The organism is Janthinobacterium sp. BJB401, assembly GCF_013372745.1.
Taxonomy (GTDB): Bacteria; Pseudomonadota; Gammaproteobacteria; order Burkholderiales; family Burkholderiaceae_D; genus Janthinobacterium; species Janthinobacterium rivuli.
Map to the genome: position 1 here is coordinate 56,401 of NZ_JABXFH010000016.1, position 57,671 is coordinate 114,071.

At 62.4% G+C, this 57,671-nt stretch carries 46 protein-coding genes (2 of these 46 only partly in view); 24 read left to right on the forward strand and 22 right to left on the reverse strand.

The features are described from left to right. From cphA (HWE17_RS12885) to HWE17_RS12915, 7 genes are all read left to right on the forward strand, one after another. Positions 1-926, forward strand: the end of a protein-coding gene (gene cphA, locus HWE17_RS12885) for a cyanophycin synthetase (protein ID WP_176389003.1). Its footprint begins 1,252 nt before the window's first position; only the last 926 of its 2,178 coding nucleotides appear in the window; its start codon lies beyond the left edge, outside the window; it ends in the stop codon at positions 924-926. A gap of 79 nt (positions 927-1,005) precedes the next feature. After that, positions 1,006-3,576, forward strand: a complete 2,571-nt coding sequence (cphA, locus tag HWE17_RS12890; protein WP_176389004.1) for a cyanophycin synthetase — start codon at positions 1,006-1,008, stop codon at positions 3,574-3,576. 172 nt (positions 3,577-3,748) lie between these two features. Continuing rightward, the gene (locus HWE17_RS12895) at positions 3,749-6,916 is read left to right on the forward strand and encodes an EAL domain-containing protein (protein WP_176389005.1); all 3,168 of its coding nucleotides are present in this window, start codon (positions 3,749-3,751) and stop codon (positions 6,914-6,916) included. Positions 6,917-7,143: 227 nt separating this feature from the next. Further along, the gene (locus HWE17_RS12900; protein ID WP_255206229.1) at positions 7,144-9,813 is read left to right on the forward strand and encodes a TonB-dependent receptor; all 2,670 of its coding nucleotides are present in this window, start codon (positions 7,144-7,146) and stop codon (positions 9,811-9,813) included. 168 nt (positions 9,814-9,981) lie between these two features. Next, on the forward strand, positions 9,982-10,266 hold the full coding sequence (locus tag HWE17_RS12905) for a hypothetical protein (RefSeq protein WP_176389006.1): 285 nt from the start codon (positions 9,982-9,984) through the stop codon (positions 10,264-10,266). A 44-nt stretch (positions 10,267-10,310) separates the two neighbouring features. After that, positions 10,311-11,198, forward strand: a complete 888-nt coding sequence (locus tag HWE17_RS12910) for a MurR/RpiR family transcriptional regulator (RefSeq protein ID WP_176389007.1) — start codon at positions 10,311-10,313, stop codon at positions 11,196-11,198. An 81-nt stretch (positions 11,199-11,279) separates the two neighbouring features. Further along, a complete protein-coding gene (locus HWE17_RS12915; protein ID WP_176389008.1) occupies positions 11,280-12,602 on the forward strand; it encodes an aspartate aminotransferase family protein in 1,323 nt (440 codons plus the stop codon). On the opposite strand, the gene HWE17_RS12920 is transcribed toward HWE17_RS12915, so the two are convergent. Continuing rightward, on the reverse strand, positions 12,599-12,862 hold the full coding sequence (locus HWE17_RS12920) for a PAAR domain-containing protein (RefSeq protein WP_099403619.1): 264 nt from the start codon (positions 12,860-12,862) through the stop codon (positions 12,599-12,601). The genes HWE17_RS12915 and HWE17_RS12920 overlap by 4 nt on opposite strands. A 310-nt stretch (positions 12,863-13,172) precedes the next feature. On the opposite strand from HWE17_RS12920, the gene HWE17_RS12925 reads away from it, so the two are divergent. The 4 genes from HWE17_RS12925 to HWE17_RS12940 all read left to right on the forward strand — a co-directional run bounded on the left by HWE17_RS12925 (position 13,173) and on the right by HWE17_RS12940 (position 20,121). After that, complete coding sequence (locus HWE17_RS12925) at positions 13,173-15,392, forward strand: serine/threonine-protein kinase (protein ID WP_176389009.1); 2,220 nt, start codon at positions 13,173-13,175, stop codon at positions 15,390-15,392. After that, complete coding sequence (locus HWE17_RS12930) at positions 15,389-15,946, forward strand: hypothetical protein (protein WP_152598755.1); 558 nt, start codon at positions 15,389-15,391, stop codon at positions 15,944-15,946. The genes HWE17_RS12925 and HWE17_RS12930 overlap by 4 nt, the downstream gene beginning before the upstream one ends. 447 nt (positions 15,947-16,393) lie before the next feature. Further along, on the forward strand, positions 16,394-19,087 hold the full coding sequence (gene mutS, locus HWE17_RS12935) for a DNA mismatch repair protein MutS (protein ID WP_176389010.1): 2,694 nt from the start codon (positions 16,394-16,396) through the stop codon (positions 19,085-19,087). Continuing rightward, on the forward strand, positions 19,084-20,121 hold the full coding sequence (locus HWE17_RS12940) for a hypothetical protein (RefSeq protein WP_176389011.1): 1,038 nt from the start codon (positions 19,084-19,086) through the stop codon (positions 20,119-20,121). Before mutS ends, HWE17_RS12940 begins: the two co-directional genes overlap by 4 nt. Before the next feature lie 54 nt (positions 20,122-20,175). Here the strand turns inward: HWE17_RS12940 and HWE17_RS12945 are convergent, their stop codons facing one another. Continuing rightward, positions 20,176-20,721, reverse strand: a complete 546-nt coding sequence (locus tag HWE17_RS12945; protein ID WP_176389012.1) for a peptidylprolyl isomerase — start codon at positions 20,719-20,721, stop codon at positions 20,176-20,178. Between the two features lie 93 nt (positions 20,722-20,814). Here HWE17_RS12945 and HWE17_RS12950 point away from each other — a divergent pair, with 93 nt between their 5' ends. Both HWE17_RS12950 and HWE17_RS12955 read left to right on the forward strand, forming a co-directional pair. Beyond that, entirely contained in the window at positions 20,815-21,936 is a 1,122-nt protein-coding gene (locus tag HWE17_RS12950; protein ID WP_035821152.1) for a cupin domain-containing protein, read from the forward strand. Between the two features lie 354 nt (positions 21,937-22,290). Next, positions 22,291-22,545 carry a hypothetical protein gene (locus HWE17_RS12955; RefSeq protein WP_034783358.1) on the forward strand — a complete coding sequence of 85 codons (255 nt, stop codon included), beginning with the start codon at positions 22,291-22,293 and terminating at the stop codon, positions 22,543-22,545. 172 nt (positions 22,546-22,717) lie between these two features. Here HWE17_RS12955 and bamC read toward each other — a convergent pair whose 3' ends face one another. The 8 genes from bamC to HWE17_RS12995 form a co-directional block, all read right to left on the reverse strand. After that, positions 22,718-23,911, reverse strand: coding sequence for an outer membrane protein assembly factor BamC (gene bamC, locus HWE17_RS12960; protein ID WP_176389013.1), 1,194 nt, complete (start codon positions 23,909-23,911; stop codon positions 22,718-22,720). 80 nt (positions 23,912-23,991) lie between these two features. Beyond that, positions 23,992-24,870: a 4-hydroxy-tetrahydrodipicolinate synthase gene (dapA, locus tag HWE17_RS12965; protein WP_035821156.1), complete on the reverse strand. Its 879-nt coding sequence runs from the start codon at positions 24,868-24,870 to the stop codon at positions 23,992-23,994. A gap of 84 nt (positions 24,871-24,954) precedes the next feature. After that, positions 24,955-25,527 (reverse strand): bifunctional 2-polyprenyl-6-hydroxyphenol methylase/3-demethylubiquinol 3-O-methyltransferase UbiG, encoded by a 573-nt coding sequence (locus HWE17_RS12970; protein ID WP_035821159.1) that lies wholly within the window; start codon positions 25,525-25,527, stop codon positions 24,955-24,957. A gap of 42 nt (positions 25,528-25,569) precedes the next feature. After that, positions 25,570-26,247, reverse strand: coding sequence for a site-2 protease family protein (locus tag HWE17_RS12975; protein WP_035821162.1), 678 nt, complete (start codon positions 26,245-26,247; stop codon positions 25,570-25,572). 83 nt (positions 26,248-26,330) lie between these two features. Then, positions 26,331-26,954, reverse strand: coding sequence for an L-threonylcarbamoyladenylate synthase (locus HWE17_RS12980; RefSeq protein ID WP_035821164.1), 624 nt, complete (start codon positions 26,952-26,954; stop codon positions 26,331-26,333). A gap of 38 nt (positions 26,955-26,992) precedes the next feature. Next, positions 26,993-27,877: a protease HtpX gene (gene htpX, locus HWE17_RS12985; RefSeq protein ID WP_176389014.1), complete on the reverse strand. Its 885-nt coding sequence runs from the start codon at positions 27,875-27,877 to the stop codon at positions 26,993-26,995. A 93-nt stretch (positions 27,878-27,970) separates the two neighbouring features. After that, a complete protein-coding gene (locus tag HWE17_RS12990; RefSeq protein ID WP_176389015.1) occupies positions 27,971-28,804 on the reverse strand; it encodes a 3',5'-nucleoside bisphosphate phosphatase in 834 nt (277 codons plus the stop codon). 90 nt (positions 28,805-28,894) lie between these two features. Then, a complete protein-coding gene (locus HWE17_RS12995) occupies positions 28,895-29,770 on the reverse strand; it encodes an alpha/beta fold hydrolase (RefSeq protein ID WP_176389016.1) in 876 nt (291 codons plus the stop codon). Between the two features lie 207 nt (positions 29,771-29,977). Here HWE17_RS12995 and HWE17_RS13000 point away from each other — a divergent pair, with 207 nt between their 5' ends. The 5 genes from HWE17_RS13000 to HWE17_RS13020 all read left to right on the forward strand — a co-directional run bounded on the left by HWE17_RS13000 (position 29,978) and on the right by HWE17_RS13020 (position 35,624). Continuing rightward, entirely contained in the window at positions 29,978-30,502 is a 525-nt protein-coding gene (locus HWE17_RS13000) for a gamma carbonic anhydrase family protein (protein WP_035821175.1), read from the forward strand. Positions 30,503-30,506: 4 nt separating this feature from the next. Beyond that, on the forward strand, positions 30,507-31,487 hold the full coding sequence (gene hslO / locus HWE17_RS13005; protein WP_099403610.1) for an Hsp33 family molecular chaperone HslO: 981 nt from the start codon (positions 30,507-30,509) through the stop codon (positions 31,485-31,487). A gap of 143 nt (positions 31,488-31,630) precedes the next feature. Beyond that, complete coding sequence (locus HWE17_RS13010) at positions 31,631-34,042, forward strand: TonB-dependent receptor (RefSeq protein ID WP_176389017.1); 2,412 nt, start codon at positions 31,631-31,633, stop codon at positions 34,040-34,042. Continuing rightward, positions 34,042-35,172 carry a glycerophosphodiester phosphodiesterase gene (locus HWE17_RS13015; protein ID WP_099403608.1) on the forward strand — a complete coding sequence of 377 codons (1,131 nt, stop codon included), beginning with the start codon at positions 34,042-34,044 and terminating at the stop codon, positions 35,170-35,172. The genes HWE17_RS13010 and HWE17_RS13015 overlap by 1 nt, the downstream gene beginning before the upstream one ends. 164 nt (positions 35,173-35,336) lie before the next feature. Continuing rightward, complete coding sequence (locus HWE17_RS13020) at positions 35,337-35,624, forward strand: hypothetical protein (RefSeq protein WP_035821181.1); 288 nt, start codon at positions 35,337-35,339, stop codon at positions 35,622-35,624. A 255-nt stretch (positions 35,625-35,879) separates the two neighbouring features. On the opposite strand, the gene ftsB is transcribed toward HWE17_RS13020, so the two are convergent. From ftsB to HWE17_RS13035, 3 genes are all read right to left on the reverse strand, one after another. Next, the gene (gene ftsB / locus HWE17_RS13025) at positions 35,880-36,203 is read right to left on the reverse strand and encodes a cell division protein FtsB (RefSeq protein ID WP_035821182.1); all 324 of its coding nucleotides are present in this window, start codon (positions 36,201-36,203) and stop codon (positions 35,880-35,882) included. A 61-nt stretch (positions 36,204-36,264) separates the two neighbouring features. Beyond that, on the reverse strand, positions 36,265-37,548 hold the full coding sequence (eno, locus tag HWE17_RS13030; RefSeq protein WP_034750709.1) for a phosphopyruvate hydratase: 1,284 nt from the start codon (positions 37,546-37,548) through the stop codon (positions 36,265-36,267). A gap of 141 nt (positions 37,549-37,689) precedes the next feature. Beyond that, positions 37,690-39,342 carry a CTP synthase gene (locus HWE17_RS13035; RefSeq protein WP_176389018.1) on the reverse strand — a complete coding sequence of 551 codons (1,653 nt, stop codon included), beginning with the start codon at positions 39,340-39,342 and terminating at the stop codon, positions 37,690-37,692. 246 nt (positions 39,343-39,588) lie between these two features. On the opposite strand from HWE17_RS13035, the gene HWE17_RS13040 reads away from it, so the two are divergent. After that, entirely contained in the window at positions 39,589-39,996 is a 408-nt protein-coding gene (locus HWE17_RS13040; RefSeq protein ID WP_035821190.1) for a PRC-barrel domain-containing protein, read from the forward strand. Between the two features lie 68 nt (positions 39,997-40,064). Here the strand turns inward: HWE17_RS13040 and HWE17_RS13045 are convergent, their stop codons facing one another. From HWE17_RS13045 to HWE17_RS13070, 6 genes are all read right to left on the reverse strand, one after another. Beyond that, positions 40,065-42,323, reverse strand: a complete 2,259-nt coding sequence (locus HWE17_RS13045) for a TonB-dependent receptor (RefSeq protein ID WP_176389019.1) — start codon at positions 42,321-42,323, stop codon at positions 40,065-40,067. A gap of 38 nt (positions 42,324-42,361) precedes the next feature. Beyond that, positions 42,362-43,135: a TonB family protein gene (locus tag HWE17_RS13050; RefSeq protein WP_176389020.1), complete on the reverse strand. Its 774-nt coding sequence runs from the start codon at positions 43,133-43,135 to the stop codon at positions 42,362-42,364. Further along, positions 43,132-43,557 carry a TonB system transport protein ExbD gene (gene exbD, locus HWE17_RS13055; RefSeq protein WP_217916770.1) on the reverse strand — a complete coding sequence of 142 codons (426 nt, stop codon included), beginning with the start codon at positions 43,555-43,557 and terminating at the stop codon, positions 43,132-43,134. The genes HWE17_RS13050 and exbD overlap by 4 nt, the downstream gene beginning before the upstream one ends. Before the next feature lie 3 nt (positions 43,558-43,560). Then, on the reverse strand, positions 43,561-44,229 hold the full coding sequence (gene exbB / locus HWE17_RS13060) for a tonB-system energizer ExbB (protein ID WP_278316724.1): 669 nt from the start codon (positions 44,227-44,229) through the stop codon (positions 43,561-43,563). A 219-nt stretch (positions 44,230-44,448) separates the two neighbouring features. Further along, positions 44,449-45,366 carry a ChaN family lipoprotein gene (locus tag HWE17_RS13065; RefSeq protein WP_099403601.1) on the reverse strand — a complete coding sequence of 306 codons (918 nt, stop codon included), beginning with the start codon at positions 45,364-45,366 and terminating at the stop codon, positions 44,449-44,451. Positions 45,367-45,492: 126 nt separating this feature from the next. Then, on the reverse strand, positions 45,493-46,482 hold the full coding sequence (locus HWE17_RS13070; protein WP_051958973.1) for a LysR family transcriptional regulator: 990 nt from the start codon (positions 46,480-46,482) through the stop codon (positions 45,493-45,495). A 113-nt stretch (positions 46,483-46,595) separates the two neighbouring features. Between HWE17_RS13070 and HWE17_RS13075 the strand changes: the two genes are divergently transcribed. The 3 genes from HWE17_RS13075 to HWE17_RS13085 all read left to right on the forward strand — a co-directional run bounded on the left by HWE17_RS13075 (position 46,596) and on the right by HWE17_RS13085 (position 50,336). Further along, the gene (locus HWE17_RS13075) at positions 46,596-47,453 is read left to right on the forward strand and encodes an oxidoreductase (RefSeq protein WP_176389032.1); all 858 of its coding nucleotides are present in this window, start codon (positions 46,596-46,598) and stop codon (positions 47,451-47,453) included. A 119-nt stretch (positions 47,454-47,572) separates the two neighbouring features. Then, on the forward strand, positions 47,573-48,823 hold the full coding sequence (locus tag HWE17_RS13080) for a low temperature requirement protein A (RefSeq protein ID WP_217916771.1): 1,251 nt from the start codon (positions 47,573-47,575) through the stop codon (positions 48,821-48,823). A gap of 196 nt (positions 48,824-49,019) precedes the next feature. Beyond that, positions 49,020-50,336 carry an FAD-binding oxidoreductase gene (locus HWE17_RS13085; protein WP_255206233.1) on the forward strand — a complete coding sequence of 439 codons (1,317 nt, stop codon included), beginning with the start codon at positions 49,020-49,022 and terminating at the stop codon, positions 50,334-50,336. Here HWE17_RS13085 and HWE17_RS13090 read toward each other — a convergent pair whose 3' ends face one another. Beyond that, a complete protein-coding gene (locus tag HWE17_RS13090) occupies positions 50,337-50,816 on the reverse strand; it encodes a GNAT family N-acetyltransferase (RefSeq protein WP_255206230.1) in 480 nt (159 codons plus the stop codon). Positions 50,817-50,855: 39 nt separating this feature from the next. Next, a complete protein-coding gene (locus HWE17_RS13095) occupies positions 50,856-53,996 on the reverse strand; it encodes an error-prone DNA polymerase (RefSeq protein ID WP_176389023.1) in 3,141 nt (1,046 codons plus the stop codon). Between the two features lie 97 nt (positions 53,997-54,093). On the opposite strand from HWE17_RS13095, the gene HWE17_RS13100 reads away from it, so the two are divergent. Then, positions 54,094-54,888 carry a PhzF family phenazine biosynthesis protein gene (locus HWE17_RS13100; RefSeq protein ID WP_176389024.1) on the forward strand — a complete coding sequence of 265 codons (795 nt, stop codon included), beginning with the start codon at positions 54,094-54,096 and terminating at the stop codon, positions 54,886-54,888. 177 nt (positions 54,889-55,065) lie between these two features. Next, positions 55,066-57,468, forward strand: a complete 2,403-nt coding sequence (locus HWE17_RS13105) for a TonB-dependent receptor (RefSeq protein ID WP_176389025.1) — start codon at positions 55,066-55,068, stop codon at positions 57,466-57,468. Positions 57,469-57,544: 76 nt separating this feature from the next. On the opposite strand, the gene HWE17_RS13110 is transcribed toward HWE17_RS13105, so the two are convergent. After that, a protein-coding gene (locus tag HWE17_RS13110) for a hypothetical protein (protein ID WP_176389026.1) crosses the window boundary here: on the reverse strand, positions 57,545-57,671 show its final stretch. Its footprint extends 401 nt past the window's final position; the window shows 127 of its 528 coding nt (coding positions 402-528); its start codon lies beyond the right edge, outside the window — the gene reads right to left on this strand; its stop codon occupies positions 57,545-57,547.

Below are 57,671 nucleotides of genomic sequence, written 5' to 3' on the forward strand. Positions count from 1 at the left end.
CGCGCGTGGTGGGCCTGGACATCGCCGGCATCGACCTGGTCACCACCGACATCACGCGTCCGCTGGAAGAGCAGCGCGGCGCCATCATCGAAGTCAATGCCAGCCCCGGCCTGCTGGCGCACATCAAGCCGGGCGTGGGCCAACCCCGCCCTGTCGGTGCGGCCATCGTCGACCACCTGTTCGCGCCCGAGGAAACGGGCCGCATTCCGCTGATCGGCGTGACGGGCACGCGCGGCGCCAGCCTGATCGTGCGCATGCTGTGCAAACTGCTCAACCTGTCGGGCCTGCACACGGGCGCCGTCTGCAGCGAAGGCATGTATCTGGACCAGCGCCGTGTCGTCAGCAGCGATTGCGTGAACTGGGACGCGGGCCAGCGCCTGCTGCTCAACCGCACCGTGCAGACGGCCCTGTTCGAGAGCAATCCGCGCATGATCCTGGCCGAAGGCCTGGCCTACGACAAGTGCCAGATCGGCGTCGTCACGGACATGGGCAGCCTCGACAGCGTCAAGGATTTCGACGTACTGGACGAAGCAGGCCTGTACAAGGCCGTGCGCAGCCAGGTCGACGTGGTGGTGCCGACGGGCGTGGCCGTGCTCAACGCGGCCAACGCGCACGTGCTGGAACTGGCCGAACTGTGCGACGGCACGGTGACCCTGTATGCGCAGGACGGCGGCTTGCCAGCCATCGCGGCGCAACTGGCCGCCGGCCAGCGCGCCGTCTTCGTGCGCGGCAACCATATCGTGCTGGCCGAAGGCGGCATCGAAACGGTCTTGCTGTGCCTGGACCTGCTGAAACCGGCCACGGCCGGCAATGTCGACAGCGTGCTGGCCGTCGCGGCCGCCGCCTGGGCCCTGAACCTGCCCGTCGATTTGATCTGCGCAGGCTTGCGCACGTTTGACGCGGCCCCTGGCTGCATCGGCAACTAATCGGCAACAGGCAAAGCAGCACTCAAGCCCGGCCAGCACGGCCGGGCCCACAAGAACACAACAGGATTACGGTTTAATTATGGAAGTATCTCGCGTACGGGCCTTGCGGGGCCCTAACCTCTGGAGCCACGACACCGCCGTGGAAGCCATTGTTTCCTGCACCACGCAGGAACTCGACATCGCCCAGCTGCCCGGCTTCGAAGCCCGCCTGCGCGCACTCTTTCCGCAACTGAGCCCGCTGCAACCGCTGGGCAATTACAACGCCGCGCCGATGGCGCAGGTGCTGGAACTGGCGGCGCTGGGCCTGCAGGCGCAAGCCGGCTGTCCCGTCACCTTCAGCCGCACCACGCCGACCCTGGAAACGGGCATCTTCCAGGTCGTCGTCGAATACTCGGAAGAAGCCGTCGGCCGCCTCGCCCTGGAACTGGCGCAGAAGCTGTGCCAGGCCGCGCTCGACGATGCGCCGTTCGACCTGGCCGGCGCCCTGCACCAGTTGCAGGAACTCGATGAAGACGTGCGCCTCGGCCCATCGACGGGCGCCATCGTCAACGCCGCCGTGGCGCGCAACATCCCGTTCCGCCGCCTGACCGAAGGCAGCCTGGTGACATTCGGCTGGGGTAGCAAGCAGCGCAAGATCCAGGCCGCCGAAATGGACGGCACCAGCGCCATTGCCGAAGCCATCGCGCAAGACAAGGAACTGACCAAGAAGTTGCTGGACTCGGCCGGCGTGCCGGTGCCGCATGGCCGCGTCGCCATCGATGCGGACGACGCCTGGGCCGCCGCCTGCGAAATCGGCCTGCCCGTCGTCGTGAAACCAAAAGATGGCAACCAGGGCAAGGGCGTCACCGTCAACGTCACCACGCGCGAACAGCTGACTGCCGGCTTCCTCGCGGCGCAGGAATTCCGCGACGATATCCTCGTCGAACGCTATCTGCCTGGCCACGATTTCCGCTTGCTCGTCATCGGCAACAAGATGGTGGCAGCGGCCCGCCGCGACCCGCCGCAAGTGGTGGGCGACGGCCAGCACACGGTGCGCGAACTGGTCGACCAGGTCAACCTCGATCCACGCCGCGGCAGCGGCCACGCCACCTCGCTGACGAAGATCCGCTTCGACGACATCGCCCTGGCCAGCCTGGCCAAGCAGGGCTATGTGGCCGAATCCGTGCCGCCCGTGGGCCAGCGCGTGATCTTGCGCAATAACGCCAACCTGTCGACGGGCGGCTCGGCCACCGACGTCACCGTCGACGTGCACCCGGAAGTGGCGGCGCGCGCCGGCGCGGCCGCGCACATGGTGGGCCTGGACATCTGCGGCGTGGACGTGGTCTCCGAAAGCATTCTGAAACCGCTGGAAGAGCAGAACGCCGGCATCGTCGAAGTGAACGCCGCGCCTGGCCTGCGCATGCATTTGGCGCCGTCGTTCGGCAAGCCGCGCCCCGTCGGTGAAGCCATCATCGCCGCCATGTTCGCCGAGGGCGACGATGGCCGTATTCCCGTCGTCGCCGTCACGGGCACCAACGGCAAGACCACCACCGTGCGCCTGATCGCCCACCTGCTTACCACCTCCGGCCTGCGCACCGGCATGACCAACACGGATGGCGTGTACATCGAAGGACGCCAGATCGACAGCGGCGACTGCAGCGGCCCGCGCAGCGCGCGCAACGTGCTGCTGCACCCGGACGTGGACGCGGCCGTGTTCGAAACGGCGCGCGGCGGCATGCTGCGCGAAGGCCTGGCCTTCGATCGCTGCCAGGTTGCCGTGGTGACGAATATCGGCGCCGGCGACCACCTGGGCCTGAACTACATCACCACCGTGGAAGACCTGGCGGTATTGAAACGCGTGATCGTGCAGAACGTGGCCGACAGCGGCGTGGCCGTCCTGAACGCCACCGACCCGGCCGTAGCCCGCATGGCCAAAAATTGCAGCGGCACGGTGACCTTCTTCGCCGCCGACAAGACGCATCCCGTGATGGCCACGCACCGCGCGCAAGGCAACCGCGTCGTATACGTGGAAGACGGCAAGCTGGTCGCGGCGCAGGGCAAGGAACGCCACGAAATCGCCCTGTCGCAGGTGCCGATCACGCGCAACGGCGCCATCGGCTTCCAGGTCGACAACGTCATGGCATCGCTGGCCGCCGCCTGGGCCGTGGGCCTGGACTGGAAAACCATCGCGCTGGGCCTGAAAACCTTCGCCAATGAAGCCGACAATGCGCCGGGCCGCTTCAACGTCTTTGACTACAAGGGCGCCACCCTGATCGCCGACTACGGCCACAATCCGGACGCCATCCTGGCGCTGGTGCAGGCCGTGGAAAGCATGCCGGCCAAGCGCCGCTCGGTGGTCATCAGCGGCGCCGGCGACCGCCGCGACGAAGACATCCGCCAGCAGACGGAAATCCTCGGCGCCGCCTTCGACGACGTGCTGCTGTACCAGGATCAATGCCAGCGCGGCCGCGCCGACGGCGAAGTGGTGGCCTTGCTGCGCCAGGGCTTGAACGGCGCCAAGCGCACCACGCATATCGATGAAATCAACGGCGAATTCGTCGCCATCGACAAGGCCCTGGCGCGCCTCGGCGGAGGCGATCTGTGCCTGATCCTGATCGACCAGGTGGAAGAAGCGCTGGCGCACATCGCCAAGCGCGTCGCCGAAGCCTGAGCGTAGTCGCATCGCACACAAGGGCGGCCTGCGGGCCGCCCTTTTTATTGGCGCCCGCCACCTCCCTGCGCGCACCCGCATGGTGCAAAAGCCCCCTTGCAAGCTTGTAAATTCAGGCATGAAAATTGCACATAAGAAAACATATAGGGGCTGACAAGAAGGTGGGGCACGCATGCTGGGCAGAATCTCGCGCATGATCGGAAAATTGACGGTGGGGCGCAAACTGGCGCTGATCTATTTGCTCGACCTGTCCGCCGTCATCTTCATTTCCGGCATTCTCATCAACGAAAAATATATCGCCATCGATTTCTCGCGCAAGGAGATGGCCGGCAATGACTACATCGCCACGATCCGCGATGCGCTGCTGCCCCTGGCGCGCGGCACGGCGCAAGCGGGCGCGCAGGCCGCAGCCGTGGAGCAGGCAGAAAGCCGCTTCGGCGCCGGCATGCGCAGCGCCGAACTGAATGCGCAATTTGCCGCCCTGCTGCGCCAGGCCGGCAGCACTACCGCCCCAGCCGACGACGGCATCGCGCCCTCGCCCGCCTTTGTCGCCGGACGCGCACTGCTCACGCGCGTGGGCAACCAGTCGAACCTGATCCTCGACCCGGACCTGGATAGTTATTACACGATGTCGCTGGTGATCCTGCGCTTTCCCGAGCTGCTGGAAGTGATCAACAGCACGCGCGCCCTGGCCCTGCAACTGGCGACGGCCGAAGGCGCGCAGCGCCAGCGCCTGCAGACCCAGTTCCTGATCCTGGAAGGGCGCATGGACGCCACCATGGGCGGCATCGGCAGCGACTATACGGAAGCGTTCGCGGCCAGCACGCCGCTGCTGCGCCAGCACCTGGAAGCCTCGCGCGCGGCCCTGCAGCAAGCCGTGGCGCGCTTCCGCGCCAGCACCCAGGCGCTGGCCGGCGCGCAAGTCCCCCCCGCCGGCACGCAGGCACTGCGGCGGCACGACGACGTGGCGCTCGCCGCCCTGCGCCTGGCATGGCGCGACACGGCGAATGAATTGCAGCGCCTGATCCAGCGGCGCGTGGACGGCTTTTTTACGCGCATGTGGCTGCACCTGGGCACGGCCGTGCTGCTGCTGGTGATGATACTGGGCCTGGTGTTTTTCGTCGCGCGCCAGATCGCCCTGCCCATCCGCCGCCTGGCCCGCGTGGCGCAGGAAGTGCGCGAAACGGGCGACCATAGCCTGCGCGCCGTCTGGGACAGCGAAGATGAAACGGGACGCCTGGTGCGCGCCTTCAATACCATGCTGCAGCAGCTCGACTTCCAGCGCATGGCGCAGCAGGAACTGGTGGCGCGCGCCAGCGCGGCCGATGCGCAGCGCCAGCTGGTCGATTCCATTCCCATTCCGCTGATGGTCACCTCGATCCCGCATCACCAGGTGCTGCACGCGAACCAGGCCGCGCACGCGTGGCAGGGCGGCCTGGAACTCGATCCATGGGTGGGCGGCATGAGTCCGCAAGCCCGTTCGCGCTTCTTCCAGCGCTTGAGCGACCTGGGCGCCGTCGATGAATTCGAGGTGTGCTGGAGCGGCGGCGGCACGCCCACGTGGGCCCTGATTTCCGCGCGCCTGATCGACTACCAGGGCCAGCGCGCCGTGCTGTCGACCTTCACGCCGATCAACAAGATGAAGCTGATGGAGTCGCGCCTGGAACTGTGGGCCAAGGTCTTCGAGGCGTCGGCCGAAAGCCTGATCGTGATGGACGCCGGCATGCGCATCATCACCGTCAACCAGGCCTTCCGCCGCCATTCGCTGTACGACATGGTGGAGCTGATCGGCAAGCGCCCCGCCTTCCTGCTCGCGCCCGACAACAGTCCCGAACAGCTCGACAGCCTGCGCCGGACCCTGGCGCGGCGCGGCTACTGGCAGGGCGAGATCCGGGTGCAGCGCAAGTCGCTGGAAAGCTATCCCGCCTGGCTGGTGATGAACGCCGTGCGCGGCCTCGATGGCGTCACCACGCATTTTATCGCCAGCTCGCTCGACATCAGCGAACGCAAGGCCAGCGAGCGGCAGATCGAGCACATGGCCCACCACGACGCGCTGACGGGACTGGCGAACCGCCACGTGTCGAAACTGCGCCTGGCCGCCGCCATCGCGCAGGCGCGCCGCAGCGGCGAAAAGGTGGGCGTGCTGTTCGTCGACCTGGACCGCTTCAAGCACGTCAATGACGCGCTGGGCCACCATGTGGGCGACGCGCTGCTGCAATCGGTCTCAAAGCGCCTGTTGCAACTGGTGCGCGAAGGCGACACCGTCAGCCGCCTGGGCGGCGATGAATTCGTCGTCATCCTCAACGGCGTCGGCGACGCCGCAGCCATCGCCGTCCTGCTCGACACGCGGCTGATACCGGCCATGCGCGAGCCGCACCAGGTGGAAGGCAACGCGCTGTATGTCTCGTGCAGCGTGGGCGTCGCCGTCTACCCGGACCACGGCGACGACATGGATACCCTGATGCGCCACGCCGATGCGGCCATGTACCAGGCCAAGAGCGGCGGGCGCGATCACGCGCGCATGTTCACGCCGCAGATGCAGGAGCAGCAGTTGCAGCAGCTGCACCTGGAAAGCGATCTGCGCCACGCCATCGAGCGGCAGGAACTGGTGCTGTACTACCAGCCGCGCATCGATGCGAAAAGCAGCCGCCTGAATGGCGTGGAAAGCCTGATCCGCTGGCAGCATCCGCAGCACGGCCTGATCGCGCCCGACAGCTTCATTCCCGCCGCCGAGGAATCGGGCCTGATCGTCTCCATCGGCGCGTGGGTCATCCGCGAAGCATGCCGCCAGCAACTGGCCTGGCGCGAGGCGGGCGCGGGCGACATCGCCGTGTCGATCAACCTGTCGGCCATCCAGCTGAAAAACGGCGGCCTGGTGGCCACCTTGCGCGAGGTGCTGCGCGAGTTTCCCGTCACGCCGGGACAGATCGAATTCGAACTGACCGAATCGATCCTGATGGACAACGTGGACGACACCATCGCCACTCTGCACGCCATCAAGGCGCTGGGTTTTGCGCTGTCGATCGACGATTTCGGCACCGGCTATTCGAGCCTGAACTACCTGTGCCGCTTCCCGCTCGACAAGCTGAAAATCGACATGAGCTTCGTGCAGGACATCCACGGTTCACCGCAGAATCTGGCGGTGACGAAAACCATCATCGGCCTGGGCCACACGCTGGGCTTGACGGTCACCGCCGAGGGCGTGGAAAGCGCGGCCGATGCCGACGTGCTGCGCCACGCCGGCTGCGATGAATTACAAGGGTATTACTTCGCCCGTCCCATGCCGCAGGCGCACTTCATGGCCTGGCTGGCGCACAGCGCCGCGCCCTGCGCCGCCTGACACTGCCTGTGGAGCGTCCGCAACGCGCACGCGCCAGTTGCGGCAACGCGCGGCGCGCCGCCAGGGCGCATGAATGCAGCAGGGATACCGGAAATGGTATTGACATCGCAAAAGAAGTCATTTGTGGGGCAAAGTCATTCCCACCTACCATGTTTCTGAGCAAGTTCCAGCTCTGGCGGCGACTGCCGCAGCGTTCTCAACATAACTAAAATACAGGTGGAGACAAGATGAAGCAATTGATGGCAACGGGCACCCGCACGTCCGCACAAAACACACGCTTGGCCTTGAAGGCGACGGTGGCCGCGCTGGCCGGCGCAGGCCTGCTGAGCAGCGCTTCCGTCTGGGCGCAACAGGCGCCCGCCGTGGACACGCCAGCGGAAGAAACGGCACCGGCAGCAGCACCAGCCGCGGCGGCAGACAATGGCGGCATCGCCGTCGTCGCCGTCACGGGCGTGCGCAGAGCCGCACAGAGCGCGCAGACGATCAAGAAAAACAACGACCAGGTGGTCGACTCCATCGTCGCCGATGAAATCGGCAAATTCCCCGACAAGAACGTGGCCGAAATCCTCGGCCGCGTGACGGGCGTGCAGATCCGCCGCGAGGGCGGCGAGGCTGGCACCGTCATCATCCGCGGCTTGCCCGGCGTGGTGACCCTGCTCAATGGCCGCGAAATGTTTACCTCCGTGGGCCGCAGCCTGTACCTGGCCGACATTCCGACGGCCATGCTGCAGCGCGTGGACGTGTACAAATCGCAGGGCGCCGACATGGTCGAAGGCGGCACGGCCGGCGTGATCGACGTGCGCACCAACCGACCGTTCGACTTCAAGGGCTTTACGGCATCGGGCAACGTGCGCGCCGAGCACCGCGACAAGTCCGGCTCGACGGACCCGAACGTCGGCGGCATGGTCTCGAACCGCTGGAAGACCCAATACGGCGAATTCGGCGCCCTGCTCGGCCTGTCCTACCAGCGCGGCAGATACTATGACGAGACGATCTGGAACGCCGAACCCGTCAAGCGCCCCGAAGCGGGCAACATCACGGGTCCCGATTCCGTCGGCATGATCCCCACCGTGGGCGACCGCAAGCGCTACGCGGCCAACGCCGCCTTCCAGTGGCGCCCGAACTCGCAGGTGGAAGTGTATGCGGAAGGCATGTCGACCCTGATCAAGCACGCGTTCGACAGCCAGTTCTTCGTCGGTTCGCTGCCCTGGGGCCAGAACCCGGACATCACCCTGATCCCCGGCACCAACCAGGCGGCCACGGTGGGCAAGATCGACGGCCCATGGTCGCCGTTCACGCTGGGCTCGACCCAGGCGCGGCGCGACCGCTCGATCGGTTCGCAAGGCGCCATCGGCGCGCGCTGGGACATTACGCCGCAGCTGCGCGCCACGACGGAACTGGCGCGCACGGTCAGCAACTTCGAGCGCGAATTCCCCATCCTCGACTTCCTCGCCCATCCGACCAGCGTGATCGGCAGCACGAACGTCAACGGCGGCGCGCAGATCAGCTACCCCGGCTACAACATGACGGACCCGAAGAACTACACCCTGCTCGGTTTCTACGACAATCACAACCACGACGAAGGCAGCTCGACCGACTGGCGCGGCGACGTTACCTACGACATGGACAGCACGGGCTTCTTCCGCGAATTCTCGGGCGGCGTGCGCCTGGCCAAGCGCAAGGCCGAATCGATCCGCGAAAAAAATGGCCAGGGCGGGCTGACGTCGATCATGACTGCGGACGCGATTCCCGGCCTGGCATGCACCTCGCACGACAACACGGGCAACTTCGGCCTGCAAAGCTGGCTCACACCGTGCCGCGACTTCATGCTCAACAACACGGCCGCGCTGCGCCAGCTGTTTACGGGCAGCAGCGAACGCAGTCCCGACGATCCGATGACCCACTTCAAGGACGTGGAAAAAACCAATGCCGTCTACGGCAAGGCGCGCATCGGCTTTGACCTGGCGCAGGTACCGGTCGATGGCACCCTGGGCGTGCGCGTGGTGCAGACCAAGCAGGACTTGCAGGGCAATTCCTCGCAAAACGGCATCATCACGCCCGTGCGCGTAAAAACCTCGGATACGGACGTGCTGCCCAGCATGACCCTGAAAGCCATGCTGCGCCAGGACCTGGTCGCCCGCCTGACGGCCGGCAAGGCCGTGCAGCGCCCGAACTTCGCCGATTTCAACCCCGGCGTGAGCCTGGGCCAGAGCCTGGAAATGGTGCGCCCGACGGGCGGCGGCGGCAACCCCGACCTGAAACCCGTGGAAGGCAAGAATCTCGACGTGGCGCTGGAATGGTATTTCGCGCAGACGGGCTCCGTCACGGCCACCGTGTTCCGCCACAACTTCAAGAATTACATCCTGTCCGGATCGGCCAAGGAAACGTATGGCGGCATCGAGTACGACATCACGCGTCCGCGCAACACCTCGAAGGGCCATCTGCAAGGCCTGGAAATGGCCTACCAGCAGTTCTACGACAAGCTGCCTGGCTGGATGAGCGGCCTGGGCCTGCAGGCGAACGCCACCTACATGACGGGCGAGCTGGAAGAATTGAATGGCAGCGCGCATCCGTTCACGGGCATGTCGAAATGGTCGGCCAACATCGTCGGCCTGTACGAACAGGGACCGTGGTCGGCGCGCCTGGCCTACAGCTGGCGCGACAAGTACGTCGACGACTACAACTACCGCGGCAAGGGCATCCACCTGACCGTGGCGCCCACGAAAACCCTGGACGCGTCGGTGTCGTACAAGCTCAATCCGAACACCACGGTGACCCTGGACGCGAACAATCTGCTCGACTCGACCTACCGCGACTATCACGACACGCCGGACTATGTGCGCGACGTGCGGCGCTATGACAAAGTTGTGGGACTCTCCGTCCGCTGGAGCTACTAGCCAGTCCCCCACCCTTTCTTCCTTGAGGGTTTTCAGCGCCAGCCGGCAACGGTTGGCGTTTTTTTGCCTTGTGGAATCTATCCGACACAGGAATTGATTTAACGCAAAGTGGCGGCGCCGGGGCGCTTTTATGCTGGCAGTCTGACCATCGAACCCGGCGGGGACAGCATGCGCGATGCACGGCACGTCGACACACAGCTATTTCAACCCGACATCCCCGTGCGGCTCGACATGCGCACGGCGGCGCTGGTCGAGCATGCGCTGGCCTTGCAGGAAATGGCCGGCACGGGTGCCGCCGCCCTGTTCCTGCATTGCCACGACGTGCCGCTGTCCACCGCCCTGCGCGTGCTGACGACGGGACCGCGCCGCCAGCCGGCCGGGCCGCACCTGTTTGCCCGCCTGCGTCCGCGCACGGCCGCCCTGGCGCAAGGCGCGCCGCTACCGGCGCGCTGACGAATCCTGTACCATCGCCGCAACCTATTCAATGAGGCACGGCGATGCAGGCAGCGACACCCCACGATTCCTATGCGGCACTGATGGACCTGATCAAGGCGCGCCATGCGGCACTGAGCCCGCAATTCCAGGCCGGCGCCCGCTACCTGGCCGACCATCCGGACGAAGTGGCCGTCTCGTCGATGCGCAGCATCGCCGCGCGCGCGCAGGTGCAATCAGCCGCCCTCGTGCGCCTGGCGCAGCAGCTGGGCTTTGCCGGCTGGCCGGAACTCAAAGCCATCTTCGTCGAACGCCTGCGCGCCGGGCCGGCCGGGTATGCTGAAAAAGCCAACGCGCTGGCTGGCAAGGAAGGCAATCTGGTCACCGAAGTGTTCACGGTGCAGCAGCGCAACCTGGCCGCCACGGAAAGCGCCAACCACGCCGCTCTGGACGCGGCCGCCAGCCTGCTGCAGGCGGCCCCCCGCGTGCAAGTGGCAGGCTTTCGCGCCGCCCACCCGATCGCCTACACCCTGCACTATCTGTACCGCTTGCTGCGCCCCAGCGTGCAACTGCTGAGCGGCCAGGGCGGCACGCTGGAGATGGACTTGCGCGCCCTGCAGGCGAACGAAGCCGTCGTCGTCATCAGCTTCGCGCCGTATTCCAGCGAAGCGCTGCTGGTGGCGCAGGCGGCGCGCCAGGCCGGCTGCCAGGTGGTCGCCATCAGCGACAGCGCCATGTCGCCGCTGGCCCTTCAAGCTGACGCCAGCATCGTCATCGCCGTCGACAGCCCGTCGTTCTTCCCTTCCATCGTGGCCGGCGTCGCGGCCGTGGAAAGCCTGGTCGAATTGCTGGTAGCGCGCGCGGGGCCGGACGCCGTACACGCCATCGGTGCGGCGGAAAGCCAGCTGCGGACGCTGGGCGCCTATGTAAAAACATCAAATGATGCAAATTAAAAACAAATACATCAAACGTTGCATTGCGGCGCAGCGCCTCCTATAATCGGCCATCTACCTTGCCGATAAGAAAGCGATGCCATGAGCCACGTCTTCCACCGCAGCTTGACCGCCAGCTATCCTGTCGCCACGGGCGGCGATGGCCCTTACCTGATCGATGCGGATGGCAAGCGCTACCTGGACGCCTGCGGCGGCGCGGCCGTCTCCTGCCTCGGCCATTCGGATACGGCCGTGATTGCCGCCGTGCAGCGGCAGATCGCCAGCATGGCCTACGCGCACAGCGCGTTTTTTACCAGCGAGCCGATGGAGCAACTGGCCGATTTCCTCGTCGCCCGCGCGCCTGCCGGCATCGACAGCGTGTATTTCGTCTCGGGTGGCTCGGAAGCCGTGGAAAGCGCGCTCAAGATGGCGCGCCAGTATTTCGTCGAACGGGGCCAGCCGCAGCGCCGCCACGTCATCGCGCGCCGCCAGAGCTATCACGGCAACACCCTGGGCGCGCTGGCCACGGGCGGCAACGCCTGGCGCCGGCAGCAGTTCGAGCCGCTGCTCATTGGCGTGACCCATGTCTCTCCCTGCTACGCCTGGCGCGACCAGCCAGCCTATGAAACGGACGGCGACTACGTGGCGCGCCTGGGCCAGGAGCTGGAAGACCATATCGCCGCACTGGGCGCGGACAACGTCATGGCCTTCATCGCCGAACCCGTCGTCGGCGCCACGGCCGGTGCCCTGCCCGCCGTCGCCGGCTATTTTGCGCGCATGCGCGACATCTGCCAGCGCCACGGCATCCTGCTGATCCTCGACGAAGTCATGTGCGGCATGGGGCGCACGGGCAGCCTGTTCGCCTGCGAGCAGGAAGGCGTCACGGCCGACCTGATCTGCATCGCCAAGGGCCTGGGCGCCGGCTACCAACCCATCGGCGCCGTCATGGTATCGAAGGATATCCGCGACACCATCCGTGCCGGCACGGGCTTCTTCCAGCACGGCCACACGTATATCGGCCACGCCACGGCCTGCGCCGCCGCTCTGGCCGTGCAGCGGCAGATCGAGGAACGCGATTTACTGGCCAACGTGCGCGCCATGGGCGGCTTGCTGCAAGAGAGGCTGCACCAGCGTTTCGACAGCCATGCGCACGTGGGCGACATCCGCGGCCGCGGCCTGTTCCTGGGCCTGGAACTGGTACAGGACCGCGATACCAAGCAGCCGTTCGACCCGGCCCGCCGCCTGCACGCGCGCATCAAGGCGCACGCCATGCAAAACGGACTGATGTGCTACCCCATGGGCGGCACCATCGACGGCCTGCACGGCGACCACATCCTGCTGGCGCCGCCCTACATCATCGACGCCAGCCACGTCGATGAAATCGTCGACAAGCTGGGCGCGGCCATCGACGCTTGCGTCGTCTAGCCCCGCCCGCTGTTGCCCACGGTGGACATCAGACTGGCGCCGCAGCTGGTCTTGTGACCGTCAAAGGCCACGGGCACGCCATCGATCAGCACCTGCGGATCGCCCTCGGCGATCACGCAGCGCACGTGACCCTTGATCGGGCACACGCAAGGGTCGCCCTTGCGCGCCACGGCCACGCCCAGCACCGTACTGTTCGGCGCCGCCCCCACCACCTTGCCGCCATGGTTGGTGGGGTCATTCAAACGGATCACGCCACGCATACTGCCTCCTGTTCCTGTCCAGCGCATACCGCGGCACCGGTCCATACGGTGCCGCTCCCATCTGCATTATCGGGCGCGACGACACAGTCGTCATTGCGTTCGAGCACATTGACGGCTTGCCCGCCGCCAAAATGGCAATCGCCTGCATTGGCAACTTTTGTTCACTCCTTGTCAATATTAATTGACTTATTCGAAACAATCGTTTTAAATCAGGAAGTTACTCAAAATCAATCATCTTGAGCATTCAAACATCGCATTACCCTTTTTCGATGCTGGACGCCCACGTTGATGCACTCTGAAGCCAAGGTATATGGAACTGCTCGACTCCCTGCGTCAGACCCCACAGCAAGACGATACGATCAGCGGGCACTATGAAGTGCGCCGCTTGCTGGGCGAAGGCGGTTTCGGCCATGTATTCGAAGCCTGGGATGCCAAGCTGTGCCGTAGCGTGGCGCTGAAACGCCTGAAACCGCAAGCCGACGTGCTACATCCGGAAAAACTCATCAATGAAGCGCGCCTGGCCGCCTCGCTCAAGCATGCGGCCTTCGTGCGCATCTTTGCCATCGAGGGCCAGGGCTCGAGCCAGTCCATCGTCATGGAACTGGTCGAAGGCCAGACCCTGGGCCAGTTCATGCACAGCGGCAAGGCTGACTTGCAGGCGGCGCTCGACATCGCCTACCAGATCGCCGACGCCATGGACGAGGCACACGCCATGGATCTCGTGCACGGCGACCTGAAACCGTCGAACCTGATGCTGGAGGCGGATGGCAAGGTGCGCATCCTCGACTTCGGCCTGGCCCGTCACATCGACCCGCAAGCCACGCAAACGACCACCCTGTGCGACTTGCAGGGTACGATTGCCTACATGGCGCCCGAGCGCCTGATGGGCCGCCTGCCCGACACGCGCGGCGACGTGTATGCCTTGGGCGCCATGCTGTACGAAATGCTGGCCGGCCAGCGCCACTTCGCCCACCTGAACGGCCTGGCCCTGGCCGCCGCCCACATGCAGGCGACGGAAGCCTGGCCCGACCTGCCGGAAACCGTCCCGCCCACCATCAACGCCCTCGTGCGCGCGATGACGGCGCACGACCCGGCCGAACGGCCACGCACCATGCGCGACGTGCGCGAGGCGATCGGGGCGCAGCCGGCATCTTCAGCGCCGGCGGATATGCAAGCCGCTGAAGTAGAGCCAGCCAAGCCACCGGTGTCGATTGCCATCCGGTTACAGCTACCCGTAAAGCGCACCGTACTGCTTGCCAGCGCGCTTGTCGGACTGGCGCTGGCAGCATGGCAAGGGCCGAACATGTTGGACAAGCTACGGGAGCGGCAAGCAACGTTGGTCTTCTCCGAGATGGCTGCCATGAAAGCAGGCATGGATGCCCTGCGGACATTCGACCTTGACACCAGCCAAAAACTTCCCTTAGCGCAATTTACGGCCGTGCTGCAACATAATCCTAGCAATGCAGCCGCGGCAGCAGGCCTGTCTCTGGCATCAAGCCTACGCTATATTGGCGAGGGCCGTGACGACACCTGGCTACAACGCGCCAATGTCAGCGCAAAACAAGCGCTGGCAACAGATGACCAATTGGCGCTTGCCCATGTCGCGCAGAGCTGGGCTTATGAATTCCAGGGAAAAAAGGAGGAGGCGCTGCGCGAGGCAAGCATTGCGCTGAATCTGGAACCGAAAAATTTTCTGGCCATGTATGGCAAAGCCAGGCTATACATTGTCGACCACAAGTTCGAACTGGCGAAGTCCGTCTTAGACCAAGCCATGACTGTCTATCCACAGGAACACGTGCTCGTCTCCCTCCTCGGATACATGTATTACAAGAAAGATGACTACATCAGTGCGGAGCAAGCATTCCGCAAAAGCATACGTATGCGCCCTCAGTCACCCATTACTTATGCGTATTTGAACGCTGCCCTGTTGCGACAGAATCGTAGTGACGAGGCTCTGCAAGTCTTGCAGCAGGGATTACAGATCAGCCCCCATTGGGAGCTGTACACCAATTTGGGCACATCCCTCTTTGCCAAGGGTGATTACTTGGGTGCAGTCAAGGCATTTGAAAACGCTGTCTCCGAGAAAAAAGGCGGCCCGGGTATCTATTTACTGTGGGCAAACCTAGCCGACGCGCAGCGCTGGGTACCAAGTCAGGTTCAGGCTTCAAAACAATCGTATCAACGAGCCATTGCCCTGTTGCAACCGTTACTCGACCGCATGCCCAACGATACCACCATCAATTCGCGCATGGCACTCTACCAAGCCTATGCGCAGCAAAAGAAGCAGGCACTTAGCAGGGTCATGCATGCTCTCAGCTTGGGGCCGCAAGTAGCGGATGTGCAGTTTCGCGCCGCCCTCACTCACGAGCTCATCGGAAACCGCAGCGAAGCCCTTGATGCGTTATTTAAAGCCAGCAAGCTTGGCTACCCCCTCAATCTGATCGAGTCCACACCTGATCTATTGAACCTGCGGCGCGACGGCCGCTACCAACAATTTCTCATCAACCTGGAAAGAGACAGTAAAAAATGACGCCTGTAAGCCCTTGGATGAAGTTATCCGTGCATTTTGATGCAGATCAAATTACCAACCAGCTTGATTACAGTTTCACCTCGTGCGACGGCACGGCCGATCCGCGCCACGGCCCCTACATGGGTGGCGTACACTTCCAGAAGGGCCAACATGTATATCTCGACATTACTTGCTGCGGCTCCAAGGACAGTGGCTTCACCTCATTCCAGATCGTCGACTGTTGCATCATCAGCGTACCGCAACTGACGCAGATTGGTCCGAAAGTACCAACAATTTACTCACCGCCATCACCATTTTTACAAGCAGTGGGTGCCACCTATCAGCTGCCGCTGGACTTCGAAATCCAACAACTACTGGGTGAACCAGAACCGCCGGCATTGCACCGCATCCGCCAGGAATGGAAGCACAATTTGGACGTGGGCTATGCAAGCGGCCGCTGGGAATTGTCGTTCGTCATGACCGTACGCATCATGCGCGGCGAAGACGTCCAGCCAGAACTGCGCGTTTTCTCCTTCGACCCGGAAAGCTCGGTGGGCGGCAGCAGCAGCTGGTAATCTCCGCAGGCATCCCGGTGTGGCAGGACAGCACCGCAATCAGACTGCGGCCGGGATGCTTATATGACGTCTATTTGATGCGCGTACGGACGGTGTGATCGATTCACCCACAGATTTTCCATCACGGCGTCGCCTACACCTGCTGCTGCCGACATACCGGCGACCTGTATCCGAAGCACAACCCTCGTTGAAGCATAGGCCCTTGCACTAGTTCGCTGGCATCGGCCGAGACAATTCATCGCGCCTGGCCCGTCAACGAAATCGCCACCATGGCGCGATTGGCTTTTTCACATCCGCACGCAATACGCCGCCCCGCCCGCCGAAAGCGGTAAAATGACGGCCTTGAACCCAAGCTCCGCCCCATGGCGCGGCCTTGACTGCACACAGCACCACACACAGCCCGGCAGGCACGCATTTTCCTGCCGCCGGACCAACGACAAAGAACACATGACCACCGTCCCAAAAGAAATCAACGCCGCCGCGGCAAAGAAAAATTCCGCTGAAAAGCTTACTCCGATGATGCAGCAATATTTAGGCATCAAGGAAAACCACCCGACGATGTTGGTCTTCTACCGCATGGGCGATTTCTACGAGCTGTTTTTCGAGGATGCGGAGAAAGCGTCGCGCCTGCTGGGCATTACCTTGACGGCGCGTGGCGTGGCCAGTGGCAACCCTATTAAAATGTGCGGCGTGCCGTTTCATTCGCTCGACGGCTACCTGGCCAAGCTGGTCAAGCTGGGCGAGTCGGTGGCCATTTGCGAGCAGATCGGCGACCCGGCCACCAGCAAGGGGCCCGTCGAACGCAAGGTCATGCGCGTGGTCACGCCCGGCACCTTGACGGATGCGGACTTGCTACCAGAGAAGGCCGAGCGCCCGCTGCTGGCCATGTGCAGCATCACGCAGCGCAAGACGGTCACCACGGGCCTGGCCTGGCTGTCGCTGGCCAGCGGCGCATTGAAACTGATGGAGTTTTCCGGCGACAGCAGCACCGTGGCCGTGCGCTTGCAGCAGGAACTCGAACGCATCGTGCCGGCCGAAATTCTCAGCGGCGACAATGGCAACCTGTTCGACGACTACGCGGGCACGCACATCAACCGCGTGCCGGACTGGCATTTCGACGTGGTCGGCGGCCACAAGGCCCTGCTGGATCAATTGGGCGTGGCGACCCTGACGGGCTTTGGCGCCGATGGCCTCGGCGCCGCGTTCGGCGCGGCCGGCGCGTTGCTGCGCTATGCGCAATCGACGCAGGGCCGCGGCTTGCAGCATGTGCGCTCCCTGACGACAGAAACGGAAAGCGAATTCATCGGCCTGGACGCGGCCACGCGGCGCAACCTGGAGCTGACGGAAACCATCCGCGGCCAGGAATCGCCCACTTTATTTTCCCTGCTGGATCATTGCCGCACGGCCATGGGTTCACGCATGCTGCGCCACTGGCTGCACCATGCGCGGCGCGACCAGAACGTGGCGCGCGCGCGCCATGAAGCCATCGCCGCGCTGGCGCAAAGCGAAGCGGCCGGTCCGCTCGCCGCCACCCTGGCGCAAGTGCCCGATATCGAACGCATCACCACACGCATCGCGCTGCTGTCGGCGCGTCCGCGCGATCTGGCCGCCCTGCGCGACGGCTTGCTGCAACTGCCGGCCCTGCGCGGCGACGTCGTCCGTTGTTATGGTCCTGGCCAGGGCGGCGAAACGGGCTTGCTGGCCGCCATCCACGCGGCGCTGGCCACACCAACGGCCTGCCTGGACTTGCTGGTGCGCGCCGTGGCGCAGGAACCGGCCGCCATGGTGCGCGACGGCGGCGTGTTTGCCACCGGTTTTGACGCGGAACTGGACGAATTGCGCGCGCTGTCGGAAAACGCAGGCCAGTTCCTGCTCGACCTGGAAACGCGCGAACGCGCACGCACGGGCATCGCCAATTTGCGCGTGGAATACAACAAGGTGCACGGCTTCTATATTGAAGTCACGCACGGCCAGACGGACAAGGTGCCGGACGACTACCGCCGCCGCCAGACCCTGAAAAACGCCGAGCGCTACATTACGCCGGAACTGAAGGTCTTCGAAGACAAGGCCCTGTCGGCGCAGGACAAGGCGCTGGTGCGCGAAAAGATGCTGTACGACCTGCTGCTGGCCGACCTGGCGCCGCACATTGGGACTTTGCAGACCATTTCGCAGGGCCTGGCCCAGCTCGACACCCTGAACGCGCTGACGGAACACGCGCAGCAGCACAACTGGGCCGCGCCGCAACTGGTCGAGGAGCCGTGCATCAACATCGTCGAAGGCCGCCACCCCGTGGTGGAAAAGCAGATCGAACGCTTCATCGCCAACGACTGCCGCTTCGTCAACGAACGCCGTTTGCTGTTGATTACCGGTCCGAACATGGGCGGTAAATCGACCTTCATGCGCCAGGTGGCCCTGATCACCTTGCTGGCCTACGTGGGCAGCTACGTGCCGGCCGCGTCCGCCACCATCGGGCCCATCGACCGCATCTTCACGCGCATCGGCGCCACCGACGACCTGGCGGGCGGACGCTCGACCTTCATGGTGGAAATGACGGAATCGGCGGCAATTTTGAACGGCGCCACCGAGCACTCGCTGGTGCTGATGGATGAAGTGGGCCGCGGCACCTCGACCTTCGACGGCCTGGCCCTGGCCTGGGCCATCGCCCGCCACCTGATCGATACGAGCCGCAGCTTCACCCTGTTTGCCACGCATTACTTTGAGCTGACGCAACTGCCGGACAGCCACCCGAGCGCCGCCAACGTGCATTTGTCCGCCGTCGAACACAAGGACAGCATCGTCTTCCTGCACGCGGTGCAGGCCGGTCCCGCCTCGCAAAGCTATGGCTTGCAGGTGGCGCAACTGGCCGGCGTGCCGCAGCCCGTGATCAAGGCCGCGCGCAAGCACCTGGCGCGCCTGGAAGCGCAGGCGCTCGACGCCACGCCGCAACGCGACCTGTTCGCCGCGCCGGCAAGCGATCCATATGCGCAAGAGGAAGAAGAGGAAGCGGCGGCGCCGCTGGCCGCGCTGAACGCGGCGCAGCAAGCCTTGCTCGACGCCATCGCCGACCTCGATCCCGATGCGCTGACGCCACGCGATGCGCTGGAGCAGTTGTACCAGTTGAAACGGCTGGCCGCCGCATGACCTGCCGGCGCGGCACGATCCACCTGCTGGCCGCCGGCTTGCTGGCTGCCAGCCTGCCATGGCAAGCGGCGCTGGCCGCCCAAAGCGATCAGGCCGGCTTCGAGTTTGCCGTGCTGGGCCACTCCTTCAACGCGGGGCCGGACGATGGCCCCCTGAAAAAAGCCATCGCCGACACCAGCGCCTTCAATGCGTCGTTCGTCGTGGCCACCGGCATCAAGGCCGCCAGTGAGTCGTGCAGCGACAAGCTGTATGGCCAGCGCAAGGATTTGCTGGACGCCAGCGGCCCGCCGCTGATCGTCTCGTTGTCGGCCAGCGACTGGGCCAACTGCCGCAACTCGCGCGGCAGGGTCAACGCCATCGAACGCCTGAACCGGCTGCGCGACGTATATTTTGCCGACGACCAGAGCCTGGGCCAGCGCAAGCTGACCCTGTCGCGATTATCATCGACGGCGAAGTTCCGCAGCTATGCGGAAAACGCCCACTGGGAATACGGCGGCGTGCTGTTTGCCACCGTCAACCTGCCCGCCAACAACAACCATTTCTTGCCGGAAGCGGGACGCAATAGCGAATTCGAAGACCGCCTGGTCGCCAACCGTTCCTGGCTGCAGCGCCTGTTCGCCATGGCGCAGCGCAAGCAGCTCGACGGCATCGTGCTGTTTTCCGATGGCGACGTGGGCGCGCTCGATGAAGACGACAATTCGTTGCTGCCCAGCTTCAGCTCGAAACAGGATGGCTTTGCCGGACCGCGCAAGCAGATCCGCACCCTGGCGAAAAAATTCAGCGGCAAGGTGTTACTGGTTGATACGCAGCGCGATGGCGACGCGGATGGCAAGGAAGGCAAAAGTAAAAAGGCCGCAGCCAAGGCCGGCGGGCCGAAGATCAGCTGGAAAGGCAACCTGGGCCACGTCAGCATCAACAACGACTGGTCCGCCATCGCCGTACGGCCCGGCAAGACGCCATTCTTTGAGGTGCGTCAACGCGCCACCCGCCCGTCTGCGCAGGCGCGCGCCAAGGCGTCGACGCTGCGCCGCTAATAACAGCGGCACAAACGAACAGGCCGGCATATAGCCGGCCTGGAACAAGCGGTATTAATGAATCGGATGCGTACGGAAGTGGTCGCCCTCTTCGCCTTCGCCTTCATCATCTTCATCGCCATGGCCGTGTGCGCCATGCACGTGGCCATGGGCGATTTCTTCTTCGGTGGCTTCGCGCACGTCAGCGACGGTCAGCGAGAAGCGCAGCGCGATGCCGGCCAGTGGATGGTTACCATCCAGCACGACCTTGTCGTCGGCGATGTCGGTGACCGTGAAGATCATCGCTTCTTCGTCCGGCGAATCGCTTTCCGGCATGCCTTCGAACTGCATGCCCACTTCCAGCGGCTCAGGCAGGCGATTGCGTGGCTCGACCTTCACCAGGGCTGGATCGTATTCACCGAAAGCATCATCCGGTTCGATCTGGATCGTGTTGGAATAGCCAACTTCCTTGCCGTCGAGCTCTTCTTCGATCTTTGGCAGGGTGTTTTCATAATCACCGTGCAGGTAGACCATCGGCTGGCGGCCGTCTTCGATCAGATTGTCTTGCGCGTCTGACAGTTTGTAGTTGACAGTCACGACCGTATTTTTGGCAATCTTCATTATGCTTCCTTTCATTGTATAAGCTGGCAAATTATACCTTCACGCCGCCAACGGCAGGCGCATTCCTGCATTTCCGGTTGTTATAATGGGCGCATGAAAACATTAACTCTCCTCGGCGATATCACGCCGGCGCAATTCCTGCGCGACTACTGGCATAAAAAGCCCCTGTTGATCCGTCAAGCCGTGCCTGGCTTCAAGGCGCTGTTCGATTTCAAGGCCCTGGCCGAGCTGGCTACCCTCGACCATGTCGAATCGCGCCTGGTCAGCCATGCGGATGGCCACTGGAACATGCAGCAAGGTCCACTGACCAGCCTGCCCTCGCTGAAACAGAAGGAATGGACCCTGCTGGTGCAGGGCGCCAACCTGCACAGCGCCAAGGCCGACGCCCTGCTGCGCCAGTTCCGTTTCCTGCCGGACGCGCGCCTGGACGACCTGATGGTCAGCTTCGCCACCGATGGCGGCGGCGTAGGCCCGCATTTCGATTCCTATGACGTGTTCCTGCTGCAAGGCCAGGGCAAGCGCCACTGGCGCATCGGCGCGCAGAAGGACCTGAGCCTGATCGACGGCTTGCCGCTGAAAATCCTCAGCAACTTCACGCCCGACGAAGAATTCACGCTGGAACCGGGCGACATGCTGTATTTGCCGCCCCACTACGCGCACGACGGCGTGGCCATCGGCGATTGCCAGACGTATTCGATCGGCTTCCGCTCGCCGACGTTCCAGGAACTGGGCGAAGCTTTCCTGCAATTCATGGCCGACTCGATCGACTTGCCGGGTATCTATAGCGATCCGGACCTGAAAGCGTCGGGCAAGCCGGCGGAAATCCCCCGCGAAATGCTCAGCACCATCGCGGAAGAAATGAACAAGGTGCGCTTCACGGAAGAAGACGTGACCATTTTCCTCGGTGAACACCTGTCGGAACCCAAGCACAATGTGTTTTTCACGCCGCTGTCCAAGCCGCTGACGGTGGGCCGCTTCGCGGACGCCGCACAGAAAAAGGGTGTCGTGTTGTCGCGCAAGACGCTAATGCTGTATCGTGGCAAGAATGTCTTCATCAATGGCGAATCGTTTGCCATTGGCAAGGCCGATAAAACGGCCCTGGAAACCCTGGCCAACGAACGCGCCCTCGATGGCGCCGCCGTGGCCCAGGCTTCCGATGACGTGATGGATGCCTTATATACGTGGTATCAGGATGGCTGGATCGAACTGGCTTGAATGGGTGCGGTGTAGCAAAAGTGGTATTACAGCAGGTGGAATATCAGCATCTGAGCTAGCGCAATAAAACATATTATTTTTATATCGTTTTGTCGCGCTTTCGCAAATCGCTTACACTTGCTTGCAATTTGCTTCGGCAAATATTGCGATATCACAAAATAGTTGCGAATTTGCCTCTTGCTCCTATTGCGACGCACCAAAAATCGCTATAATATTCGGTTAGGAAGTTTCCGTTGTCTGGCAGGCACCACCTGGTACGAAAAGCCTTCGAAGACGACCTAACGAGCGATAATTACCGGTAATTATTCATCGCAACAATATTGATTTATTTTTTGAAATAATTAAGGAAAACAAATGAAAAAATCCCTGCTGATCGCCTCCCTGATGGTTGTTGCTCTGGCTGCTTGCAGCAAAAAAGAAGAAGCTCCTGCACCAGCACCAGTAGTTGAAACCCCAGCACCAGCACCAGCAGTTGAAGCTGCTCCAGCTGCTGCTGCTGACGCTGCTGCTTCGGCCGCTACCGACGCTGCTGCTGCTGCTTCGGCTGCCGCTTCGGCCGCTACCGACGCTGCTTCGGCTGCTTCGGCTGCTGCATCGGCTGCTAAGTAATTTAGCACCCTGCACTAAAGAAAGCCGACCCTCGGGTCGGCTTTTTTGCGCCTGGCGTTTTCTCCGCAGGATATGACGCCGGACGCAGGCAATAAAAAAGGCTGACCCGGTTTGCACCGGGCCAGCCTTTTTAATGCGCGGCAGGTTTTCAAACCTGCCGCTGTCACACCGCTTATTTCAACTGGTCGTTCAGCAGACCCAGGATCTTCTCGGCCACTGGCGAGACGTCCGGCTGGCCTTCGTTGCTGAGGATGCTGACCAGGCTGGTCGAGCCATTGCCGGCCTTGACGAGGACGCGGTAGCGCTGCGCTTCCTTGTCCTTGTCCGAGGACGAGCCCCAGCTGAACAGTTTCGAGAAGAAACCATCTTTCTTGACCGCGTCCGGATCGACGTAACGCACGAAATACGTGCCTTGCGTGCGGTCGCGGTCTTCCACGGTGAAGCCAACACGGTCCAGCGCCAGGCCGACACGGCGCCAGGCGCGGTCGAAACCTTCATCGACTTCGATGACGCGCGCCGGCGTGGCGGCGTCGCCCACCAGCTTGGCGTGCAGCGGCTGCACGATGGCGCCGTCGACGGCTGTCTTCGCTTGCGCTTCGTCGCTGGCCGCGCCCAGGCGCGTCATCAGCTTGGCCAGGAATTGCGCTTCCAGGCCCGGATCGTTGGGACGCGCGGTCCAGGTGGTGGTTTCCTTGTCGCGGCCCGTGACGACCTCTTCCACGCCGCGGTGACTGATGTAGATCTCGGTCGAGCCATCGGCCAGGCGTTCCACGCGGGTGCGGAACTTGTCTTTTTCACCGGTCGAGTACATCGAATCGAAAGCCTTGCCGATGGTGTTGCGGATAAAGTCTTGCGGCAGCTTGGCGCGGTTTTCGTTCCACTCGGTTTCCATGATGCCAGCCGTGGGCTGGTCGATGGCGACGGTAAAGCCGGAATCTTCCCAGAATTGCTTGAGCTGCGGCCACAGCACTTCAGGCGACTGCTTGACGACCAGCCAGCGCTGGTTGCCCGCGCGCTCGACCTTCACGCCGCCGGCCGTGACGGGCACGACACCAACCACGCCGTCGGCGCCCATGATGACGGGCGTGCCGGCCGTGGCGTTGCGCTGGGCGTTGTAGCCGGAAGCCGTGGCCACGCCGTTTTTCGAATCCGGCAAGGAATAACGGTTGTCCTGCTGCAATTGCGTCAGGTCAGGCGGCACGTCCAGGGTGCTGGCTTTCTTGACCGATTTGTAATCGACCTTGTCGCCGCCGACTACCGAACTGATCATGCCACAGCCCGCGAGGCTGGCTGCGACGGCGCCGATGACGATGCCGCGGACGGCGATGGTGGCAGGCGCCGATGGGGTTTTCTTGCAATTAGTCATGTCGTAACTGGATAAGAAGCTAAGTAGCAGCTGGAATCAGGGAAGGTCCGGACTGGTCAAGTCCGGGCTTGAAGTTCGGCTTAAGACAGGATGCCCGCATCGCGCAAGGCATCGCGCACGGTGGCATGGCAATTCTCAGCCAGCGGCACCAGCGGCAAGCGTATGCCGGCTGGCATCAGGCCCATTTCGGCCAGCGCCCATTTGACGGGCACCGGGTTGGGCTCGACAAACAATTTCTGGTGCAAGGGGAAAACCTTGTTATTGATGGCGATCGCCGTGGCACGTTCGCCCGCCATGGCTGCGACGCACAGTTCGTGCATGGCGCGCGGCGCGACGTTGGCCGTCACGGAGATGTTGCCGTGGCCACCGCAGAACATCAGCGCCATGGCCGTCGGATCATCGCCCGAGTACACGGCGAAGTCGGCTGGAACCAGGCGCAGCAGGTCGATGCCGCGGCCGATATTGCCGGTCGCATCTTTCACGCCGACGATATTCGGGATGGCGGACAGGCGCACGATGGTCTCGTTGCTCATGTCGGCAACCGTGCGGCCCGGCACGTTGTACAGGATGACGGGGATGTCGACGGCTTCGGCGATGGCCTTGAAGTGCTGGTACATGCCTTCCTGGGTAGGACGGTTGTAGTACGGTACCACTTGCAAGACAGCATCGGCGCCCGCTTCTTTCGCATAGCGCGTCAGTTTGATGGCCTCGGCCGTGGAGTTGCCACCGGCGCCGGCGATGATAGGAATGCGTCCCTTGGCATGTTCGACGGTCAACTTGATCAGTTCGCAGTGTTCTTCCACGCTGACTGTTGCCGATTCGCCCGTCGTGCCAACGATGACGATGCTGTCCGTACCCTCGGCGATATGCCAGTCGATCAGCTTGCGCAGACCTGGAAAGTCCAGACTGCCGTCAGCGTGCATCGGGGTGACGATTGCTACAATGCTGCCCTTGATCATAGTAAGTTTATAGCGCCGATAAATAAAACAACGATTGTAGCGGATAGCCCGCGCCTGTGGTGCATTCTGACATAGTATGGCCGCTCAAAACGTCGGCAGCAGCGCTGCCAACCGTGGAAAATCCGGCCGGACGGCGCAAATTCGTTGCACCAGAGCAGCTTTTGGCTGTTCCACGCGCCCATCCTCATACGCTACCACACGCAAGCCGTGCTGCACCGCCCAGGTCAGCATTTCGCCTTCCTTCAGCAGGAATTTCGGATTCGACGGCTTGCCGAACTGCTCATTGCCCTCGGCAAACGTTTCGTACAGCAGCACGCCATCGGGCGCCAGGCTGGCAATCATGGCGTCCAGCAGCGGCCGGTGCAGATAATTGGTGACGACGATGCCGGCAAAACGGCCGGGCGCGAAGGGCCACACGGCGCCCGGCGCTTCCAGGTCCACCAGCGAGGTGGTGATGCCCGTGCCGGCCGCCTTTTCCAGCATTTCCGGATCGTGGTCGAGCGCGATCACGGGGTGGCCCAGGCTCACCAGGTGGCGCGCATGGCGGCCGGCGCCGCAGGCCAGATCCAGCACTTCGCCGCCGGGAATCAGGGGCGCCCAGCGGCGCAGCCAGCCGGAAATCGCTTCGGTTTCTAATATTGGTTCAGTTACTTGCATCGGTACTTCCATCAATTATTTGCGTGCATCCGGTTGTTGGCATCAAGTCAATAGCGCCGTCAGGGGCGTGACCAGGGTGACAAAAATGCCGATGACAAATTCGATCGCCGCCAGCAAGGCGCGGTTCAATACGCCCGTGTACATCAGCAGCACCAGGGCGCCAAACACATACAGGCTGTAGCGCTCGATGCTGGCGTAAGGGCGCGCCAGCTGCATCGGCAGCAAGCCCGTCATGATGCGTCCGCCATCGAGGGGTGGCACGGGGATCAGGTTAAACACGAACATGGCCGCATTCACGCTGACGCCGGCGCCCGCCATCTTGCGGAAAAACATGCCCATTTCCGTCGGCGGCATAACGCTGAGCACGACAAAGGCGATCATCCAGCCGAAGCCCATGACGAAATTGGCGCCAGGACCGGCAAACGCCACCCAGGCCATCTGCTTCTTCGGATTGCGCAAGCGGCTGAAATCGACGGGCACCGGCTTGGCATAGCCGAACGGCACCTGGATCGTGAAATACAGCATCAGGGGCAGCAGGATCGTGCCGAAAGGATCGATATGCCGGATGGGATTGAGGCTCAGCCTGCCCTCGTTCGAGGCCGTGGGATCGCCGAAATAGCGGGCCGCGTAGCCGTGCGCCGCCTCATGCAGGGAAATGGCAAACAGCACCGGCACCAGGTACACCGCAACGGTCTGGACTATCGTATTGAAATCGCTCATGACCGCGATTCTACCAGAGGCGTCCCAGGCACTTTCTTATGTTGCCATTAAAGATAGGTAAATTCGGCCCCCTGCGCCAGCCACTACAAACCCAGCACGGCCGGGTCGCCGCGTCCCACGCGCACCACTTCCGGCTCCGGTCCCGTCAGGTCGATCACGGTGCTGGGGCCATGTGCGCAGACGCCGCCGTCGATGATCAGGTCGACCAGTTTTTCCAGGCGTTCGCGGATGGTGTCGGCATCCGTCAGGCTGTCTTCGTCGCCGGGCAAGGTCAATGTCGCGCCCAGCAGCGGCTGGCCCAGCTCTTCCAGCAGGCATTGCACGATGCGGTGCTGCGGCACGCGCAGGCCGATGGTCTTGCGCGAAGGATGGCTGAGGCGGCGCGGCACTTCCTTCGTCGCTTCCAGGATGAAGGTGTAGGCGCCCGGCGTGGCCGCCTTGAGCAGGCGGAACTGGCGGTTGTCGACCCGCGCATACACGCCCAGCTCGCTCAAGTCGCGGCACAGCAAGGTGAGATGGTGCTTTTCATCCACGCCACGGATGCGGCGCAGGCGCTCGACGGCGCCCTTGTCGTCGAGCTGGCATACCAGCGCGTAGCAGGAATCGGTCGGCAAGGCCACGACGCCGCCGGACTGGATGATCTGCGCCGCCTGCTTGATCAGGCGCAATTGCGGATTGTCAGGGTGAATATGAAAAAATTGACTCATGTGTAAGCGTTCTGGCGAACCAGCTTGTTAAGTTAGCATTATTGTACGCCGCGCAGCGCGGCGATGCGTTGTTCGAGTGGCGGATGGGTGGTGAACAGTGCGCCCCAGCCGCCATTGCCGCCGCTGATGCCCAGCGCCTGCATCGATTGCGGCAGCTCGCCCGGCGGCACGCCGCCCAGGCGGGCCAGCGCATGCATCATCGGCGTCGGGCTGCCCAGCAGCTTGGCGGAACCGGCGTCGGCGCGGAATTCGCGCTGGCGCGAGAACCAGGCCACGATGATGGAAGCGAGCAAGCCGAAGATCACTTCGCACACCATCACGGTCACAAAGTAACCGATGCCGCGCCCGCCGCCTTCACGATTGTTATTTTTCAGCAGCACATTGTCGACAAAGAAGCCCACGACGCGGGCCATGAAGACGACGAAGGTATTCACCACGCCCTGGATCAGGGTCAAGGTGACCATGTCGCCATTGGCCACGTGGGCGATTTCATGGCCGAGCACGGCTTCGACTTCATCGCGGTTCATGCTTTGCAGCAAGCCAGTCGAGACGGCCACCAGCGCCGAATTTTTAAAGGCGCCCGTGGCGAACGCATTCGCGTCGCCTTCGTACACGGCCACTTCCGGCATGCCGATGCCGGCCCGCTCGGACAGCGCGCGCACGGTATTGACCAGCCACAATTCCGTCGACGAGGTCGGGTTATCGATCACGCGCGCGCCCGTGCTCCACTTGGCCATCGGTTTGCTGATCAACAGGGAAAAGATCGACCCCATGAAACCGACCACCAGCGAAAACACCAGCAGGCTGCCCAGGTTCAGGGTGCTGCCGCGCGCCGGATTGCCCACGCCCAGCAAACTGAGTACGAGCGACAGCACCAGCATCACGGCCAGATTGGTTGCAATAAACAGGACGATACGTTTCATGGGCGTTGGCTCCGGAAAAACAAGAATGACTAAAAGATAAGTATGCGGCCGCGACTTTTCAAGCCCGCATGGCAGGCGCAGGCCAGCCGCGCCCTAGAACCAGTCGTGCCAGATCGGGGTCACGTTTGAAGGCAAAGGCGGCAGCATGGCAAAATCCACGCGCGACTCGCCCGGCGCATGGAAATCCGTGCCGCGCGAGGCGAGGAAGCCGTAGGCATTGGCCAGTTGCGCATATTCCGGATACTGGTCCGGGCTGTGGCTGCCCGTGACGACTTCGATGGCCACGCCGCCGAGCTGCTTGAACTCATCAAACAGCACGCCTTGCGCCATGTCGCTGAAGCGGTAGCGGCCCGGATGGGCGATGACGGCCACGCCGCCCGCGCCGCGTATCCAGCCCACCGCTTCGGCCAGGGTGGCCCAGCGGTGCTCGACGTAGCCGGGCTTGCCTTCCGACAGGTATTTCTTGAACACGTCGGGGATGTTCGCGCATTTGCCCATTTCCACGATGTAGCGGGCAAAGTGCGTGCGCGACATCAGGTCCGGGTTGCCAACGAATTTCAAGGCCCCTTCATAGGCGTCGGGGATGCCGGCCAGATCGAGCTGGCGGGCGATTTCGCGGCCACGCGCATCGCGCCCGGAACGCGTCTGGTGCAAGCCCTGCACCAGACCCGGATTGTTTTCATCGACTTGCAAACCGACGATGTGCACGGTTTCGCCAGCCCAGGTAATGGAAATTTCCACGCCAGCCACGAAGCGCATGCCCAGATCCAGCGCGGCCGTGCGCGCGGCGGCAACGCCCGACACTTCATCGTGATCCGTCAGCGCCCAGACATCGACGCCCGCCTTGCGTGCGTGCGCGGCCACGGCGGCGGGAGATAACACGCCGTCGGAGATATTCGAATGACAATGCAGGTCGACTTTAAGCATGTGAAAACAATACCCTGCACGGGCTCAGCATGGAAGAAGTTTTCATTGTACGCTGCTTGTCCAATCGCGCTGCGGCGTTCCAGACACACATCAGGCCAAAAAGGCTTCCACCAGGCGAGCCAGTGCCGCCGGCTGGTCATGATGCAGCATGTGGCCCGCGTCCGCCATCATCTCGCAGCGCACATCCTTGATGCAGGCCAAACGCCGGTCGATTTCAATGCGCGCTTGTTCCTTTGGCCCCATCCATTGCCACATATTTGTATCGTCGGCTTCCACCCACAGCACGGGCGCCGTGATGCGGCGCCAGCACGCCATCACTTCTTCCACCTGGTACAGGATGGGATTGACCCGCTTGTGCTGCGGGTCGCCCATGATGTCCCACTCGCCCGCCTCGTTCTGCGCCGACCAGTGCTCGGCCAGGAAAGCCGCGCGCTCGTCCGGCAGGCGCGGATTGGTCTTTTGCAGGCGCTCGGCCACGGCCTTTTGCGTGGGATAGCTACGCATGGCGGGCGGCTCGCGCAATTCGTCCAGCCACTTGGCGTAGCGGCCCGGCGCCTGCTCCGGCTTGCTTGCCATCATGCCGAAGCCTTCCAGGTTGATGAAGCGGCTGATGCGCTCGGGCCGCACGCCCGCGTACAGGCCGGCCACGTTGGCGCCCATGCTGTGGCCCAGCAGGTTGACGGGCGCGTCCGGCGAGTAATGCAGCAGCATGGCGTCCAGGTCCGCCAGGTAGTCGGGGAACCAGTAAGTGTCCGATTGCGTATAGTCGCTGAGGCCGAAGCCGCGCCAGTCGGGGGCGATCACGTGCCAGTCGCCCTGCAACTCGTCGACGACGAACTGGAACGAGGCGGCCACGTCCATCCAGCCATGCACCATGAACAGGATGGGCGCGCCTTCTCGGCCCCAGTGCCGCACATGCGTGCGGGCGCCGCGGATGTTGATGAATTCGGAACGGGAAAGTTTCATGGTTTTCATCTCATTGCCTGCCTTGAAAGTGGCGCGAATGGCGCCACATGCTGTGTCTGTAGATAGTGCGGGCATAAAAGTACGACCGTTCGATAATTATACCGGATTGACGCCCGGCGCTCGGACTTGCCCTGCAACAGCGTAAAATAGCGCAAAACTTCCGCGTCCGGCCGTGCCCGGCGCTTCCACCACCGCCACAGGCTAACGATGACACTCTACCAATTGGGCGCCGATGCGCCGCAGATTGATGCTTCCGCTTTTGTTGCCGACACGGCCAATGTGATCGGCAAGGTGACCCTGGAAGCGAATACGTCCGTATGGTTCGGCGCCACGATTCGCGGCGACAACGAACGCATCACCGTGGGCGCCAACAGCAATGTGCAGGAAGGCGCCGTGCTGCACACGGATCCGGGCTACCCGCTGGACATCGGATCGAACGTCACCATTGGTCACCAGGCAATGTTGCATGGCTGCACCATCGGCGATGGCGCCCTGATCGGCATCCAGGCCGTGATCCTGAATGGCGCGAAGATCGGCAAGAACTGCCTCGTCGGCGCGGGTGCGCTGGTCACGGAAGGCAAGGAATTTCCCGACAATATGCTGATCATCGGCTCACCGGCGAAAGCCGTGCGGGCTCTGACGGCAGACGATATCACCAGGCTACAAAGCAACGCCGTGAACTATGTGCAACGCGGCCAGCTATTTAATACGCAACTCAAGAAGATTGGATAAGAGAATGACGACTGAAACCACGGGCGCGGTCAGCGCAGCCGTTAGCGGCCAGGATACCCTGCAAAAATTTATTTTCGACAACGCCGCCGTGCGCGGCCAGTTCATCGACGTGTCCGGCACCTGGCAGGAAGTGGTGTCGCGCCACGCCTACCCGACGGCCGTGAAAAAAGTGCTGGGCGAAATGGTGGCTGCCGCCGCCCTGCTGTCGGCCAACCTGAAATTCAACGGCTCCATCATCATGCAAATCCATGGCGACGGTCCCGTGCGCCTGATGGTGGTCGAGTGCGACTCCGACCTGCGCCTGCGCGCCACGGCCAAGCTGGATCCGGATGCCGCCATCCCCGACGTGGCCACCGTGCCGCAATTGCTCAACGCCACCGGCAAGGGCCGCTTCATCATCACCCTGGACCCGGCCGACAAGGTGCCAGGCCAGCAACCGTACCAGGGCATCGTGCCGCTGGACGGCGACGACATGGCGACCGTGATCGAAAACTACATGTTGCGCTCGGAACAGCTTGATACGCGTCTGTGGCTGGCCACGGACGACACCGTCTCGCGCGGTCTGCTGCTGCAAAAGCTGCCCCACCATGGCGGCAAGGCCGAAGCGACGCCCGTGTCGGAAGAAGATGCGCTCGACACGTGGAACCGCGCCGTGATGCTGGCGTCGACCCTGAAAGAGGCGGAAATCCTGTCGACCGATATCGACACCCTGATGCAGCGTTTGTTCTGGGAAGAAACGATCCGCGTCTTCGACCCGCTGCACCCGAGCTTCCATTGCAGCTGCACGCGCGAAAAAGTGGGCAATATGCTCAAGATGCTGGGCGAGGAAGAAGTCAACAGCACCCTGGAAGAAGTGGGACAAGTGGGCGTGAACTGCGATTTCTGCGGCCAGCACTATGAATTCGACAAGGTCGATTGCGCGCAGCTGTTCGTCACGGATGCGCCAGCGGAAGTGTTGATTCCACCCGCAGCCAGCATTAACTAATTGTAATATTCTTCGCGCCGCCCTTGAGGTGGCGCTTTTGTTTCCGCTGTCATCCTCCCGTCATCAGTTCGTCATCAGCCCGTCACGCGCCGCCGTTACGCTGCGCAGCTTGTATTCCTCCCAATACTTTCCACAGGCTGATAATGACCACCCACTTGACGCTGGCCCTGCGCCGCCATTCCTTCCACGTTTTGCTGGGCGCTTGCGCCGCAGGCTTGAGCTTGCCTACCCTGGCGCAAACGGCCGTCGCCGCCGCCGTGGCATCGGCCACTACCGACATGGCCGCAGCGGCCGCCCCGGCTGCCGACGACAATGCACCGATGACCACCGTGGAGATTTCCTCGCGCAAGACGCGCTCTTCCGTCGCCCTGAGCAAGAATGAAATCCAGAAAATCCTGCCCGGCACGAATCCCCTGAAAGCCCTGCAAACCCTGCCCGGCGTCAGCTTCCAGACGGCAGATCCATGGGGCAACAACGAGCAGAACCTGTCGCTGTTCGTGCATGGCTTTTCCGGCCAGCAACTCGGTTACACCATGGATGGCGTGCCGCTGGGCGACCAGCAGTACGGCAACTACAACGGCCTGTCGCCGCAGCGCGCCGTGATCAGTGAAAACGTGCGCAGCGTCGTGCTGTCGTCGGGCGCGGGCGACCTGGCCACGGCCTCGACCAGCAACCTGGGCGGCACCATCGAAACCTATTCCAGCGACCCGCTGGCCACGCAGGGCGCCAGCGTGCAGCAAACCGTGGGCAGCCACCGCACCTCGCGCACGTTTGCCCGCTACGATACGGGCGCCTTCGGCGAAGGCAGCAGCGCCTACTTTTCCATCCTGCACCATGAAGCGCGGGCCTGGGATTTCGACGCGCGCCAGGGCGGCGACCAGTTCAACGCCAAGTACGTCAACCGCAGCGAAGCGGGCAAGCTGACCCTGTTCTTCAATTACTCGGACAAGATCGAACCGAACGAAGACAGCACCGTGCACGTGGCCGGCGAAACGAGCGCGCCGTACACGCGTCCCTTCCTGTACCCGGACTTCAAGGCGGCCCTCAATTACCTGTCGCCGACGGGCGCCACGCCTGCCGCGGACGGCAACAATTACCGCAATTACTACAGCGATGCGCAGCGCACCGATTACCTGGCGTATGCCAAGTTCGACGCCAACTTGTCCGAAGGCATGACGTGGGCTAACCAGGTGTATTACCACAAGGATGACGGCGCGGGCGTGGTGGCCGGCCCCATCGGCGTGGCCGGCTTGCCTGGCCTGTTCAGCGTGTACTACCCGAAACAGAATTTGAAGCAAGTCTTCGGCAACTCGGGCTATGCCGTGCGCACGACGGAATACGACATCAAGCGCGGCGGCTTTATTTCCACCTTGCGCAAGGAAATCGGCAATCACCAGCTGGAAGCGGGCCTGTGGCTGGAACAGAACCGCTCATCCGCCTATCGCCGCTGGTATGCGCTGGACGTCAACAACCCGACATCGCCCTACGACCGCCCCAGCAATCCTTTGATCACGCAGTACGGCAGCGAGATCGACAACAAGGTGGTGCAGCTGCACTTGCAGGATGAATGGCGTATCCGCCCCGATATCGCCCTGCAGGCCGGCTTCAAGTCCAGCCTGCAATTTGCCGATGGCCAATTCCCCGTGCAGCCGGCCAAGGGCGCCATTTCCGGCGGTTCGACGGCCTTGCCGGTCGGCACCATCAACACGAAAAAATGGTTTTTGCCGCAAGTGGGCGCGCGCTGGGATTTCACGCCGCAGGACCAGCTGTATTTCAATATCCAGAAAAACATGCGCCAGTTCGTCACCTATGGCGGTGGCGGCGCCTCGCCGTGGAGCTTGTCGAGCCAGGCCGCGTTCGACCTGTTCAAGCGCGATGCCAAGCCGGAAACGGCACTCACCTATGAGGTGGGCGTGCGCGGCAGCCACGCCTTGAACCTGGGCGCCATCACGGCCATCGATGGCCAGGTCAACGTCTACCACGTCGATTTCAGCAACCGTTTGCTGCAGATCAGCCCAACCCCCGTGATTTCCTCCATCATAGGCGGCAACCCCGTGCTGGCCAACGTGGGCAGCGTGCGCACGGACGGCATCGATATCGCGGGTACTGTGCACTTCGGCAACAATTTCTCGTTCTACAATGCCCTTTCCTACAACCGCTCGCAGTACGCGGACAATTACAACAATGGCGCCGCGCTGGTACTGACGGCGGGCAAGAACGTGCCGGGCTCGCCGGAATGGCTGAACAAGTTTGTTGCTTCCGCGACGTTTGGCGATATCGAAGTGCAACTGACGGGAGACTATGTGGGCAAACGCTACGCGACGTACACCAACGATTTATCGGTCCCCAGCTACTTCCTGATGGGCCTGGGCGTGTCGGGCAAGCTGCCGGCCATGGCCAGCTGGCTGAAAAACCCGCGCTGGCGTGTCAACGTCAGCAACCTGGCCAACCGCGAAGGCTCGCTGAACGTGGTGGTCGGTGCGGCCGACAAGACATACAACACCTTCCCGATCGCCCCGCGCCAGGGCTTCCTCACCTTGACGGCGGATTTCTGATGCGCACATCAATCTTGCCGCAACGGCATTTTTCGCGCCGCAGCTTCGTCCAGGCGGCCGTGGGCGGCCTGGCGCTGGCCGCCGCGCCCGGCTTTGCGGCCGGCCTGCTGACTGCGCCACCGGCGCGTCCGCTGGTCTTCGCCCACCGCGGCGCCAGCGCCCTGCGTCCCGAGCATACATTGGCGTCCTACGCCAAGGCCATCCTCGACGGCGCCGACTACGTCGAGCCGGACCTGGTCGCCACGCGCGACGGCATCCTCGTGGCGCGCCACGAAAGCAATCTGATCGACACCACCGACGTGGCGCGCCGGCCCGAGTTTGCCAGCCGGCGCGGCAAGAAGATGGTCGACGGCGAATGGCACGAAGGCTGGTTCGTCGACGACTTCACCCTGGCCGAACTGAAAACCCTGCGCGCCATCGAACGGCTGCCGAAAGTACGTACCGGCAACACCTTGTACGATGGACAATTCCAGATCCCGACCTGGGAAGAAATCATCGATTTTGTTGCAGCGCAATCAGCCGCCAGCGGACGCATCATCGGCCTCGTGCCGGAGCTGAAAAGCTCGACGTATTTCCGCGATGCGGGCCTGGCGCTGGAAGACCGTTTCCTCTCGACCCTGCTGGCGCACGAATACACGCGCCGTGCGCCGATCGAAATCCAGTCCTTCGAGGTGGCGAATTTGAAATACCTGCGCGAGAAGCTGGGACGGCGCGCCAACGTGCGCCTGATGCAGCTGGTGGTGGGTGGCGATATCCGCCCGATGGACGTGGCCAAGGCAGGCGGCAAGCTGACGTTCGGGCAAATGATCACGCCAGCCGGCCTGCGCGACATCGCCACCTACGCGGACGTGGTGGCGCCGCCCACGCGAGCAATCATCGCGCTGGGCGCCGACCAGCGCCTGGCCAAGCCCTCGTCCATCGTCGACGATGCGCACCAGGCGGGCTTGCTCTTGCACACGTGGACCTTCCGCCCGGAAAACCGCTTCCTGGCGGCCGACTTCCGCGACGGCAATGGCGAAAATGCGCGCAACGAGGCTGGTTCCGTGGCGGAAATGCGGCGCTACATCGAGACGGGACTCGACGGTTTTTTCAGCGACGATCCGGGTTTGGGACGCATCGCCGCAGGATAAACCGCAGGATAAACATTTAGTAACACATTCATTTTCAGGGCGTGGCCAATGGCTACGCCCTTATTATGCGTTTCTTGAATTTCTGAAATTGGAATTTGAAATTGGACGCATATCGCAAACTCCATTATTGTGCAATGCAACAACAGACCATTCATGGAGGGCATATGTCCACTTTTACCAACACCTACAGCAACGACAACGACAACTACTTCAGCAACCTGGGCCGCGCCACGCGCGCCTTCCTCGGCGCCCTGCTCGCTTCCAAGCCATACAGCGAACTGGCACAGAAGGAAGTCATCGCCACGAACACCAGCACCAGCAACGTCGAAGAACAGCGCTATGTGCGCCCAAGCAAGCGCGACATCGCCCTGCTGAACTCGGAAGCGGCCCGTTACGAAAACCTGATGCCGAATCTGGCTTCGGAATTGCGTTTTCTGGCGTCGCGCGGATAAAAAACACTGAAAGGATTTTTATATGATATTTCTCGAAACCGCACTGATCGCTGTCGCCGTCGTGGTCACCAGCATCCATTTTTATCTGATCTCGACCGGCAAGGCCCGTTTCTGATCAGCAAGCAGCAAGGCAGCAGCACGCCGCGCCATGCGGCCAATCGTGTGCAGCAGTACAAGGTAACAAAGTAGTCATGTGACAGGTCAGCCTGGCAATCGGTCCAGGCTGGCAAGCGGGAAGTAGTTGGTAGTCAGTACTCAGTGTGGCGCAGCGGCGTCCACCGGCGTTTCCAGCAGTGGCGGGGTTTGTCCCTTGCGCACGATCTGCACGAAAATCTCATTCTGTTTGACCATGCCCAGCTCGTAGCGGGCACGCTCTTCGACGGCGCCCGTCCCATCTTTCAGGTCGCGCACTTCGGATTCGAGCTTGGCGTTGCGCGCCTTCAATTCCATATTCTTTTTATTCGCCACCGCCACTTGGGCTTCCATGTCGGCAACACGCAGCCAGCCGCCTTTGCCCAGCCAGAGGGGAAATTGAATCAACAGCAGCAGGGCTGCCAGGGCGAGCGTAATCAGGCGCATGGGGTATTCAGTTAACAAACCGGCCGGATATCTCCGGCCGGCCAGTGGGTTTTACATCAGCTTACTTCAGATTATAGAACGCATCGCGGCCAGGGTAGCTGGCGATGTCGCCCAGGTCTTCCTCAATACGCAGCAGCTGGTTGTACTTGGCCATGCGGTCCGAACGCGACATCGAGCCGGTCTTGATCTGCAGGGCGTTCGTGGCAACGGCGATATCGGCGATGGTCGAGTCTTCCGTTTCGCCCGAGCGGTGCGAAATGACGGCCGTGTAGCCGGCGCGCTTGGCCATTTCGATGGCGGCGAACGTTTCCGTCAGGGTGCCGATCTGGTTGATCTTGATCAGGATCGAGTTGGCGATGCCTTTCGAGATGCCTTCTTTGAGGATCTTGGTGTTGGTGACATACAGGTCGTCGCCGACCAGTTGCACTTTCTTGCCCAGTTCCGCCGTCAGAATCGCCCAGCCGTCCCAGTCGCCTTCATGCATCGCGTCTTCGATCGAGATGATCGGGTACTTGTCGCACCAGGTCGCCAGCAGGTTGGTGAATTCGGTGGCCGTCAGGCTCAGGCCTTCGCCTTCCATTTCGTACTTGCCGTTCTTGTAGAACTCGGACGCGGCGCAATCGAGGCCGATGGCGATCTGCGTGCCTGGCTCGTAGCCCGCTTCTTCGATGGCCTGGATGATCAGCTTGATGGCTTCTTCATGGTTGGCCAGCGATGGCGCGAAACCGCCTTCGTCGCCCACGTTGGTGTTCAGGCCCTTCTTGTGCAGGATCTTTTTCAGCGTGTGGAATACTTCCGCGCCGTAGCGGACGGCTTCCTTGAACGACGGGGCGCCCACGGGAATGATCATGAATTCCTGGATGTCCAGGTTGTTGTCGGCGTGTGCGCCGCCGTTGATGACGTTCATCATCGGCACTGGCATCTGCATGGCGCCCGAACCGCCGAAATAGCGGTACAGCGGCAAGCCCGCTTCTTCGGCGGCAGCCTTGGCAACGGCCATCGAGACGGCCAGGATGGCGTTGGCGCCCAGGCGCGATTTGTTTTCCGTGCCGTCCAGGTCGATCAGGGTACGGTCCAGGAAAGCCTGCTCATTGGCGTCCAGGCCCATGATGGCTTCGGAGATTTCGGTGTTGATGTTTTCGCATGCTTGCAGCACGCCCTTGCCGAAGTAGCGCTTGGCGTCGCCATCGCGCAATTCCACGGCTTCGCGCGAACCGGTCGAGGCACCCGACGGCACGGCCGCACGGCCCATCACGCCCGATTCCAGCAACACATCGCATTCGACGGTCGGGTTACCGCGCGAGTCCAGGATTTCGCGACCGATAATATCAACAATAGCACTCATGTCATTCTCCAAAGTTAAGCTTAACAGGGGGCTGCACACTGCGTTCTGATGCGCAATTGCACAAAGGGGGCAAAGAAACTCCCGGCGGGAAACATCTGGCCGGGAGCTGTCTTACGGGTAATACTGTCGCGATCGACCGCGTTATTGCGCAGCGGCGTTGGCTTCTTTGTGCGCCAGCGCTGCCTTGATGAACGAGGTAAACAACGGATGGCCGGTGCGTGGCGTCGACTTGAACTCAGGATGGTATTGCACGCCCATATACCATGGGTGGGAATTCTCACCCGTGCGTGGCAATTCCATGATTTCGCACAAGTCTTCGCTCGGCGTGCGGGCCGACACGATCAGGCCAGCCGTTTCGACACGGGCCAGGTAGTGATTATTGGCTTCGTAGCGATGACGGTGACGCTCGGTCACCACGCTGCCGTAGATCTCGGCGGCGAGGGTGCCCGGATTGACGGCGCAGGTCTGCGCGCCCAGGCGCATGGTACCGCCCAGGTCCGAGTTTTCATCGCGCAACTCGACTTTACCATCGTGGTTTTGCCACTCATTGATCAGTGCAACGACAGGTTGATCCGTATCAAGGTCGAACTCGGTCGAATTCGCGTTCGGCATGCCTGCCTTGTTGCGCGCGTATTCGATCAGGGCCACTTGCATGCCCAGGCAGATGCCCAGGTAAGGGATCTTGTTTTCACGGGCGAACTGGGCCGCCTTGATCTTGCCTTCCACGCCGCGCTTGCCGAAGCCGCCCGGTACCAGGATGGCATCGTACTTGGCCAGGCCGTCGCAGCCCGTCGTTTCGATTTCTTCCGAATCGATGTACTCGATGTTGACGCGGCTTTCCGTGTGGATGCCAGCGTGGCGCAGCGCTTCGATCAGCGACTTGTACGACTCGGTCAGCTCGACATACTTGCCGACCATGCCGACGGTCACTTCCGCCTTCGGGTGCTCCATCGTGTAGATCAGCTTGCTCCAGATCGACAGGTCGGCCGGTGCCGGATCGAGGTCCAGCGCGTCGCAGATGATCTTGTCGAGGCCCTGGTCGTGCAGCATTTGCGGCACTTTGTAGATGGTGTCGACGTCCCACACGGAAATGACGGCCTGCTCTTCGATATTCGAGAACAGCGAGATTTTCGCGCGCTCGTCTTCCGGGATGGCGCGGTCGGCGCGGCACAGCAGCGCATTCGGCATGATGCCGATTTCGCGCAGCTTTTGCACCGAGTGCTGGGTCGGCTTGGTTTTCAGTTCACCGGCCGAGGCGATGTAAGGCACCAGGGTCAGGTGGACGAAAGCCGTGTTCTTGCGGCCGGCGCGCAGGCTCAGCTGACGCGCCGCTTCCAGGAATGGCAGGGATTCGATATCGCCGACAGTGCCGCCGATTTCGCACAGGGCCACGTCGTAGCCTTCGGCGCCACGGCGGATGTAATCCTGGATTTCATTGGTGATATGCGGAATCACCTGCACGGTCTTGCCCAGATATTCGCCCCGGCGTTCCTTGCGGATCACCGATTCATAGATCTGGCCAGTGGTGAAGTTATTCACCTTTTTCATGCGGGTGGAAATGAAGCGCTCGTAGTGACCGAGGTCGAGGTCGGTTTCGGCCCCGTCATCGGTGACGAATACTTCACCGTGTTGCATAGGGCTCATCGTGCCAGGATCGACGTTGATATACGGGTCGAGCTTGAGCATGGTGACTTTAAGGCCGCGCGATTCGAGGATCGCGGCGAGGGAGGCGGCGGCAATCCCTTTTCCAAGGGAAGACACAACGCCACCAGTGACGAAGACAAATTTGGTCATTGCAGATGGTGCCGAACGGCACGTGCGGGAAATTGAAATTATACACTAAAGCCCGCCTGCGTCGCTCCCCGCGCGCGGAAATTTGCGGCAAATACCGACTATCCCTCCCCCTCCTGCTGTCTACACACAACAAAATTGCGTAGTGGCAATAATTGAAATATTTCCAATTCCATATATTGTGTGGGCGAGCGAACAGACCCTGCCGCGCCCTGGCGGCAGACTGGCATTTTCAACAGGAGGTCCATCATGAGCTACGAAGAACGCGACGCCTACGGCATGTATGTCAACCGCGGCCACAAAGGTCCCGGCCCCGAACTGATGGGTGCCGACACCCTGATCGGCGACCATGTGCACAACGCCAAGGATGAACATCTGGGCGAAATCAAGGAAATCATGATCGACATGCGCAGCGGCAAAATCGCCTACGCCGTCATGTCGCACGGCGGTGTCTTCACCATCGGCGAAAAGCTGTTCGCCGTGCCGTGGGAAGCGCTGCTGCTCGACACCGTCAACAAGCGCTTCACCCTCAACGTCGACAAGGAACGCATTGAAAATGCGCCCGGCTTCGATACGGATAACTGGCCGAACATGGCCGATACCACGTGGGTGAACTCCATTCACAGCTATTATGGAACGACACCACGCGAGTATTAATTCACCCCAAGCGCAGGGCCGGGGTCGTACCCTGAGGGTACGACCCCAGTATTTGCACTTGGGTTTGACTAGAACCGGTACTCCAGCCCCGCTACATACGTCCTGCCCCGCGCCGTGCTCAGCGGCGTGTTGTCCTGCGACTGGGACGGCATTGAGTTCAAACGGTTCAGCGCTTCCGAGAAATTCTTGTTCAGGGCGTTTTGCACGGACAGGCGCAGGAACAGATTTTTCGTCACCTGCCAGCTCGCATACAAGTCGATCACGGCCGGGATCTTTGGATTCTCGGCCTTGAGCACTTCGCCCGTCGCTTCATCGGCTTCATTGTCCGGCGACAGGCGGCGGTTCGAGCCTGTGTGCTTGAGGATGGCGCCCACTTCCAGCTTGTTGTCCAGCAAGCGCGTGCCTACGTCGAGGTTGTAGTACACGCTGGGCAGCTCGCTGATGTCGGCCGCGCCAAACCAGGCGCTGGCGATCGACGTGGGCTGGCGCGTCGTTTCGCGCGTGTACGACAGGCGCGCATAGGCAGGCCCCAGCTGATATTGCGCTTCCAGTTCCCAGCCGCGCGAGTACACGGGCGTGGCCGAGTTGATGTAGATATACATGTTCGTCATGTAGTCATCCACATTCTGCCAGTCGTTGGCCAGCACTTCCGCGATATTGCACTTGCGGCCGCGGTCGCACACGAGGAAGGACTGGCTGGTGATATAGCCGTCGATCTTGCTCTTGAAATACAGGGCCTTGAAGTTCAGCACGTCATTCTTGCTCAGCAAGCCATGCAAGCTGGAATTGAAACCCAGCTGGTAGGTCGTCGCTTTCTCGCCCTTCAGGAAAGGATTCATCGAGGCCCCGCCGTCATTCGAGAAAAACACCTCCTGCGGATTCGGCCCGCGCATGGTGCGCTCGGCGCTGGCGAATGGCTGGAACCACGGCGTCACTTGCGCGGAAACGAGCAGCGAAGGATTGATGCCATGCTCCTTGAGCGCAATATTGCTCGCCCCTTGCGGGAAACACTGCACGCGCGGGTCGCAGGCGGGCTTGTAGCCGGTCAAATCAAAGTGCGTGTAATTGAGGCCCGCATTGACTTGAACAATGCCGCGGTTGTATTGCAGGTCCGCATACAGGCTGTTGATCTTTTGCACGCCCTCGGGGCCAAACGTATTGTTTTCAATCGATTGCTGGTTCGCGTCCGGATTGTCCGGATCGTCGACCAGGCTTTCCACGTGCTTGCTGTACTTATTGCGCATCAGCTTGCCGCCTATGGTCACCAGCGCATCGCCACCGGCCAGTTTGAAACTGCTGGTGTTGTTGATGTCGACAGCGTCGGCGCGGTTGGCCGCATTCGTGTTGATGAAATTGGTCAGCGCCTCGGGCATGTATTTCTGGTTGCCGCGGCTGCTGCTGGCCACCACATTGAGGTCGATCAATTCCGAAAACGGCGTGTAGTGATATTTCACGTAGTAGTCATTGCTCTGGATATCGCGGCGCGTAAACGTGTTGCGGTAATCGCGCGCCGACAGTTCCAGCGCATGGAAGTCGCTCAACTTGAGATCCAGCTTCAGCAGTTGCGACTTGGGTTTCTGCTTGTAATAGCGGTTGTAGCCGAAACCGAACTCCTCGCTGTTGACGCCCTTGGCATTCTTGTAGTTGTTGCCGATCACGCTAGCGCTCGTGGCGGCCATGAAGCCCACGCTGCCGCCATCGAAGGCGGGGTTTTTCATGGCCACGGCCAGCATGGCGCTGCGCCCCACGCCGTTATTGCCGGTCGACATTTTCGTGCGCGCCCCCGTTTTTTCGCCGGCGAAGACCACGTCATCGACGCCGATGGTGCGGAAATTGGCGCTGCCGGCCAGCGCATTGACGCCGTCGCCGCCGACAACATTGCCGCGTGACACATCCACGCCGATGATGAAGTTCGGGTCGATCAGGGCGCCGAACTGGCTGCTGGGCACGCCGCCGTGCGACACGGACGACGGTGCGCTGCCATAGTAATTCTGGCTCACGCCATCGACCATCATGTTGACGCGCCCCAGGCCCGACAGGCCGCGGATGTTGACGCTGACGGCGCCCTGCGCCGGATCGATCTGGGTAAACGTGCCCGGCATGCTGCGCACGATCTGGTCCACGGGCTGCAAGCGCGTATCGGCGCCGCGCGCACTGACGGCGCCCGGTTTTTCCAGCGCCTGCTGTTCCACGGGAACCGTTTCACCCGATACATTCAGCGGCGAAAATTCCACCTTGCCACTGTCTTGCGCCTGTTGCGCCCATGCCTGCTGCGCGAGCAAAGCCATGCAGATGCTCACGGCCTGCGTCATTGTCTTGATATGCATACACCCTCGATTTCTTATGTGATTGAAAAATGTGACATTCAGCTGGTGCCGCCGTCGGCATCGAGCCGGAACGACACGGGCAAGGTGACCGTCACCGTGCCCTGTCGCAATACGGTGGCGGGCGGCGCCGGCAGCGGCTGCGCGCGCTGCAGCACTTGCAAGGCTTCGCGGTCGAGCAGCACCGTGCCCGACGAGGTGACCAGCTCGCTGGCCAGCAGCTTGCCATCACGGTCCACCTGGAAGCGCACCCAGGCGGCGCCAGCCCGCTTGCGCTGGCGCGCATCGCCCGGATAGCGCTTGAAATGGGCCAGGTGGCCAAGCACCTGGCTTTGCCAGCTGGCGGGCGCCGCGCTGGTCGACGGCGTGTCGCTGTTGAACGGCGCCGCCTGGGGACCGCGCACGGGGCTTGGCGCCGGTGTGGCGCTGCTGCTGGCCTGCGCAGGCACGGCAGCTTCCTTCGCGGCATCCTTGCCGGGATCGGGCGACGGACTGGTTTCTGCCTTCGCCTCTTTTTCCGCCGCGACGATGTCCGGCGCGGCGGCACGCGCCAGCACCGGCAAGGCTTCCTGTCGTACTGCACTCTTGGGCGGCCGGGCGGCGCTGGACGCGGCCGACTGGCGCGCGCCCACGGCATGCGCCACCCGCGTTTCCGGCGACATCGCTTGCGCGGCAAAGACCAGCATCACGCTGGCCGCCGGGTTGGCGGGCGCCACGGTGACGGGTTGCCAGCTGGCCCACAGCAGCAGCGCCAACGCGGCGGCCGCCACCAGCGACGTGGCAATGCCCCAGCTCAATACAGGGCGCGGATTCACCCGCCCTCCCGGCCCACTAGGCCCACTTTCAGATAGCCGGCCTGGCGCAGGGCGTCCATGACGCCCTGCACGTCTTCATATGTCGCTTGCTTGTCGGCCTGGAAAAACAGCGTGCGCTGGCGGTCGCCGCCCGTCTGCGCGTCGAGCAGGCTGCCCAGCTGCTCGCGCGCCACGGGCAATTCGCCCAGGTACAGGCTGTGGTCGGCTTTCAGGGAAACGAACAGCGGTTTTTCGGGACGCGGTTCGGGCTTGGCCGTGGCGGCCGGCAAGTCGATTTTCAGGTCGACGGTGGCCAGCGGCGAGACCACCATGAAAATGATCAACAGCACCAGCATCACGTCGATGAAGGGCGTGACATTGATCTCGCTCAACTCCGGCATGTCGGCCGTGTCGTCGTCCGACGAAGGAAACAGGGACGCCATGGCTCAGGCCTGCTGGCGCATGTCGAGGTCGCGGCTCAGCATCAGCAGCACTTGCGCGGAAGCGGCGCGCAGCTGCGCCTTGTACTGGTTGATGCCGCGGCTGAGCACGTTGTAGATGACGACGGCGGGTATCGCCGCCACCAAGCCCAGGGCGGTGGCCAGCAAGGCTTCCGCAATGCCGGGCGCGACTGTCGCCAGATTCGTGCTCTGGCTGACGGCGATGCCGATAAAACTGTTCATGATGCCCCACACGGTGCCGAACAGGCCGACGAACGGCGCCACGGCGCCGATGCTGGCCAGCAGGCCGATGCCTTGCGTCATGCTGCGTACATTGTGCGCGATCCACTGCTCCTGACGAAAGCCAGCCCGCTCCTTCAGGGCCGCCGCCGGTGCATTGGCGTGCGACAACTTCAGTTCCTGCTGCACGTCGCCGAGCAGCTGCTGCGCCAGCATGGACGCCCCGCTCTTTGCTGCCGCGTCCGGCAAGGAGATCGCCGTCTTCAGCACAGCGACGGCTTGCGCAGCCGCGCGCCTGGCTTGCAGCAAACTGGCGCCTTTCACCAGCAAGACCACCCAGGTAGCCAGCGCGGCGCCCAGCAAGCCGATGAGCACGCTTTTGACGACCTGGTCGGCGGCGAAAAACATGCCCAGCGGCGACATGTCATGCGGCAAGGCGGACGCTTGCGCGGTGGCGTGACAGAGGGAAAGAACGGCACCGCAGCTGGCGGCTTTAAGGCAAGAGATACGCATGAGAACTTTGACAGGTAACAGGCATGGCTGCGCCAATGGCGCGCACGCGCATGCAAAAAAATCGGACGGACTACCTGGCTGCTGCGGGGGAGCTTGCTGGGGGAGAGTGCCGGGCAGAACGCCCGGCGGACATACAAAAAATTATTTGGCGCTGGCGACGGCAGGTGCAACAACCGGCGTGAACCAGACGAAATCGGCCTGCGGCGCCAGCACCGTGGCGCCCTGCTGTGCCAGCACCAGCACCAGCGGCGCCGGGCCGCCCGTCAAGTCCTGCACGTGCAGCGGCACGCCCAGGTCCTTGTGCGCATGGTAGGCGCCGGCGATCAGCACGGCCGGCGCGGGCGCGGCCAGCAGGCGCTCGGCCATGCGGCGGTCGCGCTGCTGCTGCACCGACAGCATGGCGGCCAGGCGCGGTTCGTCGATCTGGTTGTCGTGCATGACGCGGATGATGTCCTTCAATTTGTCATGCACCTTGGCATCGTTGGCCAGGTTCGAGTGCTTGCCCTGCACGGCCGGCTTGTCGATAAACAGTTGCTTGATCTCGCTGCGGTCCAGGTTGGCCGACCAGACGGGATATGGCGCGCGCATCACGGTCATGACCAGATCGCCATACTGCTCCCACTTCCAGTTACGCTGCCACGCCAGCAGCTCGGCCACGTGCTCTGGGCGCACGACGGGATCCGTCTGCAGCCACGGCTTGACCTTGTCCACCTTGGCTTGCTGGTCCGGATTCAGCATTTCCAGCAGCACGCTGCCTTGCGGACGCTGGCCCTGCAGTTGCTGCAACAGCCATTGCTCGATCTGGTGATGGCTGAGCTGGTCATGCTGCTCGCCGACGATGACCCGCGGCGCGGCGGCCAGCTGGGCCAGCAATTGTTCGGCGCTCAGGCGCTGGCCGCTGCGCAGGTCGACGATCTCGCCCAACTGGCGCACATCTTGCGCAGTAGCGGGCGCGGCGGCGGTCGCGCCGGATCCGTTGACGGGTGCGACGCTGCTGCAAGCGCTCAGGGCCAGTACGCAGGCGGGCAGGACGGCGGCGAAGGACAGGGGGAATCTCATGGGCATGGCCTTTCGGGTGGAAGCACACATTGCAAAATAACTACTGGCGGGCATTCTAATAGAAATGATTCTCATTTACAACCAATACACGGCACGCCATGCCGATTTTTTTACAACTGGCAAAAATCAACGCTGGCGCCCGGCGCCCCCGATCTGTGCATGAGGACGTGCCTTCAGCAAAGGAACGGAAGCGGCCAATTCGGATCGATCCAGGAAAAAAGCACGGTTATCAGCGAGTTTCCCGATCATAAAATCAATAAAAGTCCTCACCCGCAGTGACTGTTCCGCTCGATGTCCATAGTAGATATAGATGGCGCCGCACTCGCTGACATGCTGCATGAGCAAAGGCACAAGCCGGCCGCTGCGGATATGCGGCATGGCCTCGAAACTACCTAGTTGTCCAATACCAAGACCCGATAACACAGCCTGTGTCTCCATCGCGGTGTCATTCACGCAAATGACTGCCGGGATGTCCCGATGCACAATCTCGTCGCCGATCTGAAACTGCCATTGCGCAACCTTGCCTGTATTTGCCCACCGATAGCCGGTGCAGCTGTGCTGGCTCAGTTCGTCTATCGTTTGAGGTGCGCCGTGGCGTTGGATGTAGTCTGGCGATGCGCAAACGATCAACTGGATGGGCATGAGCCGCCGCGCAATCGCCCCTGCCGAAGGCGGCGGCCCTCCCCGGAAACCCACATCGGCGCGTCCGCTCACCAGGTCGGTGAACTGGTCATCGAGCTGGATGTCGAGCTGCACTTTGGGATTATGCTGCTGAAATAATTCAAAAAATTGCCAAAGCACCGAAAGCCCCAGCGACCGGGGAGCGTTGATGCGCAATATCCCGTTGACCTCTTCCTTGGACCGGCGCGCTTCGTCGAGGGACGACGACAGTATGGCAAGTGCCGGTTTCACGCTATCGAACAAGCGCTGGCCCTCTTCCGTCAAACTCAGCTTGCGCGTGGTCCGATGGAACAGGCGCACGCCAAGTGATTTTTCCAGCTGGATCACCGACTGGCTGGCCGCCTGTGGCGAAATGCCCTGGTCAATGGCCGCGCGCCGCAGACTGCCCAGCGTTGCCGTGCGGACGAAGATGGTAATGGCGCGGATATCATTCATGGAGCGATGATGATTAGCAAGTTTTAGTTGATTATCATTCTAGCATTTGACCACTAGTTCATGCTAATTTTTGCTTTTATCATTCGCCCTTTAAACACCTCGGGAGCAGAATGATGAATAACGTTCAACAGCATGAATTCAAGCGCGTCTGGTTGATCACCGGTGCATCAAGAGGCATCGGCGCATTGATTGCAGAGGCGGCACTGGCGGACGGCAATGCGGTGGTCGCAACCGGGCGTAACGTCGCCGCGATCGTCGAGCGGCTTGGCAGCTGCGCCGCGTTGTTGCCGCTTGCGCTAGACGTGACGAATGAGGAACAAACCAGGCAGGGTGTGCGCGTTGCGCTGGAACATTTTGGGCGTATTGACGTGCTCGTCAATAATGCGGGCTTCGGTCTGCTGGCTGCCGTGGAAGAGTCTGGCGATGCGGATGTGCGACGGATGTTTGACACGAATGTCTTCGGCTTGCTGAACGTGACGCGCGCCGTGCTGCCGGCAATGCGCGCGCAGCGTTCCGGTCACGTGATCAATATTTCATCGATAGGCGGCTATCAGGCTGCGGCAGGATTCGGGGTGTATTCATCGACAAAATTTGCCGTCGAAGGCATCACCGAGGCCATGCATACCGAGCTCAAGCCGCTGGGCATTCACGCCACTGTCGTCGAGCCAGGCTATTTCCGCACCGATTTCTTGGATGCATCGTCGCTGCTCGTAGCACCCGATGAAATTGGCGATTACGCGGCGACTTCAGGCGCCGTGCGCAAACAGGCGTTGGCGCTGAACCACAATCAGCCCGGTGATCCCCAAAAATTGGCGGCCGCCATGCTCCGCCTTGCAGACGCGCCCCATCCGCCACTGCGTCTTCCCATGGGCACCGACACGCTGGCTGCGATTGCCGCAAAAAACGCCTTTGTGGCACAGGAAATGGATACGTGGCGCGACCTCTCCGCATCTACGGATTTTCCCGCCTGACAGAGCTTGACCGGGGTGGGCCATGCCTGAATTTTCCCATATGGACAATTCGCGGGCTACTCCGCACCTGATTCTTGAAACCACCGTGATATATCGCATACGCAGGCGAGGAATAAAGCATGAGCACATCTGATTCTGTTGTCAAAGTTTTCCACCATCACCTACGGCGGATGTCAGGACGCGATCCGCACGAACCACATCGAGTCGCATCGTCCCTGGAATTGTTATTCGACCTGACTTTCGTCACATGCTTTGCGTTTGCCGCCGCCCAGTTCGCACACGCGCTCGCGGCAGGCCATTACGCCAGCGCACTCATCGGGTTTGGCTTCGCCAGCCTCTGCATCTGCTGGGCCTGGTTCAATTTCACCTGGTTTGCATCCGCCTACGACACTGACGACTGGATTTTCCGCATCACCACAATGGTACAGATGACGGGCGTGCTGGTGCTGGCGGTCGGCTTGCCACGCCTGTTCTCTTCCCTCGAACACGGCCAGCAACTGGATAATTCGGTGATGGTACTCGGCTACGTGATCATGCGCGTGGCGCTGATATTTCAATGGTTGCGGGCAGCGAGGCAAGACCTCGCGCGGCGCCGCGCGTGCCTCACCTATGCCGCCGCCATTGCGATTGCCCAGATAGGCTGGATAGCGATTATTCTTTTCCCTTTCTCGATGGACGTGACCATGACCCTGGCTGCCCTCTGGTTTCTCATCGAGTTTGCCGGCCCCGTGCTGGCGGAGCGCAAGGATGGCGGTACGCCCTGGCACGCGGAGCACATTGCCGAACGCTACAGCCTGTTCGCCATCCTTGCCTTGGGTGAAGGACTGGTCGGTACGGTCGCGACCTTGTCTGCCGAAATGGAGCACCAGGGCTGGACGCTGGAAACGGCACTCGCTTGCATTGCAGGCGTCGGGCTGACCTTTGGCATGTGGTGGGTGTACTCCATTCTACCGTCGGCGCATGTGCTGCACGTGCATCGCTCACGCGCTTTCATCTGGAGCTATGGGCAGATATTGATCATTGCATCTATTGTGGCAACGGGCGCGGGTCTTGACGTCGCGGCGAACCTGATTGAAAACAAGGCCCATATCGGCACACTCCCGGCCCTGCTCGCCACCGCGATTCCCGTGACCATTTTTCTCGCCTTGATTTATGCGCTCCACTATTTTCTTGTGCGCCGCTACGATCAACTGCATCTATGGCTTCTGCTCGCAACAGCTGCCGTCATCGCGACGGCGATCATGGCGGCGATCTTTGGCGCGAATATCGTTGAATGCCTCGGCATTCTGCTCTTTGCACCGGTCATCACGGTCGTCGGCTATGAGGTACTGGGACATCGTCACCAGGGTGACATGCTCACGCCCCACTAGTGGCAGGGTCGCCGGCAGGCAAGCCCGATCAGCGCGGCTGATGCGAGAGTCCACCGATAAAATCCCCGGGCGCGGGGTAGAATAAAAAAAACGGAGGACTCGCGTGAATCAAACTGACCAGTTGGCGGTACTGAAAAAACCGCTGCCCGCATCCCTTGCTGCCGTACTTTCCCTGATCTTTGCCGACCGCTTTTCCATGACGCAAGCCATGCGCGAACACCATGGCCGCGACGAGTCGAGCTATCCCCCCATGCTGCCGGACGCCGTCATCTTCGCCCATTCCACCGAGGAAGTGGCGGCCGCCGTCAAGCTGTGCAGCGCGCACGACGTGCCCATCATCGCCTACGGCAGCGGTACGTCGCTCGAAGGCCATGTGCTGGCCTTGCATGGCGGCGTGACGATTGATCTGTCGCAAATGCACCAGATGGTAGCGGTGCATGCTGAAGACTTGACGGCCACCGTGCAGGCGGGCGTGACGCGCAAGCAACTCAACGAAGAAATCCGCGACACGGGCCTGTTCTTCCCCATCGACCCGGGCGCCAATGCCTCGCTGGGCGGCATGGCGGCCACGCGCGCCTCGGGCACGAACGCCGTGCGCTACGGCACCATGCGCGAAAACGTGCTGGCCCTGACGGTGGTCACGGCCGATGGGCGCATCATCAAGACGGGGACCAGGGCGAAAAAATCGTCGGCCGGCTACGACCTGACGCGCTTGTTCGTCGGCAGCGAAGGGACGTTGGGCATCATCACGGAAGTGACGGTCAAACTGTATCCGCTGCCGGAAGCGATCTCGGCGGCCGTATGCTCGTTCCCCGGCACGGGCGAAGCCGTCAGCGCCGTGATCCAGACCATCCAGATGGGTATTCCCGTGGCGCGGGTCGAGTTTCTCGATGAAAATGGCGTGAAAGCCATCAATGCCTACGACAAGATGGCGCTGCCGGAGAAACCCTTGTTGCTGTTTGAATTTCACGGCACGCCGGCCAGTGTGGCCGAGCAGGCGCAGCTGGTGCAAGCCATCACGGCGGAACACGGCGCCAGCGATTTCGAGTGGGCCAGCCGCCCCGAAGACCGCTCGCGCCTGTGGGCCGCGCGCCACAACGCGTATTTCGCCCTGCTGCAGATGCGCCCCGGCAGCCGCGCCATTTCCACCGACTGCTGCGTGCCGATTTCGCGCCTGGCCGAATGCATCCTGGCCACCAAGGCCGATTGCGAAGCGCAGGGCCTCGTCTATGCCATCATCGGCCACGTCGGCGACGGCAATTTCCACGTGCAGATGCTGGTCGATCCCGACGACCCGGCCGACATCGCCCGCGCGGAAAAGGTCAACAGCGACATGGTCACGCGCGCCATCGGCATGGATGGCACCTGCACGGGCGAACACGGCGTGGGCATGCACAAGATGGCCTTCCTCGTGGAAGAACATGGCGAAGGCGCCATCGACACCATGCGCGCCCTCAAGCACGCGCTGGACCCGAAGAACATCATGAATCCGGGCAAGATCGTACGCTGGTAATCAGGCCGTCAATTCCATGCGCATCGGCACGAAGGCGATCCCATCCATTTCCACCTTCGGCCCCGTGGCGACAAAGCCCAGGCTGGTGTACAGGGGCAAGGCATACATCGAGGAGTTGACGGTAAAGGCCGTCACGCCGCCTCTGGCCAGCGACGCATCGCGGGCGGCCTGCCACAAACGGCGCGCCATGCCGCGCCGGTGCAGGGCGCGTGGCACGAACATGTGGAACAGATGCGTGTTGTCGCGCATCGCCACCACGCCTGCCAGTGCCCCTTCGATATGCGCGAGCTGATACGCGTAGCGCGACTGCGACAGATAGCCTTCGATGGCCGGCTGGCGGCAATGTTCGATGAACTTTTCCGCCCCCGCGCCGTCCGGGTGCAGGGTCAGAAAGGGCATCAGGTCGTCGATCAGGGCGACGATGGCGGAGGCGTCGGCAACCAGGGCGGGACGCAGTATCGGTTCGGGCAAAGTAGTCATATAACAATCATGCCACCACCTGGATAATGTTGACAAGCATCAACAGAAATCCCGGCTGCTGGTGCGCAAGCGTCCCAGCAAATGCGACATGTCGACCAGGCGCTTGGCCACCAGATTGCGCACGATACCCTCGCGCTGCCACACGCCGTACACGCCCAGCAGCGGCGCGCTCAGCACTTCGCGCCGCTGGCTTTCCACCAGGTCGGGCCAAACGATGACGTTGACGGTGCCCGTCTCGTCTTCCAGTGTCATGAAGATCACGCCCTTGGCCGTGCCCGGACGCTGGCGCACGGTGACGATGCCGCAGGCGCGCGCCAGCTGGCCATCCGTGTAGCTGGCCAGCGCGGACGCGGGCAGGAAACGCTGTTCCAGCAATTGCCTGCGCAGCAGCGCCAGCGGGTGGCGGCCCAGGGTCAGGCCTTGCGTGCGGTAGTCGCTGACGATGCTCTCGCCTTCCGTCGGTGCGGCCAGCACGGGCAAGTCTTCCTCTTGCGTGGTGACGCGCAGCAAATCCTTGTCAGGCACGGCGCCGGCCGCCTGCCATAAGGCCTCGCGCCGGTGACCAGCCAGCGCGTGCAGGGCGTTGCCGGCGGCCAGCACCTGCAAATCATGACGGTCCAGGCCGCCACGCCGGGCCAGGTCGGCCACGTCGACAAAAGCGGCGATGGCGCGCGCATCCTCGATGCGCAGAGCCGCCTCGACGCGCATGCCGAACAGGCTGTTCAAGCCCAGGCGCACGGCGGGCGCGGCGCCCTGCCCGTCTTCCAATGCCGCTTCCCAGCCGCTGACGGCCACGTCGACGGGCAGCACGTGCACGCCATGCCGGCGACCATCCTGCACCAGTTGCGAGGGACTGTAAAAGCCCATGGGCTGGCTGTTGAGCAAGGCGCACAGAAAGGCGGCAGGTTCGTGGCATTTCAGCCAGGAACTGGCGTACGTCAGCAGCGCGAAACTGGCCGCGTGCGACTCGGGAAAACCGTATTCGCCAAAGCCCTCGATCTGGCTGAAGATGGCCTCGGCAAACTTTTTCTCATAGCCATTGTCCACCATGGCATCGACGATGCGGTCATGGTAATTGTTCATGCCGCCCTTGCGTTTCCAGGCCGCCATGGCGCGCCGCAACTGGTCCGCTTCGCCGGGCGTGAAATCGGCGGCGATGATGGCCACCTGCATCACTTGCTCCTGAAAAATCGGAATACCCAGGGTGCGTCCCAACGCCTTTTCCAGACCCTTCGGATAGTCGACCGGTTCTTTCTGCTGGCGCCGCTGCAGATACGGATGCACCATGCCGCCCTGGATGGGGCCGGGACGCACCAGCGCCACCTCGATGACGAGGTCGTAAAATTCACGGGGGCGCAACCGGGGCAGCATGCTCATCTGGGCGCGCGACTCGATCTGGAACACGCCGATGGTGTCGGCCTGGCACATCATGTCGTAGGTGGCGGGGTCTTCGGCGGGAATATCCTGCAGGCGGAATTCCTCGCCGCGCCGCGTCCCCACCAGTTCCAGGGCGCGGCGCAGGGCCGACAGCATGCCCAGCGCCAGCACGTCGACCTTCATCAGGCCCAGCTCCTCGAGGTCGTTCTTGTCCCACTCGATGACGCTGCGCTCGGCCATGCTGGCGTTTTCAATCGGCACCAGGCGCGACAATTTTCCCTGCGCAATCACAAAGCCGCCCGGATGCTGCGACAGGTGGCGGGGAAAGCCCAGCAGTTGCTGCGCCAGGCCGGCCCACTGCTGCGATAGTTCCGCCTCCGGGTCGAGCCCGCATTCGGCCAGGCGATCCAGCAGATCGCACTTGCCGTCGAACCAGCGGTGCGCCTTGGCCACTTTTTCCACGATGGCCAGGTCGATCCCCAGCGCCCGGCCGCTGTCGCGCAAGGCGCTCTTCGGCCGGTAGCTGATCACCACGGCCGCCAGCGCGGCCCGCTCGCGCCCATATTTTCCGTAGATATATTGAATCACCTCCTCGCGCCGCTGGTGCTCGAAGTCGACGTCGATATCGGGTGGCTCGTTGCGCTCGCGCGACATGAAGCGCCCGACCAGCGAGTTGCCCCGTGCCGGGTCCACTTCCGTGATGTGCAGGCAATAGCAGACGGCCGAATTGGCGGCCGAGCCCCTGCCCTGGCACAGGATATTTTGCGAGCGGGCAAAGCGCACAATGTCGTACACGGTCAAAAAGTAGGCTTCATACGACAGCTCGGCGATCAGTTCCAGTTCCTGCTCGATCTGCTCCTGCACGTTGGCCGGAATACCCAGCGGAAAGCGGCTGCGCGCGCCCGCATACGTTTCTTCGCGCAGATAGGTCGCCGGCGTGTGGCCGTGCGGCACCAGCTCGACTGGATAGTCATAGCGCAGGCTGTCGAGGGAAAATGTGCACTTCTTGGCGATGCGCACGGTTTCCGCCAGCGCCTGCGGCGGATACACATTGGCCAGGCGCAAGCGCGCGCGCAGATGCTGCTCCGCATTTTGCGCCAGCGCGTAGCCGCACTCGGCCACGGGTTTACCCACGCGTATCGCGCACAGGGTGTCGAGCAGGGGCTTGCGCGAACGCACGTGCATGCACACATGGCCCACAGCCACCACGGACAAGCCCAGCGCCTGCGCCGCCTCCTGCACGGCGCCGCGGTGCGCGTCATCCTGCGCCCGCTGCAGCAGGTTCAGGCCGATCCAGCTGCGCTCGCCGCCAAAGGTAGCCGCCATCCACGCCCCCTGTGCGCGCACGGTTTGCGGCTGGGCCGGATAGCTGGGCAGCAAGATCATCAGGCAACCGGGCAGCCCCTGCAAATGGGAAAACTCGGCCGAGGGCGCGGCAAAATCGTCTGGCGTCAGCAAATAGCGCCCCTTGGCCGCCCGCGTGCGCGCCATGGTGATCAGTTCCGACAAATTGCCATAACCCTCGATGTCCCGCACCAGCGCCAGCAGGGACAGGGCCGGACTGCCTTCGGCCTGCGTCAAATGAAAATGCGCGCCGATGATCAGCGGAAAACCGGCCCGCTTGGCCGTCGCATGCGCGCGCACGACACCCGCCAGCGAGCACTCGTCGGTAATGGCCAGCCCCTTGTAGCCAAGCTGGACGGCGCGCGCCACCAGCTCTTCCGCATGCGAGGCCCCATGCAGGAAGCTGAAATTGCTCAGGCAGTACAACTCAGCATACTCGGGTAAGACGGCGCCCCACATGATCTACCTCAATACTGTATATAAACACAGTATATTATACTCATCTGGAATACGGCTTCTCGGTTATGCTGGTGTTTTACCTTGCGCATCGCCCGCCATGATCGTCCATCTCTTGAAATGTTTCGGCGCCGCACCCGGTGGCGGCAATGCGGCGCTGGTCGTGGAAAACGACGACAGTAGCGAAACGGCGCGCCAGCAATTCGCCCGCGAGCGCCAGGTCAGCGCCTGCGTCTTCATCGACCGGCAGGCGGACGGCGCGGAGGGATGCCTCGTGCTCGACTATTTTTATCCGCACACGCGCAGTCCCCTGTGCCTGCACGCCACCCTGGCGGCCGCGCATGTGCTGCTGACGGCGCCTGGCGCGCCGGCAACCCTGACGGTCACCACGGCCATGCGCGGACAAGCCTTGCAGCTGGTGTACAACGCAGCCGGTCTGTTTATCGGCCTGGCGCCGCAGCCAGCACCGTCCGTCATGCTGGAAAAATATGTGCCGTCCGAACTGATGGGCCAGCACATGCACTTGCTGTCACCGCCCGTCATCGCCTCCGTCGGCAGCCCGAAACTGCTGCTGGAAGTGGCCGACCGCACCACCCTGCGCGCGCTGCGGCCGAACCTGGAACTGATCGCCGACTGGAGCGCTTTACATCAAATCAATGGCTGCTATGCGTATTGCCGCACGGGCGAGCACGAGTACGAGGGCCGCAACTTCAACCACCTCGACCCGGCGCTGGAAGACAGCGCCACGGGCGTGGCGGCGGGCGCGCTGTCAGCACATTTGCAACAGTCGCTGCGCCTGCATCAGGGCCACGTGACGCAGCAGCCGTGTCTGATCCAGGTGCAATACAGCCCTGTGGAAATCCTGGTGGGCGGCATGGTGCAACGCAGCACCTGAACGGAGCATGCCGCACCAGTACAAGGCAAGCCAGGCAGCTGTCAAAAGATAATCAACCAGGAAACAACAGTTACATCAAATTTGTAATAACAAAACAAAGTATCGCTGGTGAATGCTGAAATGATGGCACTAGAATCAAGTCACGAATCTTGCTCATCAGCCACTTGGAGATACTGCGTGCCGACCCTCACCACCTTGCGTAAAGCAGTCCTCATCAGCCTGTACGGCAGCGCCGCCATGGCCGCCTTCAGTCCCGCCGCCATGGCGCAGAGCAACGACCCTGCGGCCACGGACGGCCCCGTGCAAACGGTCAGCGTGGTCGGCTCGCGCCGCGTCGCCAGTTCCTCTACCGATACCATGGTGCCGGTCGATATCATTCCGATTTCCAAGGTGGCCGAGCAAGGCGGCCAGTTCGACCTGGCGCAATCGCTGCAATACATTTCTCCCTCGTTCAATTCCACACGCCAGTCGGGCGCCGACGGGGCCGACCTGATCGATTCGGCCGCCCTGCGCGGCCTCGGTTCCGACCAGACCCTCGTGCTGGTGAACGGCAAACGGCGCCATACGACGGCCCTCGTCAACCTGTTCGGTGCGCGCAACCGCGGCAACACGGGCACGGACATGAATGCGATTCCGCTGCTGGCGATCAAGAATGTGCAAGTGCTGCGCGACGGCGCCGCCGCCCAGTACGGCTCGGACGCCATCGCCGGCGTGATCGACATCGAACTGAAGAAAAGCCTGGGTTGCGAAGCCGTGGCCGGCTACAGCCAGTATTCCGCAGGCGACGGCAAGAATTACATGACCTCGGCCTATTGCGGCATCGCGCTGGGCGACAAGGGCACCCTGGCCATCACGGGCGAATACCTGGACCGGGGCCGCTCGAACCGGGCCGACGCGGACAGCATGCGCATCATCGGCGACACCAAATCCGAAAACAAAACCCTGTACGTGAATGGCGACTACGCCACCAGCGGCACGGGCAAGCTGTACTTCACGGCCGGCGCGCAGACGCGCGATGCCTCGAGCGCCGCGTTTGGCCGCGACGGCATCGGCAGCGTTGACGTCCCTGCCCGCAATTCGGCCGCCATGTACCCCGATGGTTTCGTGCCTTTTATTAACGGCAAGATCGACGACCAGTACGCCACCATCGGCCACCGCAGCCAGATCGGCGAATGGCATGCGGACTTTTCGCAAACCTATGGTTACAACAAGATGCGCTACGACGTCAGTCATACCCTGAACGCCTCGATCGCCAATCTCGACCTGATGAACGGCGGCAAGGGCGTCAGCGCCAGCAGCTTTGACGCGGGCGGCTTTTCGTTCCAGCAACTGACCAGCAATGCCGACTTCAGCCGCTACTACGACACGGTGATGCGCGGCATGAACGTGGCCTTCGGCGCCGAATACCGCAGCGAGGAATACAAGATCATGGCCGGCGAACCGGGCTCCTACAGCGACGTCGACGGCGTGGGCGTGGGCGGCAATGGCCGCAGCCAGGGATTTCCCGGCTTCCAGCCCAGCGATGTGACGAAAGCCAAACGCCACAGTATCGCCGCGTATGGCGACGTCGAACTGGACTGGACGGAGCGCCTGAAAACCCAGGCGGCTTTGCGCTATGAAAAATTCAGCGACTTCGGCTCCACCGTGACGGGCAAGCTGGCCGCCAGCTACAAGGTGGCGCCAAACGTGCTGCTGCGCGGCTCGGCCAGCACGGGTTTCCGCGCGCCATCGTTGCAGCAAGTGTATTTCTCGTCCACCTTTACCGACTTCGTCAGCGGCGTGGCCACCGACGTGGTGCTGGCGCCGAATGGCGGCGCCGTCGCCAATGCGGCCGGCATTCCCAAGCTGAAAGAGGAGAAATCCACCAGCTTTACGTTCGGCACCACCTGGACGCCCACGCAAGCCATTTCCGTGACGGCCGACTTGTACAACATCAAGATCAAGGACCGCATCGTGCTGTCGGGCCGTTTCAATGCCGGCAATTATCCGGACCTGGCCGCGCGCCTGGCCCAGCTGGGCGTGACGGAGGCACAATTTTTCGTCAATTCCGTCGACACGCGCACGCGCGGACTGGACCTGACGGCTTCGCACAAGGGAGAATTGGCCGGCAACCGCCTGAACACCTTCCTGGCCTTGAACTTGAGCAAAACGGAAGTGACGAAAGTCAAGACGCCCGCCTCGCTGACGGGCTTCGAGGATGTCCTGCTGTCCGAGCGCGAACGCCTGTTCATCGAACAGGGCGGCCCGCGCGCGAAAGCCACCCTGGGCTTCGACTACATCACGGGCAAGCTGGAGTCCGACTTGCGCGTCATCTACTTTGGCCCGCAAACCCTGGGCACCTTCAGCGGCACGGCCAATGGCGTGCCGAACGCCCGCTACGCGGCCAAGATCTCGGCCGACCTGAGCTTTACTTACAGCATCAGCAAGAACACCAAGCTGACCTTTGGCGGCAACAACATCTTCAACGTCAAGCCCACCACGCAAAACGCAAACGAGACGGATAACGGTTTCAAATACGACAGCGTGCAGTTCGGCCTGAACGGCGCCTCGTACTTCGGACGGCTGTGGGTGAAGTTCTGATCACCTTGCCTGCGTAAGAAAACAGCGGCTGCGCCAGCATGGGCAGCCGCTGTTTTTCATGCTGGCGTCCATACACTCACGTCCAGCCTGGATTGTCGCTTGATTTGAAATGATGAAACAGCGACTCGTAAGGCCAGCCGTCCTCGGCCACGACACTGCAATCGGTGGCGCGTACGCAGTCATGCAGCAATTTGACTGGATCA

Excerpts from the sequence above, each read along its gene's own strand:
- HWE17_RS13090 (WP_255206230.1), bottom strand. The coding sequence starts at position 50,816 with ATGACTACTTTGCCCGAACCGATACTGCGTCCCGCCCTGGTTGCCGAC.
- HWE17_RS12990 (WP_176389015.1), bottom strand. The coding sequence starts at position 28,804 with ATGCTTAAAGTCGACCTGCATTGTCATTCGAATATCTCCGACGGCGTG.
- HWE17_RS13015 (WP_099403608.1), top strand. The coding sequence starts at position 34,042 with ATGCGCACATCAATCTTGCCGCAACGGCATTTTTCGCGCCGCAGCTTC.
- HWE17_RS13065 (WP_099403601.1), bottom strand. The coding sequence starts at position 45,366 with ATGAGATTCCCCCTGTCCTTCGCCGCCGTCCTGCCCGCCTGCGTACTG.
- HWE17_RS12905 (WP_176389006.1), top strand. The coding sequence starts at position 9,982 with ATGCGCGATGCACGGCACGTCGACACACAGCTATTTCAACCCGACATC.
- HWE17_RS13035 (WP_176389018.1), bottom strand. The coding sequence starts at position 39,342 with ATGACCAAATTTGTCTTCGTCACTGGTGGCGTTGTGTCTTCCCTTGGA.
- HWE17_RS12970 (WP_035821159.1), bottom strand. The coding sequence starts at position 25,527 with ATGCAAGTAACTGAACCAATATTAGAAACCGAAGCGATTTCCGGCTGG.
- HWE17_RS12925 (WP_176389009.1), top strand. The coding sequence starts at position 13,173 with ATGGAACTGCTCGACTCCCTGCGTCAGACCCCACAGCAAGACGATACG.
- eno (WP_034750709.1), bottom strand. The coding sequence starts at position 37,548 with ATGAGTGCTATTGTTGATATTATCGGTCGCGAAATCCTGGACTCGCGC.
- HWE17_RS13045 (WP_176389019.1), bottom strand. The coding sequence starts at position 42,323 with ATGCATATCAAGACAATGACGCAGGCCGTGAGCATCTGCATGGCTTTG.
- HWE17_RS12980 (WP_035821164.1), bottom strand. The coding sequence starts at position 26,954 with ATGAGTCAATTTTTTCATATTCACCCTGACAATCCGCAATTGCGCCTG.
- HWE17_RS12950 (WP_035821152.1), top strand. The coding sequence starts at position 20,815 with ATGAAAACATTAACTCTCCTCGGCGATATCACGCCGGCGCAATTCCTG.
- HWE17_RS12940 (WP_176389011.1), top strand. The coding sequence starts at position 19,084 with ATGACCTGCCGGCGCGGCACGATCCACCTGCTGGCCGCCGGCTTGCTG.
- HWE17_RS13000 (WP_035821175.1), top strand. The coding sequence starts at position 29,978 with ATGACACTCTACCAATTGGGCGCCGATGCGCCGCAGATTGATGCTTCC.
- bamC (WP_176389013.1), bottom strand. The coding sequence starts at position 23,911 with ATGACTAATTGCAAGAAAACCCCATCGGCGCCTGCCACCATCGCCGTC.
- HWE17_RS12945 (WP_176389012.1), bottom strand. The coding sequence starts at position 20,721 with ATGAAGATTGCCAAAAATACGGTCGTGACTGTCAACTACAAACTGTCA.
- HWE17_RS13020 (WP_035821181.1), top strand. The coding sequence starts at position 35,337 with ATGTCCACTTTTACCAACACCTACAGCAACGACAACGACAACTACTTC.
- HWE17_RS13040 (WP_035821190.1), top strand. The coding sequence starts at position 39,589 with ATGAGCTACGAAGAACGCGACGCCTACGGCATGTATGTCAACCGCGGC.
- HWE17_RS12955 (WP_034783358.1), top strand. The coding sequence starts at position 22,291 with ATGAAAAAATCCCTGCTGATCGCCTCCCTGATGGTTGTTGCTCTGGCT.
- HWE17_RS12900 (WP_255206229.1), top strand. The coding sequence starts at position 7,144 with ATGAAGCAATTGATGGCAACGGGCACCCGCACGTCCGCACAAAACACA.
- htpX (WP_176389014.1), bottom strand. The coding sequence starts at position 27,877 with ATGAAACGTATCGTCCTGTTTATTGCAACCAATCTGGCCGTGATGCTG.
- HWE17_RS12920 (WP_099403619.1), bottom strand. The coding sequence starts at position 12,862 with ATGCGTGGCGTGATCCGTTTGAATGACCCCACCAACCATGGCGGCAAG.
- mutS (WP_176389010.1), top strand. The coding sequence starts at position 16,394 with ATGACCACCGTCCCAAAAGAAATCAACGCCGCCGCGGCAAAGAAAAAT.
- HWE17_RS12910 (WP_176389007.1), top strand. The coding sequence starts at position 10,311 with ATGCAGGCAGCGACACCCCACGATTCCTATGCGGCACTGATGGACCTG.
- HWE17_RS13070 (WP_051958973.1), bottom strand. The coding sequence starts at position 46,482 with ATGAATGATATCCGCGCCATTACCATCTTCGTCCGCACGGCAACGCTG.
- HWE17_RS13085 (WP_255206233.1), top strand. The coding sequence starts at position 49,020 with ATGACGCAAGCCATGCGCGAACACCATGGCCGCGACGAGTCGAGCTAT.
- HWE17_RS13100 (WP_176389024.1), top strand. The coding sequence starts at position 54,094 with ATGATCGTCCATCTCTTGAAATGTTTCGGCGCCGCACCCGGTGGCGGC.
- HWE17_RS12895 (WP_176389005.1), top strand. The coding sequence starts at position 3,749 with ATGCTGGGCAGAATCTCGCGCATGATCGGAAAATTGACGGTGGGGCGC.
- HWE17_RS13075 (WP_176389032.1), top strand. The coding sequence starts at position 46,596 with ATGAATAACGTTCAACAGCATGAATTCAAGCGCGTCTGGTTGATCACC.
- cphA (WP_176389004.1), top strand. The coding sequence starts at position 1,006 with ATGGAAGTATCTCGCGTACGGGCCTTGCGGGGCCCTAACCTCTGGAGC.
- HWE17_RS13095 (WP_176389023.1), bottom strand. The coding sequence starts at position 53,996 with ATGTGGGGCGCCGTCTTACCCGAGTATGCTGAGTTGTACTGCCTGAGC.
- HWE17_RS12915 (WP_176389008.1), top strand. The coding sequence starts at position 11,280 with ATGAGCCACGTCTTCCACCGCAGCTTGACCGCCAGCTATCCTGTCGCC.
- HWE17_RS12995 (WP_176389016.1), bottom strand. The coding sequence starts at position 29,770 with ATGAAACTTTCCCGTTCCGAATTCATCAACATCCGCGGCGCCCGCACG.
- HWE17_RS13010 (WP_176389017.1), top strand. The coding sequence starts at position 31,631 with ATGACCACCCACTTGACGCTGGCCCTGCGCCGCCATTCCTTCCACGTT.
- HWE17_RS12975 (WP_035821162.1), bottom strand. The coding sequence starts at position 26,247 with ATGAGCGATTTCAATACGATAGTCCAGACCGTTGCGGTGTACCTGGTG.
- ftsB (WP_035821182.1), bottom strand. The coding sequence starts at position 36,203 with ATGCGCCTGATTACGCTCGCCCTGGCAGCCCTGCTGCTGTTGATTCAA.
- dapA (WP_035821156.1), bottom strand. The coding sequence starts at position 24,870 with ATGATCAAGGGCAGCATTGTAGCAATCGTCACCCCGATGCACGCTGAC.
- exbD (WP_217916770.1), bottom strand. The coding sequence starts at position 43,557 with ATGGCGTCCCTGTTTCCTTCGTCGGACGACGACACGGCCGACATGCCG.
- HWE17_RS12930 (WP_152598755.1), top strand. The coding sequence starts at position 15,389 with ATGACGCCTGTAAGCCCTTGGATGAAGTTATCCGTGCATTTTGATGCA.
- hslO (WP_099403610.1), top strand. The coding sequence starts at position 30,507 with ATGACGACTGAAACCACGGGCGCGGTCAGCGCAGCCGTTAGCGGCCAG.
- HWE17_RS13080 (WP_217916771.1), top strand. The coding sequence starts at position 47,573 with ATGAGCACATCTGATTCTGTTGTCAAAGTTTTCCACCATCACCTACGG.